The organism is Streptomyces sp. 2-1, assembly GCF_048564895.1.
Taxonomy (GTDB): domain Bacteria; phylum Actinomycetota; class Actinomycetes; order Streptomycetales; family Streptomycetaceae; genus Streptomyces; species Streptomyces phaeochromogenes.
On sequence record NZ_CP183383.1, the window covers coordinates 1,536,827 to 1,593,811 of the forward strand.

The following is a 56,985-nucleotide window of genomic DNA, read 5'->3' on the forward strand; positions in this document are numbered from 1 at the left end:
GAAGGCGCAGCGTGCGGCGAACGCGCAGCCGCTGGGGCGGTCCACACCGGTCAGCGGGCTGCCGGGGATGGCGGGCAGCCGGTCGGCGACCGGTCCGTCGATCGGCGGAACCGAGCCCAACAGGCCGATGGTGTAAGGGTGTTGGGGGTTGAACAGCACCTCGTCGCGCGAGCCCTGCTCGACGATCCGGCCGGTGTACATCACGGCGACGCGGTCGGCGACCTCGGCGACGACTCCCAGGTCGTGGGTGATCAGGAGAACGGCGGTGCCGTGGTCGGCGGCGGTCTGCTGGAGCACGGAGAGGACCTGGGCCTGGATGGTCACGTCCAGTGCCGTGGTGGGTTCGTCGGCGATCAGGACGGCGGGGTCGTTGGCCAGGCCCATGGCGATCATCACGCGCTGGCGCATACCGCCCGACAACTGGTGGGGCAGGGCGCGGGCGTTGGCACGGGGGTTGGCTATTCCGACCTCGCCGAGCAGGTCCACCGCCCGGTCCATGGCCGTCGCGTACGGCATCCGGTTGTGGGCGCGCATCATCTCGGTGACCTGGGCGCCGACCCGGTGCAGCGGGTTGAGTGCGGCCAGGGCGTCCTGGAAGACGACGGCGATGTCCTTGCCCCGTACCGAACGCAGTTCGCGCTCTGACGCCTCGGCGAGGTTGCGGCCGCCGAAGGCCACCTCGCCGCTGATGTGCGTGCGCGGGCCCCGGTTGAGGCCGACCAGGCTCATGGACAGCGCGGACTTGCCCGAGCCGGACTCGCCGACCAGGGCGAGGATCTCGCCCTGGCGCAGGGTCAGGTCCACGCCGGCGACGGCCGGGAGCCGGCCCGAGGGGACGTCGAACCCGACCCGCAGCCCACGGACGTCCAGGACCACGGGCGGGCTCGCCTGCCCCTTTACGGCGACTGCGGGCCCGCTCACGACGTGCCGCTCACTGCCGTGGCGGCGGTGTGGATCAGGTCGGCCACCCGCTGCGGGTGCACGAGCGTCGTGTAGTGGCTGCCGGGGACGTGCTCGGTGACGGCCCCCATACGGGCGGCCATGTCGCGCTGCGCGTCCGGGCGCAGGGTGCGGTCGTCGTCGGCGACCAGATACCAGGAGGGCAGGGTGCCCCAGGCCGGCTTTCCGGTCGGCTGGGTGAAGATTAGGTTCTCCGCCTTGCGTCCCTCGGCCTCGACGACGGCCCGCTGCGCGGGCGACAGGTCGGGGCCGATCTCGGCCCAGAACTCCTCGCTCGCCTCCGACTTCCACTCCCCGTTCGGGCCGCGCCGCATGTACGCGGAGATCTCCGCGGGCTCGTAGCGTTCGACGATGCCGTTGACGGTCTCGCCCTCGTCGGGGCCGAAGGCCGCGATGTAGACCAGGCCGCGGACGGCGGGGTGCCGGCCGACGTTGGTGATGACCGCGCCCCCGTAGGAGTGCCCGACGAGGAGCAGCGGTCCGTCCGTCTCCTGAATGAACTCCTCGACGACGGCGCCGGTGTGGGCCACGTCCTCCTCGAGAGAGGTCAGGGGGTTGGTGACGGCGACCGTCCGGTGTCCCCGGGCGGCGAGCAGGGGCTGGACCTCCGACCATGTGGTGGGCCGTCCGCCCGCTCCGTGGACCAGCACGATGTCCATGCGGCTCAGCCTTTCCGTATGCGTGGATCGAGGATCATGTAGAGCATGTCCACGGCGTAGTTGACGAGGACGAACAGCAGGGCGATGGCGAGCGCGGCTCCTTGCACGACGGGGTAGTCGCGCTGGAGGACGCCCTGCACCAGCAGCCGGCCGACGCCGCCGTAGGAGAAGACGGTCTCGGTGATCACGGAGCCGCCCAGCAGGGACCCGAACTGCAGGCCGAGGACCGTCACGATCGGCAGCCAGGAGTTGCGCAGGACATGGCGGCGGATCACCGCGGACTCCGTGAGCCCCTTCATCCGGGCGGTCCTGACGAAGTCGTCGCCGAGGACGTCCAGAACGGAGGCGCGCACGATACGGGTGATGTAACCGGCCATGGACAGCGCCAGGGTGGTGGCGGGCAGGATCAGGTGCTGGATCCAGGGGCCGACCAGTTCGAGGCGGTTCTGCAGGATCGCGTCGAGGAGGACGAAGTTGGTCGTGGGGTGGTAGTCGAGCGAGCTCGGCAGCCGTCCCAGCACGGGCAGCCAGCGCAGCCAGACGCCGAAGACGACGATGGCGATCACTCCGAGCGCGAACCAGGGCAGGGAGAAGCTGACGGTCGCCACGGTCCGGGTCGTGGTGTCGATCCAGGTGCCCTTGCGCAGCGCGGCGATCACCCCGGTGACCACGCCCAGGAGGACGGCCACAGTCATCGCCGCCAGGGTCAGTTCGATGGTGCCGGGAAGGGCGTCGCCCAGCAGGCTCAGGACACTGTTGGACCCGAAGAACGATTCGCCGAAGCGCAGATGCACCAGGTTGTCGAGGTAGGTGCCGTACTGGGTGAGCAGCGGCTGGTCGAGGCCGAGCGCCTCGCTGGCCCGGGCCTCGTTCTGCGCTATCTCGGCGGCCGTGAGGTTCGTTCCGCCGCCCGCCAGGGAGGCGGTGGGCGAGCCGGGCAGCAGGCGCATCGCGATGAACACCAGGGTCGCCAGCGCGAACAGGACGACCGGGATGCCGAGGAGCCTGCGGAACATGGCCCACAGGGCGTCGACCCGTTCCGACCGGGGGCGCGGGCGCCGTATACGCGGCAACGGGAGGGCGCTCATACGGTGCCCTTCGGGTCGAGCGCGTCCCGGAGGTCGTCGCCCACGAAGTTGCAGGCCACGACGAACAGCAGGGTCAGGGTCGCAGGCAGCACCACCAGGCGGGGCGCCGAGTAGAGGAACTCCTGTCCGGCCTGGACCATGTAGCCCCAGTCGGGGGTCGGCGGCTGGATACCGAGGCCGAGGTAGGACAGGCCGGCGGCGAAGCCGGCCGCGACCGAGAGGGTCATGACGACCTGGGCCACCATCGGCCCGGCGATGTTGGGCAGGATCTCCTGCACCAGGACGCGCGGTGTGCGGGTGCCTCCCAGGCGTGCGGCGACGATGTAGTCCCGGGCCGTCTCCCTGGCCGCGAGCGCCCGGGCCAGCCGCGCCAGACCGGGGGCGAGGGACACACCGACCCCGACGACGAGGCTGGTGGTGCCCGGTCCGGCCGCGGCGACCAGCAGGATCACCAGAAGGATGGACGGGAAGGCCAGGGCCAGGTCTACGACGCGCATCAGCACCTGTTCCACGACCCCGCCCGCGTAGCCGGCGAGCAGGCCGACGCCGGTGCCGATCACGGCGGCCAGGGCGGTCGAGGCGAACGCCACGAACAGGAGCGGTCGTGCCCCGTGCACCAGCCGGGCCAGTTCGTCCCGGCCCAGGTCGTCGGTGCCGAGGAGATGGCCGGGCGAGCCGAAGGGCAGCATCGCCGAGGAGGTCTGCCGGACCGGGTCGGCCGAGATCAGCAGGGGCCCGACCAGCGCGACCAGGACGATCGCGATCAGGAACACCCAGGACACCTTCGCGGGCCAGGACGTGCCGATGCCGAGTTGCCGCAGTTTCGCCACCGCGCCACGGCCCCGGCCCCGGCCCCGGCCGCCACGGTCCTTCCCCCGGTGGGCACTTCGGATCGCACCGCCGGAAGCGGGAGCCGTCGCAAGCGCCTCAGTCGTACCGGAGGCGGAACCCGTCCGGTCAGACACTGGCTTTCTCCATGAAACAGCGGTGGTTGCCGAGTGCGGCGGTGTTGATGCCCTTCACATCGGCTCCGCTGACCACCAGGTTGGTGGAGCAGGCCAGCATGGCGATCACCATGTACTCCTCCGCCCAGCGCCGCTGGATCTTGGAGTAGGCGGCGGTGCGCTTCTTGCCGACCGGCAGGTTCTTGGCCTCCAGCAGGTCCTCGGCCATGGTGTCGACGCCGTCCAGTGTGTCCAGGCCCGTGATGGTGCTGCCGTAGAGACCGGCGGGGTTGGCCATGGAGCCGACCATGTTGTTGGGGTCGGGGACGTAGGAGTTGCGTTCCCAGATCATCAGGTCGTGGTAGTCGTCCTTGCCGTCGCTGAGCCGGCTGAAGTAAGAGGCGGGGTCGACGGAGGTGGTCTTCACCTTGAAGCCGGCGTCCTCCAGGTTCTGCTTGACGATCTGCGCGGCCTTGGGGTGCCAGGAGTCGCTGGCCGCCATCAGCCCCAGCTCGCGGCCCACCGCTCCGGCCTCCTTCAGGAGCTTCTTCGCCTGTGCGAGGTTCTTCGTGCTCAGGTCGGCGAGGCCGGTGTCGTAGCCGTTCTGGGCGGGCGGGATCGCGTAGCCGTCGGGCTCGCTGCCGACCCCGAAGAAGGCCTGCTGGACGATCGCCTTGCGGTCGATGGCCAGGTTGATGGCCTTGCGCACCTTCAGTTCGGGAACGCGCCGGGCGTCGATCATCAGGATGGCGTCGAAGCCCTCCTTGGTGTCGTGGACGGTGACCGAGGGGTCGGACTTCAGCTGTTCGACGGCCGAGTAGGGGGTGAACTGGGTGGCGGACACGTCCCCGCTGAGCAGCGAGCTGACGATCGCCGAGGGGTCCTGCACCTGACGCAGGACCAGGCGGTCGATCGGCGGCCGGCCGAGCCGGAAGTCGTCGAAGGCCTCAAGGGTGATGGACTGCCCGGAGGTGGCGGAGGCGAACTTGAACGGGCCGGTGCCGACGAGGTGCTTGCCTATCCCGGACCCGTACTTGTCGAGGGCCGCCTTGGAGATGACGCGACCGCCGATGTCGGAGAGCTGGGCCAGGACGGTCCGGTCGGGCGCCTTGAGCACCAGTTTGACCGTGAGGTCGTCCTCGGCGGTCAGCGAGGCGACGTTGTTGCCGAGGGAGGCGAGCGGTCTGGACGCTCCCTTCGGCAGGGTCTTGTTCTCCGGGTCGAACTGCCGGTTCAGGGTGGCCAGGACATCGGCGGAGGACAGCGTCGTACCGTCGTGGAACTTCACGCCGTCGCGGAGGGTGAAGGTGTACGTGAGCTGGTCGTCGGAGATCTTCCAGCTCTTGGCGAGGTCCGGCGTGGGTTCGTTGGACTCGAAGGAGATGAAGGTCAGGCCGCGGCAGATACAGTCCACCGCCATCCAGTCGCCCAGCGTCGTGTAGAAGGCGGGGTCGTTGACCGCACTCGTGGAGTCGATCGCGAGGGTGAGGGTGCCGCCCTTGCCGGATCCGCCGCCGGACTTCTCGGACCCGTCGTCGGCCACACCGCAGGCGGCGAGCAGCGGGGTCAGTCCGAAGCCCGCTCCGACGCCGAGGACACTGGCGCCGCGCAGCACGGTCCGGCGGGAAACCTGCGGTTCGGCCGGGTGGAGTGCGGGTGTTCCCTGCGACTGATCCGGCATGAGGGCCTCCTTGGGGCACCGTTCCTCTGAAGGAATGGATCTAATCTCATCTTGATTGGATCCAAAATCATCGTGTCCGGCTCACAAGTCCGAGCCGTGTCCCGGGTGTTACGAGCGCATGAAACCGGGATCTTGTGTGCTATCTGCAGAGATCTCTTGACAGGCGAGGTATATGACGGTTCGTCAGGTTCCGCAGCAGTGATCCGTGCCGGCCGACGGGTCGGGGATGTCCATGGCCGGGTTGCGGTCGAAGAAGCCGTCGGGCTCGAAGACCAGTCGCACCCGGTCGACCGGCATGACCGGCCACTGCTCGGGCCGGGGGAAGTGGTGGCTGCCCACGACCGGCCACAGCACCAGCTCGGCCCCGTCCAGCGAGCGGTCCTTGCGCTGCCAGACCTGCACGCCGTCCTCGCCGGGCTCCGCCTGGTTCGGGTACTGCCCTCCTACGTAACTCTCCGCCGGGTCGGAGACCGTCGCCCACAGATGCTGGTGGACGAAGGGCGCCCGGCGGGCCATCACCGAATCGGGCCGCGCGAAGGGCCGGGTGGTGTTGGGCAGCAGCAGCCGGTACGCGGTCGGGTCCCCGTAGCGGTTCTGCTTCTGCGCGCTCTCCACCCGCCAGTGCCGGGACGTCGCCGGGTTCGTCCGGCGGGCGGCCTGCGACTCCGACAGCAGGGGCGTACGCACCATACGGACCGCGTTGCCGTACGGATCGTGGCGCGGGTCGTCCTCCGCCTGGGCGTTCTCCTCCACCAGGCGGTTGAACGGGCCGTCGACCGCGGCGTCCAGACGCAGGCCGAAGTAGTGCTGGTGCGTGGGTGTCTGGACGTTGCGCGAGACCACCCGGCCGTGCCGCACCTCCTCCCCCTCCTCGATACCGGAGGCGGACAGCATGCCGGTGAGCTTGATCTCCAGCTCGATCCTGCCGTCCTGGTAGAGCGACCAGTAGAAGCCGTAGTCGTAGTTGGCGACCGTCTGGAAGCTGGAGATGATCAGCCGCCGGGAGCGGCGCACCTCGCTCACCCCGCGGCGCAGGTCGTTGTGCTTCCAGAGGATGCCGTCGTCCTCCTCGTGCATGCAGATCGCCTGGTCGATCTCCTGGGCGGCGCCGTCGCCCGCGAGGTAGGCCGCGTCGAAGTAGTGGATGACGCCCAGGCAGTCGCAGCCGAGCGCGAGCGAGTTGGTCAGCGGGCCCGCGCCGTACTCGCCCCAGTCGAAGAAGTTCTTGCGGAACTGTGTGGAGCTCGGGTCGAGGTAGGGGACGTACATCTCGTTGCAGGCGGCGCGCTTGAGCACCGAGCGTCCCAGGAAGCCGAGGTCGTACAGGACCAGGCCCTCGCGGTGGGTGAAGCCGACCCGGAACTCCCAGCCCTGCCAGCTGACTTGGTGTCCGTCGACGGTAAAGCTGGGCCCCTCGGGCTGCACCACCTCCAGCGGCTTGAGCCCTTCACGGTCCGGGCCGAACCCTCCGGCCGACAGCGGTCCCGGCTCCTCGGAGACCGGGACGACACCGTGGTCCTCGACCTCCAGCACCTCCATCGTCGCCATGTCGATGAGGGGGATGACGCCCTGCACGGGGCGCACATAGGCGTTGTCGTCCTCCTGGACCCGGTGCCAGACCGAACCCCAGGTGATCCTGCGGTCCTTGTACTTCTCCGGTACGAAGCCGCCGATGGACTCGGCGTCGATGACCGTCAGCGACACGTCGTGGATGCCTCGCCGGGCCAGTGCCTCGCGGAACAGCGGGTTCGCCCGGCATGCCTGGGCCGCCGCGCGTGCCTCCGCCGAGGTGATGCCCGGCCGCCGTATGTCCACCGGCCGCCACTCCAGGCAGCGCGGCTCGGCACCGAGTTGCACGTCGATCTCCCAGGCGCCGGGCAGGTCGTGGTCCATCGCCACCAGGCCCACCCGCACCTCCCCCGCCGCCTGCCGGCCGGCCATCACCTCACGGGCGAAGTGTTCGTCCAGTACCGCGCCCCAGAACCTGGTGCGCTCCCCCAGCCGGCCGTCGGCCCGCGCCACGGCGACGGCCGCGTCGATCTCCGCGGGGGACAGCGGGTCGAGAGGATGGGTGCGCTCACGCCGGGCGTGGACACGGGTGCTGACGCTTCCGGGCGGGTTGTGCATGATGTGCGCTCCGCTCATGTGCACGGGCCGCGGGCCTTGGATCCTGCGACCGTTAGAATGGATACATAAAGCTGTTCGGGGTCTGTCAGGACTTCGGTCCCGGCCCTCCCCCGCCCCGGCCACCGCCGGCCATCGCCTCTGCTTTTGCCTCTGCCCCTGCCTTCGCCTTTGCCGACCAGACGGAGACCTCATGGACACCGCCCCGCTCCCCGACGCGGACTCGCCCGCAGGAAAGGGCAAGGCGCTCGTCGACGACACGGCGGCCGCGATCCGCGCGCGGATCCTCTCCGGCGAGATCCCCATCGGGGCGCAACTGCGCCAGGTCGAGCTCGCGGAGCTGCTCGGCGTGAGCCGCACCCCCGTCCGGGAGGCGCTGCGACAGCTCCAGGCGGGCGGCCTCATCGAGGTACTGCCCAACCGCGGCGCCGTGGTCCGCGTCCCCGCCCCCTGGGAGGTCCGCGAGGCCTACGAGATCCGCGCCGAACTCGAAGGGCTCGCCTGCGTCCGGGCGGTCCACGCGGTCACCCCCGACGTACTGCGGGAGCTGCGCGAGGCCAACGAGACGGTACGCGCGGTCAGCAGCGGGGTACGCGACGCCGGCGGCGGTGCGGCGCCCGGCGCGGGCTCCTCGCCCGCCACTCCGAACACCTCTCCGAACGCCTCGCCCTCCACCTCCGCCAACGACTGCTTCCACACCCTGATCCACACCGTCGCCGGCAACAGGCGGCTCGCCCGCGCCATCAAGGACGTCAACGAGGCGTTCCCGCGCAACGTCTCCGCCCTCGTCCTCCAGGACAACCCCCGCCACCGCGAGGACAACATCCGCGAACACGAGCGGATCGTCGAGGCTCTCGCCGCGGAGGACGCGGAGCGGGCCCGCAGTGAGATGAAGGCCCATGTGATCAGCGCGGGCGAGCAGTTGGCCCGCTGGTACGAACAGCGGTCGGCCACCGTCTTCCGCGGCTGACCGGCTGTCGGTGCGGGTGCAGGCGCGGGCTCCGGGGGTCATGCTCCGGCTCCCGGTCCGGGCCGGTCGGTGATGCCCATCGCGGCCGGGGACAGGAAGTCCAGGTCCGGCCGCTCCTTGCCCTCCGCCAGATCCGCGAGCGCGGCGCCCAGCGCGGGCCCGAACTTGAAGCCGTGGCCCGAACAGGCCGCGGCCATCAACACCCGGTCCTCGCCCGGCAGTCGGCCGACGGCGAACCGGTTCTTCGGCGCCATCGTGTAGCGGCAGCTGATCGTCTCCTCCACCGGCCCGTCGGCCGCCGGAAGGAACCGCGAGGCCAGACCCAGGAGCCGGTCCCGCTCGGGCTCGGTGACCGGCCCGGCAGGCGCCGACGGGTCCTCCAGCGGCCCGTGGTCCAGGCCGATCTTGACGCCGGCTCCGCCGAAGGCCGGGATGCCGTACAGCAGGCCGACATCCGGTACGTCGACGGAGAACACGCCCAGCAGCGGGGGCTCCAGCAGGTGCCGCCGCGAGGAGCCGAGGTGCAGGTTCACGATCCGCACCACGCTCAGCGGCCGGGCGAAGGCGGGCAGCAGCTCGCCGGTCCAGGGGCCCGCGCACACGACCAACCGGCCCGCGTGCAGGACGCCTTGGTCCGTGTCGACGCGTACGCCCTCGCCGTCGCGGCGCCAGCGGAGCACGGTACAGCCGTCCCTCCGGTCCACGCCGTGCGCGCGACCGAGCGCCGCGAGCGCGGTGAGCGCGGCCTGTGCGTCGATGACGCCGGCTGCCGGATCGTGGACCGCGGAGAAGCCCTCGCACAGGCGCAGCCCGGGGAAGAGTTCCGCGGCACGGGCATGGTCCACGTTCTCGCAGCCAGGGCCGCGCAGGGTGCCGGGGGCACCGGCCGCCCTGGCGTACAGGCCTCCGGTGGTCGTCACCAGCCGCTGCCCGGAGGCCAGTTCGAGTTCCTGCCAGGCGTTGTAGGCGGTGTCGACGAGGCCGTCCCAGATCTCGGCGGGATAGGCCCGCCGGATCATCCGCGTTCTGCCGTGCGAGGAGCCCTCGGTGTGGCCCGCGGGGAACCGGTCGAGGTGGATCACGCTCGCCCCGCGGGCCGCCAACTGCCAGGCTGCGGACGAGCCGTGGATGCCGGCCCCGACGACGATCACGTCGGCCCGGTCACCGGCGGATCCGGTCGGCCGGGAGGAGAGGGCGGGCCGAGGGCGGACGGAAGCGGGCTCGGGAACGGTGGTCGTACTCGACGCGGATCCGGGCTCGGGGCCGCTGGACGTTGATGCCGGGGACGCGGGCCCGGGACCGGCAGACATCGGTGTAGGGGGTCCGGGCTCAGGGCCGGTGGATGGAGGCGTCGGAGATCCCTGAGTCGCACCCGACGGGAACACGGATGCCGTACGCGACGGGGTTTCGGAGGTCGTACGCGACACGGTCTCCGAGGGCGCCACCCGCGCTCCCCGGCGGCGCCGTTCCCGTGCGGTCAGTGCGGCGACGAGCGCGTCCACGTCGTCCGCGCTGTTGTAGACGTGCAGCGAGGCTCGGGCGACCCTTTCCAGACCGCGCCTGCCCAGGTCCCACTGGCCGTGCGAGGCGGGCACGGTCGTCAGTCTGAATCCGGTGGCCCGCAGGTCCCGTACGGTCTGGCGCGGGTCCTCGTCCTCGCGCAGGAAGGTCACGATGCCCGAGGCCGCCGCCGGCGGATCGGTCCGCCGGATCCCCGGTACGCCCGACAGTCCGGCCCGCAGCCGCTCGGCCAGCTCCGTCACATGGTCGCGGATCAGCGCGACACCGAGGTCGAGCGCCTCGTCCAGGGCCGTGCCCAGGCCCAGTCGCAGGGCGTGGGAGGACTCCCAGGTCTCGTAGCGCCGGGCCCCCGGGACCACCTCGTACTGGTAGGCCGACGACCACTCGGCACCGCGTACGTCCGGGGCGGCGGGCCTGGTTCTCGCCCGCAGTTCCGGGTCGACGTACAGCAGGCCCGTGCCGCGTGGCCCGCGCAGGAACTTGCGGCCGGTGGCGACGACGATGCCGCAGTGCATCTCCTGGACGTCGACCGGGAGTTGGCCGAGCGACTGCGTCGCGTCCAGCAGAAGCGGCACCCCGGCGCGGGCGGCCAGCGCGCCCACGGCGGCCACCGGTTCCACCAGCCCGGAGGACGTGGGGACATGGGCGATGGTCACGAGCGCCGCCGGCTCGCGCAGGGCCGTCTCGAGTGCGCCGAGGTCGACCTGCCCGCTCGCGTCGGCCGGCAGTACCTCCAGCACGATGCCGTGCGAGTCCCGCATCTCCAGCAGGTGCAGGGCGGAGCTGACGTAGGTCGAGGACGATGCCAGGACCCGGTCGCCCGCCTTGAGACGCAGGGCTCCCAGCGCCCGCTGCCAGGCGGTGGAGGCGCTGTCCACCAGGGCGATGTCCTGCGGCGCGGCACCGATCAGCCGGGCGGCCGACTGATACACCCGCTCCGTACGGTCGGCCAGCGCCTCGGCCGCCTCGTAGCCTCCGAGCAGCGACTCCAGGCGCAGGTGGCTGGTGACGGCGGCCAGTGTCGCCGCGCTGGGCAGCGCCGCCCCGGCGGCGTTCATGTGGCGGGCGTGGCGCATGCCGGGTGTGGCGGCGCGCAGTGCCGCGACGTCGAGCGTCGGACTCCTGGGCGTCGGCGGCGGGCCGGGAACCGCGGTGTCTGTACTCATAGTGCGACGACCACCGCCTTGCGCTCGCAGTAGGAGTACAGGGCGTCGTCGCCCAGGTCCCGGCCCAGGCCCGAGTCGCCGAGTCCGCCGAAGGGCAGCGCCGGGTCGAAGATGTTGTAAGTGTTGATCCACACCGTTCCGGCGCGCAGCCGCGCGGCCATGCGGTGGGCGCGGGAGAGGTCCCTGGTCCAGACTCCGGCGGCGAGCCCGTAGGAGGTGTCGTTGCCGATGGCGACGGCTTCGTCGTCGTCCTCGAAGGGGATCACTCCGAGCACGGGGCCGAAGATCTCCTCGCGGGCGATCCGCATGCTGTTGGTGACGTCCGTGAACAGCGCCGGTTCGACGAAGTAGCCCGGCCGGTCCGGTACTTGGCCGCCGGTCACCAGTTTCGCGCCCTCGGCGACACCGGCCTCGACGTACGACAGGACCTGGGTGCGCTGTTCCTCCGAGACCAGGGGGCCGACGGTGATCCCGCCGTCCAGCCCGTTGCCCACGGGGACCTTGCGCACCGCGTCGGCCAGGCGCTCCTCCATCTCCGCCAGGACGGAGCGCTGGACCAGCAGCCTGCTGCCTGCCGTGCACATCTGCCCGGAGTGGCCGAAGGAGGCCCGCATGGCGGTGACGACGGCGGCGTCCAGGTCGGCATCGGCGAAGACGATGTTGGGGCTCTTGCCGCCGAGTTCGAGGGTGAGGCGCTTGACGGTGGGGGCGGCGGCACCCATCACCAGCCGGCCGACCTCGGTGGAGCCGGTGAAGGACACCTTGGCCACACCCGGGTGCGCGGTGAGCGCGGCACCCACCTCGCCGTCACCGGTGAGTACGTTGAGCACTCCTGGCGGCAGGCCCGCCTCCTCGCACAGGGCGGCGACGCGGAGCATGGTCAGCGGGGTCTGTTCGGCGGGCTTGACCACGACGGTGCAGCCCGCGGCGAGTGCGGGGGCCAGCTTGAAGCAGCCGGTCATGATGGGGAAGTTCCACGGCAGGATGAGCGCGGCGACCCCGACGGGCTCGGGCACGGTGTAGACGTGGTGTCCCTGGTCGAGGGGCACGACCATGCCGGTCAGCCGGGCGGGGGCGCCCGCGAAGTGACGGAAGGTCCTGGCGCTCATCGCGGTGTCGGCGCGTGAGCGTTCGACGGGTTTGCCGTTGTCGCGGGTCTCCAGCACCGCCAGTTCCTCGGCGTGCTCCTCGATCAGCTCTGCGATCCGGTTGAGCACGCGGCTCCGCTCAGCGACCGGCAGACCGCGCCAACGGCCGTCCTCGTGCGCCCGGGCGGCGGCGGCCACGGCGTCGTCGACATCCTGGGGCGTGGCCTGTGCGACGCGGCTCAGGACGGTTTCCGAGGCGGGATCGACGACGGGGAACGTCCGGCGGTCGCCGGGGGCGATCCACCGGCCGTCGACGAGGAAGGGTTCCAGCGGCGCGGGTTGGGCCTTGAACGTGGTCATGGCGTCTTCCGTGAGGTGTGGGCCGGCCGTGGGGGCCGGGGTGCGGTCAGACGAGGTCGAAGTACTCGCGTTGCTCCCAGTCCGAGACGTGCGCCAGATAGCGCGCGAACTCCGCGCGTTTGATCGTGGTGAACCAGGAGACGACGTCCTGGCCGAGCGCCTTGGCGAAGACCGGGTCGGCGTCGAGCGCGTTCAGCGCCTGGTCGAGCGAGCCGGGCAGACCGCGGGCTCCGGCGTCGTACGGGTCGGTGGTCGGCGGGCCGGGGTCGAGCCGCCGGGCCATCCCGTCCATCCCGCTCACTACCTGCGAGGCGATGTAGAGATACGGGTTCGCCGCCGGCTCGCCGGATCTGTTCTCCAGCCGGGCGCCTCCCTCACCCCGGGCACCGACGACGCGCACCATGGCGCCCTTGTTGTCGATGCCCCACACCACGCGGTCGGGAGCCAGGGACATCGGCAGGTACCGCTTGTAGCCGTTGACGGTCGGCGTGGTGAAGACCGTGGCGGCGGGCGCGTGTTCCAGCAGCCCGGCGAGGTAGTGCCGGCCCACCGGGGACAGCGGCTCCCTCGGCGCGGAGCCCGACACCGAGCCGGGCGCCGAGCTGGGCTCCGCATCGGGCGCCGGGTCGGGCGCCGGGTCGAAGGCCGCCTCACCGGTCGCCCGGTGGCGCAGTGACTGGTGCAGGTGCCAGCCGCTCGACGCGGTCTCCACCGTGGCGGGCCGCGACATGAACGTCGCGTGGTAGCCGTTCCTGCGGCAGATCTGCCGCACCGCCGCACGAGCCAGCAGCGCGTCGTCCGCGGCCTGCGCCGCGTCCCGCGCGTCCAGGGTCAGCTCCAGCTGGCTGGGCCCGAACTCCAACTCCAGGGAACGCAACGGCAGATCGAGTCCGGTGAGCCCGCGGTACAGCAGGTCCACCAGGTCGTCGAGCCGGTCCAGGCCCTCCTCGTGCAGCAGCTGCGAGCCGCTGCTCAGCGGCGCCACCTCCGGTGCCGGGCCGGGTGCGCCTGGCCGACCCGGGGCCACCGGTACGGCCCCTTCCGCGGCGGGACGGTATACGTGGAACTCCAGCTCCACACCGACCGTGAGGTCGTACCCCGCATCCGCCAGCGCGGCCAGCCTCCCGCGCAGCAGACCGCGCGAGCAGAACGCCGCGGGGGTGCCGTCGGGGTGGTAGAGGTCGCACAGGATCCAGCCGGTCCGCTCGGCCCACGGCAGTACCCGGAACGTCGTCATGTCCGGTACCAGCACGACGTCGCCGGCTCCGGCGAAGCGACCGTCGGCCAAGCCGCCGCCCGAGAAGACGGGGAAGACGGTCCGGCCGGAGGTGTCCTTCAACAACAGGGAGGACGGCGCGGTGACTCCCGAGCGCAGCGCGCCGGGCACCGCCTCCCGGGTCAGGGTCTTGCCCCGCAGCACCCCGTGCTGGTCGGCGAAGGAGAACCGCACCTTGTCCAGGCCGAGTTCGTCGATCACCCGGCGGACCTGCCCGGCGGCCACGTGCTGCCGCTCGTCCCACAGACCGTGCCGCTCGACGAACCCGCCGGCCGCTGCGGCGGTCAGCGGGCGGGCGCCGGGTCCGTCGCCGCCCTGCGCCCGGGGCCGCTCGTCAGCGCTGCGCACCGGTCACCTCCCGCCCGGCCCACGGCGATCGCGCGCGCCGCTCCGACTCCCGTCGCCGCCAGGCCTCTTCCCAGCCGTCCGTGGGCGTGATGGTGTCGATGGCCAGGGGCCCGGTCAGCTCCTCGGCCGCCTCGTCGTCGAGCGGCAGCCCGGGAACGGGATTGCCGCTCTCGAAGGAGGCGATCGCCTTCAGCAGCAGTCTGCGGTTGGCGGTCACGGCACGGTCGGAGACACCGAGCCGCTCGACGGTCCGGTCCTGGACAGGGCCCATACTCTCCACCGCCCACTGGTCATGGACGTTGATGTCCAACCCCATGCCGGTGTACGTGAGTTCCCGCTGCTCCTTGGGATCGAAGCCCCAGTCGTTCGAGCGGTTGCGCAGCGGCCGGTAGTCGGGGAGCGAGACCTCCGCGAGGCGCTGCGCCAGCAATGTGTCCTTGTCGGTGACCTCCTCGAAGTCGTAGAGGATCATGAACCAGTAGTGGTTCTCGTCGTCGATCGGGACGTGCCACTGGCAGAAGACCTTGCCGTTGCCGAAGGGCACCACGAAGGCGTTGGGGAACACCAGGTTGGTGATCCGTACGTGCCTGACGTCCTCGGTGAGTTCGCGCAGCGCGAAGACCCGCAGGCCGTGCTCGGCGCGCTCCACCTCGATGTCCGGCCGGAAGTTGTCGCCGACCAGTTCCGAGAGCTTCTTCCCGGTGCCCTCCACCTCCTCACTGAACTGCTGCCCGTACACCTCACGCGGGTCCTCGCCGACGAAGCGGTGCAGGAAGGAGACGTGGCTCGGGTCGATCCCGCCTTCCACGCCCTGCAGCCAGTTGCACTCCCACCAGCCCTTGAAGGCGAAGGTGTACTCCTCGGGAGCGCGGAAGCAGTCGTACGCCGGGAAGGGCGGCGGGTCGCCGGTGCCGAGGTAGGCGAAGACGATGCCGTTGCGCTCCACGCAGGGGTAGCTCGGGATACGCACCTTGGCGGCGAAGTTGCTGTGCTCCGGTTCCGCGGGCTGCTCCAGGCAGCGGCCGTCCGGGCCGTACAGCCACCCGTGGTAGAGGCATCGCAGTCCGCCGTTCTCCCGGCGTCCGTAGGAGAGGTCGACGCCCCGGTGTGCGCAGTAGCGGCCGACGAGGCCCCACGGGCCGGTCCCGGGGGAGCCCTGAGTGCGTTGCGTCCCGTCGCCGTCCGGTGTCGCCGGTGTCGCCGGTGCCGCCGGTGCCGGAGCGTCGTCCCGCCGGAAGAGGACCAGGTCCTCGCTCATGATCCGGATCGCCTTGACCGGTCGTTCGTCGGACATCTCCGAGACGAGGGCGACGGGCTGCCAGTAGGCGCGCATGAGCTGTCCGAGGGGGGTGCCCGGGCCGGTGCGCGTAGCGCGCTCGTTGTCCTCGCGTCTCAGCATCGCTACCTCATGCATCCGATTCAGTGTTACTTGGATCCAATCCTTACACATCGAGATCCAAAGCAACAGGGTCGAATTCCTCGGCGCCGCACTGCGGCCCTCCCCGACCGCGGCCCCTTTCCCTCAACTCCCGGGCAGCGCACGTGACTTCGGAGCAGGCTCGCCACCGCGACGCCGCCGTCAGGGCAGCCCGAGCATCACGGCCATGGCGGTGACCATGAGCCCGCCGCCCACCTCTCCGAGCAGAAGCGCGCGTCTGCCCGGAGGATGTGCGGCGATCCGGGGTGGCCACGCCTGCCGGACGAGCGCCACGCCCGCCCGGGCCACGCTCCAGCTCGCGACGCAGAACAGCACCTGCCACAGCGCGAGTTCGGCCGACGCGAGGCCGACGGAGCCGTCCCCGCCGTGGTGGCTTTGTTCTACGACCGCCGCAGCCGCCGTCAGCAGCGCCATCGCGGCCAGGTTCACCGACTCGACAGTCCTGCGGCACGCACACCCCGCTCGCAGCTGCCACAGACAGGCGACGACGAGCGCGGCGGTCCCGGCCACCAATGGCGCCCGGCCTCCCGCTCCAGGAGCCATCGCCAACATGACTGCGGGCGCGACGGCCTGCGGCAGCCACTGTCGCGCGGGAGACGGCAGGTGACTGGCGAGGCACAGCACGCCGCCCACCAGCCCCGTCACCCACAGCACCTCATGCACGGGGCAGACACCGGGTGGACCGGTCCACCCGCGCGCGAGCCTTGCCGGACGGTGATTGACGGACGCGGACTGAAGCGCGACGCGCACGCGGACGCCCGGTGCCGGGCAGGAGAGCCGATGAATGGGGTGCCACGCTCACGGCCCTTCCGATGTCACGCGCGCAGGACGACGCCCTCGCAGATACGGACAAAGCTGAGTGATACATGTTTCGTGCCGAACCGGCTTCTGTTTCCCACCAGTAACGGCTCTCGCCGACAACGGGACGGATCATCAGGAGCCGGCGCGCGGTGAGGCCGCGGTGTCCTCATGGTGGTCGCACGCATTTCCCCACCCAGAACCATGGTGCCGAGCAGAGCTGGGACCTGGGGTTTTCGCTGATTTCGCGCGTTCGAGTCGGCACCGGAATCTCCGCTTGCCGGTAGAGACCCGCCCGGCGAATCCCGGGCGCACCCTGCGACGCTCCAGCCAGGCTCGGCCAACGGGCACAGACCGTATTCACATCGCGGAAGTCGCCGATGCAGCCAGGCTCCCCCTTGGGCATCTCCAACGCGCCGCCGCTCTACCTAACCGGCCAGTCGGTCGTCGAGCCGCTCACCGGCCATGCAGACGGCATCACCCACGCAGCGTTCCACCCCGACGGACATCTGCTCCCCACATCCAGCGACGACTGCACCACGCGGCTCTGGGCACAGCCAGGACTGCCGGCCGGCCACTCGCGTAGCGTGGGAGCGCGAGCGCGACTCTCCGGACAGATCAGCAACGGACGACTGTTTGTGGCCAGTTGTGATTCGCCGCCGGTGGCCTCTCGACGGGGAGCCATCTGGCCGCCAGCGGTGACACTGCGTTGATGTTCCGGGATACCAGGCCGATAGTCGCCTCGGCCGACCCGAGCTACGGGCGGAGCACGATCTTGCCGTGGGTGTGTCCCCGTTCCAGCTCACGGAACGCGTCTCGCACCCGCTCCAGCGGGTAGGTGCGGGCGATCGACACCTCCAGCTCACCGCGTGTGGCAAGCCTGGCCAGCTCGCCGAGCACTACCGCGCATGCCGCCGCGCCTTCTCCGTAGGTTTGCGCCCCAACCCTGGCCGCGGCCTGCCAATCGCGGATGGTGTTGATCCGCTCGGGCCGCACACCCAACTCCACTGCCAGCTCCACATAACCGTCGCCGAAAGTATCGATGAACGCGTCGACGTTCCCACCGGAAGCCTCCCGGATCCGTTCGGCCACGCCCTCCCCGTACACGACCGGGACGACACCGCGCTGCTTCAACCAGGCATGGTTCCCCTCGCTCGCCAGCCCGATCACCGTGGCTCCGCGCCGGCGCGCGAGCTGCACGGCAAAAGACCCGACGCCGCCCGCCGCACCGGACACCACGACTGTGTCCGCCGGCCCGGGATCCACCGCGAACACGCAGGCGTATGCAGTTGTGCCGGCCACGTACAACGAACCCGCCACATCCCAGGACAGCCCCGGCGGACGCGAAACCACGTCCACGTCGTCGACGGCGACGAACTCCGCATGGCTCGCCCTATCGTGGGTGAAGCCCAGTACCTCATCGCCCACCGCGAAGCCGCGCACCTGCGGGCCGACCTCCACCACGACACCGGCCAGATCACTGCCCTGCCCGGAGGGGAACGTAGCCGGCCAGCGTCCGTGACGCGCACCCTCGCGGATCATCACCTCGCCGGGCTGGATCCCAGCCGCGCGGACCTCGACCAGCACCTGTCCGGGGCCGGGCGTCGGCCGCTCCACCTCCTCCACCCGCAGCACATCAATCCCGCCGTACTCGTGGAACCGCACCGCCTTCATCGCGTGATCACCGCATTCCCTCGTTCGGACAAGCCTGGACGGGCCACGCGCCGGATGTCACACACCGACCGTGCCATCGCATTCAACGGCTCAGGGACGGGGTTGTCTTCCCAGCACTGCCGCCACCCTTGTCGCTTCACCTCAGCTCAAGCGGAGGCAACCTCAGTTGGGGCAGCGGGCCGTTTAGACGAAAGAGCACTTTCCGCGCCCTGGGGTGCAGGTACACGGCCACACTCCGGGCCATGTCCGGGCCAAGTCGCTGCCCGAAGGCACCAACAGGACCGTTTCCGCAGGTCAGACCAGATGCCTCGCGTGTACCACCAGCAGACGATGAACCTGCTGGTACCAGCTGACGCCACCGTCGACCCATGGCAGACCTGTTGCCAAGCCCAAATCCGGGGCAGCCGTCTACTTCGGAGAAGCGCTCTGCATACGGCGAGGTGACACCTGAGGTTGGTCATCAGGATGTCCCGATCGACAGCAAACGCCCAGAGCCCAGCGCAGCATGGTCAGCACGGGAGTCAGCACCGTGCCACAAAATGATGCCCGAAAAGTACAACTTGGACATCTCGCTTCGTGGCCCAGACGTAGCCCCTGGCAGAGTCCCCATGGTGGCCACGCTCATGCCCGCACCCAGAACTATGGTGTCCCACCACATGTGCCGCTGACCTGCGCCTTCCTACGGTGTGGCGACACGAAAACGTCCCCGCCGACCACTTGGAAGTGGTGCCGATGTCCTCCCCCGCAACCGCTCCCCCACCCCCCGCCAGCCTCAAGCGCATCGTCGCCGCGAGCCTCATCGGCACCACCATCGAGTGGTACGACTTCTTCCTGTACGGATCCGCCGCCGCGCTCGTCTTCAACAAGCTGTTCTTCCCGGACTCCGACCCGCTCGTCGGCACGCTGCTGTCGTTCCTGACGTACGCGGTGGGCTTCGCCGCACGGCCGCTCGGGGCGCTCGTGTTCGGGCACTACGGCGACCGGCTCGGGCGCAAGAAGCTACTGGTCCTGAGTCTGCTGCTGATGGGCGGGGCGACCTTCGCGATCGGGCTGCTGCCCACGCACGCGACCGTCGGTACGGCGGCGCCGGTGCTGCTGACCGTGCTGCGCCTGGTGCAGGGCTTCGCGCTGGGCGGGGAGTGGGGCGGCGCGGTGCTGCTCGTGTCGGAGCACGGGGACGCGCGGCGGCGTGGCTTCTGGGCCTCGTGGCCGCAGACCGGGGCGCCCGCCGGGCAGTTGCTGGCGACGGGCGTGCTGTCGCTGCTGACCGCTGTGCTGTCGGACGCCGCCTTCACCTCCTGGGGCTGGCGCATTCCGTTCCTGCTGTCGGGTGTGCTGGTGATCGTCGGTTTGTGGATTCGTCTGTCTGTCGATGAATCGCCCGTCTTCAAGGCGGCCCTCGCACAGGCCGAGGCCCGCAAGGCGACCCAGGACAGTGCCGCGGAGAAGCTGCCACTGGTGTCCGTGCTGCGCCATCACTGGCGGGACGTCCTGATCGCCATGGGCGCGCGCATGGCGGAGAACATCAGCTACTACGTGATCACCGCCTTCATCCTCGTGTACGCCACCACCTCGGCCGGTCTGTCCAAGCAGACCGCGCTGAACGCGGTGCTCATCGCCTCCGCCGTCCACTTCGCGGTCATCCCGCTGTGGGGCGCCCTGTCCGATCGCGTGGGCCGTCGGCCGGTGTATCTGCTGGGCGCGGCCGGTATCGGTCTGTGGATGTTCCCGTTCTTCTCACTCATCGACACCGGGACCTTCGGGAACCTGATCCTCGCCGTGACCGTGGGCCTGGTCCTGCACGGAGCCATGTACGCGCCGCAGGCCGCCTTCTTCTCGGAGATGTTCGCGACGCGCATGCGCTACTCCGGCGCTTCGATCGGCGCCCAGTTCGCCTCGGTCGCCGCGGGCGCGCCCGCACCGCTCATCGCGACCGCGCTCCTCGCGAACTACGACAGCTCCACGCCGATCTCCCTGTACGTGATCGGCGCGGTCGTGCTGACACTGATCGCGGTGGGCGTGGCGAAGGAGACCCGGCACCGCGACCTCGCGGACGTGGCGGGAGACGGCGGCGCCGGGCCGGACGACGCGAAGGGGTCCGCCCGCACCGCGGACGCCCATACCGTCTGAGCCGGCGGCCCAGGACCGACCCCCGTGCGCCCGCGCGTACGGGGGTCACCCGCTCGTACGGGAGTCAGTGCTGTCCGTTGGACGTCAACAGGTGCAGCCGGAGGGCGAGTTGGATCTCCAGCGTTCGGGCCGGACTCTGCCAGTCGGGGCCGAGCAGGCGGCCCACCCGCTCCAGGCGCTGCGCGACCGTGTTGACGTGGACGTGCAGTTCGTCCTTGGTGCGCGCGGGGCTCATGCCGCAGGCGAAGTACGCGTCGAGGGTGTGCAGGAGATCAGTTCCGCGCTTCTCGTCGTACGTGACGACCTGGCCGATGGTGCGCTCCACGAAGCCGGAGATGTCCCTGCTCCCGGCGAGCAGCAGCCCCAGGAACCCGAAGTCCTCCGCGGCGGCGCCGTCGCCAGTGCGGCCGAGCAGCCGCAGCGCTTCGAGGCATCGCTGCCCTTCGGAGTAGGCCTCGGCCACGGTGTCCGGGCGGGCGGCGAGGTCCTGGACCGGTGCCGAGGCTCCGACAGTGACTGCTTCGTGCACGGCGGTGCCCAGCTCCTTGGCAGTGCGCCGGGCGAGCTCCGTCGCGGTGTCACCGGGGCTCAGGGGCAGCAGCAGGACGGTGCCGCCGTCGCGTGCGGCGGCCAGTCCGTGCCGGGTGGCGGCGAGGTGGGAGGCGGCGGACCAGAGTCTGCGGCGGGCGGCGGCCTCGTGGTCGGCGTCGGCGGCCGTGGCGTCCAGGCGGGAGGCCAGGACCACGTGGGTGGCGTCGAGGTCGGCGTCCAGGCGGGCGGCGCGCTCGCGCAGCAGCCGGGGGTCGCGGTCCCGCGCGTCGAGCAGATCGTCCAGCAGCTCGCCGCGGACGCGCTGTTCGGCCTCGGCGGCCGAGCGCCGGGCGAGCAGCAGGAGCGAGGTGACCATGGCCGCCCGCTCCAGAGTGCGCTGGTCGACGGGGTCGAGTCCTGGATGGCCGCGCAGCACCAGCGCGCCGAGCAGTTCGCCGCCGGCGGTCACGGCCGCGACCCAGTCGTCCCCGTGCCGGACCGCGTGTCCCTCGGCCCGTGACACCTCCAGCGCGTCACCGGGTGCGGTGCCCGCGTCGGCGAACTGCACGCTGCCGTCGAGGATCTCGGAGACCGCGGCGGACACGTCGTGGACCCCACCGCCCCGCAGCACCAGCTCGGCCAGCCGGTCGTGGACGCCTGAGGCCCGCTCGATGACCCCGCTGCGGTCGCGGATGATCTCGTTGGCCCGCTCCAGGTCCGCCAGTGCCTCGCGGGTCTCGGTGAGCAGGTTCGCGGTGTCGATGGCGGCGGCGGCGAGAGCGGCGAACGAGCCGAGCAGCGCGATCTGTTCCCGCTCGAAGACCCGGGCCCGGCGGTCCGCGGCGAACAGGACGCCGATGACGTGCGGCCCCAGCATGAGCGGCACGCCGAGGATCGCCACCAGGCCCTCGTCCCGTACGCCCGCGTCGATGGTCGGGGTGTGCTGGAAACGGTCGTCCCGGAAGTAGTCGTCGGTGACATAGGGACGGGCCGTCTGGGCGACGAGTCCGCCGAGGCCCTCCCCCATGCCGAGCCGCAGCTGCTGGAAGCGCGCCGCGACCGAACCCTCGGTGACCCGCATGTACGTGTCGCCCTCGGCCGGGTCGTTCAGGCTCAGGTACGCGATGTCCGTGCCCAGCAGGGAGCGGGCGCGCTGCACGATCGCCTGGAGCACGGCGTCGAGGTCGCGCAGTCCCGCCAGGTCGTGGGCCGTCTCGAAGAGCGCGGACAACTCAGCCTCGCGTCTGCGGCGCCCCTCCATCTCCGAGCGCACGCGCAGCGCGAGGAGCTTGGCGCGCTCCAGAGCGGAGATCCGGTCGGGCGGCAGCCCGTCCGCGCGGGCGAGCAGCACCGGCTGCTCGTACGCGTCGGCGGACGCGCCGCGGGCCAGCAGCTCCAGGAACGGCGCCTCGGCGCTCGCCTCGGAGCGCTCGGCGGACTGCAATTGATCGCGAGACATGTCCACCAGGATTACCCGTAGCACCGACAGCCTGACCAGCCCTGTGGACAACTCACGCTCAGTGCGCGGTCCAGCCGCCGTCGAGGACCAGTGAGGTCCCGGTGACGAAGGACGCGGCCGGGCCGCAGAGGTACGCCACGGCCTCGGCGACCTCGTCCGGTTCGATGAGGCGCTTGACCGCGCTGTCCTGCAGCATGATCTCGCCGAGCACCCGCTCCTGGGGGATGCCGTGGGCGGCGGCCTGGTCGGCGAGCTGCTTCTCGACCAGTGGGGTGCGCACATAGGCGGGGTTGACACAGTTCGAGGTGACTCCGTGGGCGGCGCCCTCCAGAGCGGCGGTCTTGGAGAGGCCTTCCAAACCGTGTTTCGCCGCCACGTACGCCGACTTGAAGGCGGAGGCGCGCAGCCCGTGGACGGACGACACATTGACGATCCGGCCCCAGCCCTGCCCGTACATGTGCGGGAGCGCCCCGCGGATCAGCCGGAACGGGGCCTCAAGCATCACGGTCAGCACGGTGTGGAAGGTGTCGGGCGGGAACTCCTCGATGGGGCGCACGAGTTGGAGCCCGGCGTTGTTGACGAGGATGTCGGTGCCGGCCGCCGCGGACTCCGCTGCGTCCAGGTCGGTGAGGTCGAGGACGTGCGGTTCGACCGTGCCCGCGAGGCCGCGGGCCTGTTCGGTGAGGGTGTCCAGTCCTCCGGCGTCCCGGTCGACCGCCCGTACCTTGGCCCCGGCCGCGGCGAGCCGCAGTGCGCAGGCGCGGCCGATGCCACCCGCGGCGCCGGTGACGAGGGCGGTACGGCCGCCGAGGTCGAGGGACGGGGCGTGGGGGCCTGCGAAGGCGCTGGGCGCGGTCATGCCCCGACCCTAGGCAGCGGCCACGCCCCGACCGATGTGGCCGCAACCCACACTTCGTGCTCAGGGCATGGGTTCGAACCACGTGGGCTCGTCGGACAGCGCCTGCTTGATCCGGAACAGCCCGTGCTCGTTCAGCTCCGGCAGCGCGTCCACGTCGAACCAGCCGACCTCCAGCGACTCGTCGTCGTTGACTCGGGCCTCACCGCCGACGGCCCGGCACCGGATGGTGATGTCCATGAACTGGCAGATGTCGCCGTTCGGGTACGTGGTCGGCGTCAGGGCCTGTACGAGCACGACGCGCTCGGCGACGCACCGGACGCCCGTCTCCTCGTACACCTCCCGCACGGCACAGGCCGCGGGCTGCTCCCCCGGGTCCGACATTCCGGCGATGACGGCCCACTTGCCGGTGTCGGCCCGGCGCCCCAGCAGCACTCTGCCCGCGTCGTCGAAGACGACGGCGGTGACTCCGGGGAGCCAGAGCAGTTGTTGGCCGGCGGTGGCCCGGATCGTACGAATGAAGTCAGGAGTAGCCATGGGCCGACCCTAGCCGCCCGGATTCGCCGCCTCGGCGCGTTCCGGTCGCGTACTGGCAGCGCACTACGGGCGTACGGCTACGCGTCACCGGCGCGTCGTGCGCGTACCGCTGACGTCACGGCCCAGCCGAGGCCGCCCGCCGCGATCAGCACCAAGAGCATCTCCGGCGCGATTCCGACCCGCGTGGCAGGCGTCTCGGAGGAGCGCAGCGGCACCTTCTGGACGAGGGAGTCCGCCACGAACATGCCGGTCCGCTGGGTGATCTTCCCGTCCGGCATGATCACGGCGCTGACGCCGCTGGTCACCGGGACGGTGACGGTGCGGCTGTGCTCGACGGCGCGGATCCGGGACATCGCGAGCTGCTGGTAGGTCATCTCGCTGCGGTCGAACGTGGCGTTGTTGCTCGGCACGGAGATCATCTGTGCGCCATGGGTGACGGTGTCGCGCACGGCCCAGTCGAAGGCGGCCTCGTAGCAGGTCGCGAGGCCGACCTGGGTGCCCGCCATGGTGAACACACCCGGCTCGGTGCCGCGGCTGAAGTCCTGGCGGACCATGGAGGTCCAGTTGTCGTTGATGGCTCCGATGAGCGACCGCAGGGGGAGGTACTCGCCGAAGGGCTGGACCTGCCGCTTGTCGTAGGTGGCGCCGGGCCCCTTCTGCGGGTCCCAGAGGATCTGCTCGTTGTAGAGCTTGCCGTTCTTCTCGACGACGCCGCCGACCGAGATGGGCGCGCCGATCGCCTTGGCCGCCTTGTCGATCACGGCGTAGGCGTCGGGGTTGCGGAACGGGTCGATGTCGGAGGAGTTCTCCGGCCAGAGCACGAAGTCGGGCTGGGCGACCTTGCCCGCCTTGATCTGCGCGGCGAGGCGCTCGGTCTCCCTGGCGTGGTAGTCGAGGACCGCGCGCCGCTGCGAGTTGAAGTCGAGGCCCGCGCGCGGCACGTTGCCCTGGATGACGGCGACGGTCGCGGTGCCGTTCTCGGCCTTGTCGCTGACCAGGGGCCGCGCGGCGAAGGCACCGAGCACGGGGAGGAGGAAGCTGACCAGCGCCACCGCGGCGGCTCCGCGTCGTACGGCACCGGTGCGCCGCGTCTCGACGGCCAGGCGGACGATCTCGTACAGGCCGAAGCCGCACAGGACGACCGCGAAGCCGAGCACGGGGGTGCCGCCCAGCGCGGCGAGCGGCAGGAAGACGCCGTCCGCCTGGCCGAAGGCGATCTTTCCCCAGGGGAATCCGCCGAACGGGGCACGCGCGCGTGCCGCCTCGCCGGCGATCCACAGGGCGGCGGCCCACAGGGGCCAGCCCGGCAGCTTCGACACGGCCGCGATGCCGGCGCCGACGAGCGCCACGTACACCGCCTCGATGACGACCAGCGCGATCCACGGGCCGGGCCCGACCTCCACGCCGGTCCACACGAGCAGGGGCAGCAGGAAACCGAGGCCGAAGAGGTAGCCGAGACCGAGGCCGGCCTTCCAGGTGCGGCCACGCAGCAACCAGCCGAAGACCGCGAAGGCCGGCAGGGCCAGCCACCACAGCGTGCGCGGCGGGAAGCTGACGTAGAGCAGCACTCCGGAGAGTGCCGCGGTGGCGGCCGGAGCGAGCCGCCGCATCAGCCGGACCACGCGCGAAACGGGCCGGGCCTGCGGTTCGAGCTGTTCCGGCTCGTCTACGGAGGTTGCTGTGACGGTCACCCCCGGAGTGTACGGCGGGTGGTCACGGCGCCGACAGCGCGGCCCTGATCACCTGCCCGGGCGCTCCCCCTCCCACCTGCTGCATCGTTTCTGCGCAACTCGTCCACAAACCGGCGCATCACCCGTTACGGTGTGCCGGAGCCTCTGACGTACGGGCCGTGGCAGGCCGGCCGGGCGGTCGGGGCCCTTCACAGGCCGGGGGCGACGGGGTGGGGTCCACAGGAATGGCGTCGGCGGCCGGTCCGGCGTCGGAGCACGAGAGACGCAGCGCCTCGGACGCGACGGGCGTGGTCGTGCTGGGAGCCTGCGCGGCCTGGTCCCTGATCACGGCAGCGGCACATGGCGGGCGTCCCGAAGGCGTGCTTCTCGCGGTGCTCGCCGTCGCCGCCGGTTACGCCTCGGGGCGGATCTGCGGAGAGCTTCTGCCGGTCGCCGCGCCCTGTGCGGGCGCGCTCGCCGGACTCGGTCTGGCGGTGGCCTCCCCGCACACCACCCAGGGGCCCCAGGTGATCTCGCCGCTCGGCCAGACCGGCGCCACCGCCGCGCTGCTGGCCCTCTCCGCGGGGTCCGCGTGCTGCGCGGCCTGGGCGGCCCGTCCGCCGGGACTGCGGCTCGTGTTCCGTCTGCTGGCCGCCGGTATCGCCGCGACCGCGGCCGTCCTGGGGTCGACGTCGGGCTTCGCGGCCTGTCTGGCGGTACTGCTGTGCTCCCTGGCCGCCGACCGTATGCAACACCGTGGCCTGGGGCTCGGCGGTCTCGCCCTGACCGCGGTCCTGGTCACCGGGGGTACCTGGGCGGTGGCCGAGAACGTGCTTCCGGACGGACTCACCACATCACTGGAGGGGCAGCTCACCCAGCACCGCGTGCTGCTGTGGCAGGACGCGCTCGACATGGCCGGCCGGGAGCCGGGGCTGGGTGTGGGGCCCGGCCGGTTCTCCGAACTGAGCCCGACCGTCACACAGTCGCTGCTGCCCGACGGCAAACCCCACTCGGCACCTTTCCAGCAGGCAGCCGAACAGGGCGTGGTCGGCGTGGCCCTGCTGGCCGCGGTGTTCTGCTGGGTCCTGTACGCCCTGTGGCGGTCGCCGCGCCCGACACCGGTCGTACTCACGGCGGGTGCGGCCCTGACAGCTCTGGCCGCGATCGCCGCGGTCGGCAACGCGCTGAGCTTCACCTCGGTGACGGCGGGAGCCGGCCTGCTCGCGGGGCTCGCCACGGCACGTCCGATGCTCGAAGAGGCGCCGCGGAACGCGATGGAGCCCGGTGGACGTGCCCGAAAGGACCCGCTGTCCCCTTGAGAGCCGCGGGACGCCGAGCTGAGGGCGCGGGACGCCGAGCCCCTTTCCGCAGTCGGTGGGGCGGGATCTGTCCCTCGGTCAGCGGGTCGTGCCCGAGGCTGCCGCCTTCAACCGGCGACGGATGTCCCGTACGGCCGCTTCCGCGTTGTCCACCGTGATCGTGAACGTATGGCCGTCACCCAGCCGGAGCACCAGGCCCTCACCGCGCCGGACGACCACGGCGGTTCCCTGTTCGGGCCGCCAGCGGTAGCCCCAGCCGCCCCACTGCCGGGGCGTCACGCGGGGCGCGAAGTCGGCGCCGATGATGTGCGACAGCGGGATGCGGCGGCGCGGGAGGCCCATGTGGCCGCAGCGCACCTCCAGGCAGTCCTTGTCGACCTTCACGGCGACGTGCACGAACGCGAGGGTGCCGAAGAGCACCAGGAGTCCGGCGGCGATGCAGCCGACCACGGACATGACGAGGGGGGCGACGCCGGACGTCCAGGTCGAGTCGACAGCCAGCTCGATACCGAGCGCCAGACAGGCGGCGCCACCGCTCGCGAGCAGCCACTGCACACGATTGGAAGCGCGGCCGTGCCACACCTCGGGGTGCGGGGCGTCGGCAGCGCCCGGTTCGCCGTGGGGGTGGTCCCTCATGCCAGAGAGCGTACTCAGGTTCCGCGGTGCGGGCACCAGGTTGCGGGCCGTTACTGCTCCGGGTGGACGCCAAGTGTCCGCTTCGTGGCGGGAGGCTCAGCGGGCGGGGCTCATCGCCTGCAGCAGACGGCCCTCTTCGTACGTCAACGCGGTCTCGGGCAGCGTCCCCTCGCGTCCGCCGAGCAACACGGTGAGGCTGCCGTTCGCGGGCGCGTCCGGGGCCGGGTGCTCGCCGATCCGGCGCAGCGCCTGGGCGGCCACCGCGCCTGCGGAGCCGTGCAGGACGAGCGGTGCGACACCGGGCTGTTGCACCGCCGCGCGGATCCGCTCGGCGACCAGTTCGTAATGGGTGCAGCCCAGGACGACGGCCCTTACATCGTCGGGGGTACGTGCCGCGGCAGCGGCGATCGCGGCGTCGATGCCGGCCTGGTCCGCGTGCTCCACGGCGTCGGCAAGGCCGGGGCAGGGCACCTCGGTGACGGTCACCCCGTCGGCGAACTCCCGGATGAGGCCGCGCTGGTAGGGGCTGCCGGTGGTGGCGGGCGTCGCCCAGATCGCGACGGGTCCGCCGCCCGCGGCGGCCGGCTTGATCGCGGGGACCGTGCCGATGACGGGCACCCCCGGCTCAAGACGGGCGCGCAGCGCGGGCAGGGCGCGTACGGAGGCGGTGTTGCAGGCGACGATCAGGGCGTCGGGCCGGTGCGCGGCAGCCGCCTCGGCGACGGCGAGGGCGCGGGCGGTGACGTCCTCGGGTGTGCGGGGTCCCCACGGCATGCTGCCCGGGTCCGAGGAGAGAACGAGCTCCGCGTCGGGCCGCAGACGACGTACCGCGGTGGCCGCCGCGAGCAGTCCGATTCCGGAGTCCATGAGCGCGATCTTCACCCGGTCACCATAGACGATCCGCCTCGACGGGCCGCCGGGGTGGGGCAGACTGCGACGGGTGAGCGCCCTTGTGTGGACCGCCGTCGGATCACTCGCCGCCTGGCTGTGGCTGCTCCTGGGCCAGGGCTTCTTCTGGCGTACGGACATGCGGTTGCCACCGCGCCGGGAGCCGGAGGACTGGCCGTCCGTCTGTGTCGTCGTACCGGCGCGGGACGAGGCCGCCGTGCTGCCGGACAGCCTGCCCTCGCTCCTCGCGCAGGACTATCCGGGGCGGGCCGAGATCTTCCTCGTGGACGACGGCAGTTCGGACGGCACCGGGGAGCTGGCCCGTGAACTGGCACGGCGGCATGGCGGGCTGCCACTCACCGTCGACTCACCCGGGGAGCCGCCCGCGGGCTGGACCGGCAAGCTCTGGGCCGTACGCCACGGCATCGGTCTGGCACGCGCGCGTGCACCCGAATATCTGCTGCTGACGGACGCCGACATCGCGCACGCGCCGGACAGTCTGCGGGAGTTGGTGGCCGCGGCCCGTGCCGGGGGCTTCGATCTCGTGTCCCAGATGGCGCGGTTGCGGGTGGAGAGCGTCTGGGAGCGGTTCGTGGTGCCCGCGTTCGTGTACTTCTTCGCCCAGCTGTATCCGTTCCGGTGGATCGCCGTGAAGGGGTCGCGGACCGCGGCCGCGGCGGGCGGCTGCGTCCTGCTGCGTACTGACGCCGCAGAGCGGGCGCGGATCCCGGACGCCGTCCGGCACGCGGTGATCGACGACGTCGCGGTGGCGAGGGCGGTGAAGGGCTCCGGAGGGCATATCTGGCTTGGGCTCGCGGAACACGTCGACAGCGTGCGCCCCTATCCGCGGCTGCACGATCTGTGGCGGATGGTCTCGCGCAGCGCGTACGCCCAGCTGCGGCACAACCCACTGGTGCTGGCCGGGACGGTGGCCGGTCTCGCCGTCGTCTATCTGGTACCGCCCGTGGCGCTGTTCACGGGCCTCGCGGTCGGCAACGCCACTGCCGCGGTGGCGGGCGGGCTGGCGTGGCTGCTGATGACCGTGACGTATCTGCCGATGCTCCGGTACTACCGCCAGCCGCTCTGGATCGCCCCGTCGCTCCCCGTCACCGCGTTCCTCTACCTCCTCATGACGGTGGATTCCGCGGTGCAGCACTACAGGGGGCGAGGTGCGGCCTGGAAGGGCCGCACCTATACCCGCCCCGATACCCACCCCGACGCGGCGCCCGAGCAGCCCTGAGCGATCACGCCCGGCCCGGACGGCTCCTGCCGGTCACTTCCTGCCGGGCGTCCAGTTCATGCCCCACCCGTACGCGTAGTCGACGGTGCGCTGCGGGCTCACTCCGCGATCGGGGACGAGGAAGCGGGCCTCGCGCTGGACGACGAGGTCGCTGCCGGTGTTGGTGATGAGGGCGAGCGCGCACACCGTCGAGGGGACCGTGCACTCGCCTAGCGAGAAGTCGACGGGCGCCCCGTGCAGCGGCTGGAGGGTCACCGTCGCGTCCAGGTCCGCGAAGGAACGCGCCCCTTCGTAGATGGTCACGAAGATGAGGAGGCGGCGGAAGTTCCGTGTGTGGTCGAGGTTGATGCTGAGGTTCTCGCCGCTCGTCGAGGCCCCGGTACGGTCGTCGCCGTCGAGATGGATGAACGGCGGCTGATGCAGTGCTCCGAAGGCGTTGCCCAGGGCCTGGACGACACCCTTGCTTCCGTCGGAGAGCTCGTACAGGGCGCACAGGTCGAGGTCCAGGTCCGCGTGCATGGCGACGGCCCGGCCCAGCTTGGCCTGCCACCCCGAGAACTGCTTGCGCACCTGCCAGTTGAGGTTCACGCGCATCACACCGGAGGTGCCGCCCTGCTTGGTCAGCGAGACGGACGGGGCCTCCTTGGTGAGCGTGACCTTGGTCAGGCGCACCGGGGCCGTCGGAGGGGCGGGCGGTGCGGGTGGGGCCGGGGGCGGTGTCACCGGCGCGGCCGTGACCGGCGGGACGGTGACCGGTGGGGCCACGGGGGCGGGTGGGGCCACGGGGGCCGGTGCCGCCTGCTGCGGTTCGTCCACCGAGATCCCGAAGTCGGTGGCCAGTCCCGCGAGACCACTGCTGTAGCCCTGTCCCACCGCGCGGAACTTCCAGGCGCCCTGACGGCGGTAGAACTCCCCGAGCACGAAGGCCGTCTCGACACTCGCGCCCTCGCTGTCGAAGCGCACGATCTCCGTCCCCTGCTGTGCGTCGACGACCCGGATGTAGAGCCCGGGCACCTGCCCGAACGTGCCACCGTCCGAGGACGCGGCGAGCACAACCGTCTCGATCGCGGGCTCCACGCGCGCGAGGTCGACGAACAGCGTGTCGTTCACCTGGCCGCCGGCATTCCGCTTGCCCTCGTGCCGCACCGCGCCGGAGGAGTGGTTCGCCTGGTTGTAGAAGACGAAGTCCGCGTCGGAGCGGACCTTCCCGGATGCCAGGAGGAGAGCGGAGGCATCGGCGTCGGGTACGCCCGGGCCCGCCTGCCATCCCAGCTCGACTCGCAGTCCGGTCGTCGGCACCGGAACGTTCGATCCCTTAGGCATTGACATGTCCGCCCCCATCGGGTGTCTCCGCGCACGACCGCGCCTGGTCACGTTCAGTTCATCCGGCTCGTTCAGCCGTTCTGCGCCAACCTAATCCCCCGAGCGGCGAACGCCCATCACCCGGTGCGGGAGATCAACGACCAACCCACGAGTAACCGGCCTGGAACTCGGCTTTTACATGAACTGAGCACCGGCCGCCGCCCCTTTTCGCCAAGTTCGCTCGCATTGACGATCCCACGTCACCGCCGACACGGAAAACAACCCTCTTATCGGTCTCCCCAACCAGCACATCGTGGGCTTAACTTATGTGCCATGACCTCCCCCCGCTCCACCTATGGCGGCGGTTACTACTCCGCCTCCTTCCCGGACACTCCGATCTACGACTCCCTCGTGGCCGAGCGGGGAACCCCGCAGATCGCCCCGATCCGGGTCCCCGCGGCCTATGACACGGGCAGTCACCTGCCCGCGCTGCCGTCAGCACTGCCCGCACTGCCTGCCGGACCCTCCCAGCAAGCTCCTTCGTACGCCTACCCGCAGGCTCAACAGCCCGCTCCGCTGCAGCAGGCCGCGCCGTACATCCCTCAGCAGGCCGGTGCGCCGCGCGGCTACCCGGGCCAGCAGGCTCCCCAGCCGCAGCGTCCGATGGCGGGCGGTACGGGTTACGAGGCGATGCGTCCCGCCGCCCCGCGTCCCGCCCCGGCCCCGTACCAGGAGCCCTACAACAACCAGCAGTACCGCGGTTACTGAGGAAAATCGGCCGAGGTCGTCCGTGTCCGCTGGCACGATGACCTCATGTCGAAGCCGGTGCTGCACTCGATCCACGTTTATCCGCTGAAGGCGGCCGGGGGTCACGCCCTGGGCGAGGCCGTCGTGGAGCCGTGGGGTCTGGCGGGTGACCGGCGCTGGGTGCTGATCGACAAGAACGACAAGGTCGTCACCCAACGTCCACAGCCGCGCATGGCGTTGTCCGCCGTCGAGCAAGGGCCCGACGGCGGCATTTTGCTGTCCGCGCCCGGCCGTGAGCCGCTCGCCGTCCGTGTGCCCGAGCCGACCGGGACGACGACGGTGGAGATCTGGAACGACAAGGTGGAGGGGGTCGCCGCCGACGCCTCGGCGCACTCCTGGTTCAGCGACTATCTCGGCATCGGCGTGCGTCTCGTGCACCTCGACGACCCCGCCGTGCGCAGGCCCATCGATCCGGAGTTCGCCCGGCCCGGCGAGACGGTCAGCTTCGCCGACGGCTATCCCCTGCTGCTCACCACGCTCGGTTCGCTCGACGCCCTCAACGCGCTGATCGCGCGGGGCGACCGGCCCGGCGAGGGCCCGCTGCCCATGAACCGCTTCCGGCCGAACGTGGTGATCGAGGGCACCGCGGCCTGGGCCGAGGACGACTGGTCCCGGATCGCCATCGGCGAGGTCACCTTCCGGGTCGCGAAGATGTGCGGCCGCTGCGTCGTGACCACCACCGACCAGAGCACCGCCGAGCGCGGCAGGGAGCCGCTGCGCACCCTCGCCCGCCACCGCCGATTCGGCGACAAGCTCGTCTTCGGGCAGAATCTCGTGCCGGAGTCCCCCGGCTCGGTCCGCGTGGGCGATCCGGTCAGGCTCCTCGAATAGGCCCTCGCCGTGGGAACACCGACGCCCGGCATGCCCGTTGAGCCTGTGTGAGAAGTTCATGAGAGGCCGGGCGCGAGGGGTGACTTCGCTCTCTCTTCGCCGGCACCGCGCGTGAACGACTCCGGTGGGGGTTATCACCGACGCGGAAGGGGGTCGGAACGTTGCGGGCCATCAGGGGACTCTGGCGCTGGCGGCACAACCCGCTGCGGCGTACGACGGATCTCGCCGAGGCGTGGCTTGCGCTGGGGGCGCTGCTGCTGATCCTCGTCGCGGCACCCCTGGCCGGTGTCCTGATCGGCGGGCTCGCCCAGGACGCCCTGCAGCAGTCCGTGCGCGAGCAGCGGCTGGACCGCCATCCGGTGGTGGCGACCGTCGTCAAGAAGGCGGACCGCACTCCACTCGACCCCGATCCCGAGACGTCCTCGGGGCGTGACTCGCACACCCGTGTCATCGCCGACTGGAAGGCCCCCGACGGCACCACGCAGCGCGACACGGTCATGGCGGCTCTGAACTCCCCGCAGCGCGGCGACCACTTCACGGTCTGGACCGACCTGCACGGCCGAGTTGTCGGCCGGCCGCTCGACACCGCGACGGCGGCGACGCATGCGGTCCTGGCCGGGTTCGGCACGGCCGTCGCCTGCGCGGGGCTCGTCGAGGGTTCCCGGCGGCTGGTGGTGTGGCGCATGGTGCGGCGCAGGTACGACCGACTCGACCAGGCATGGTCGCAGGCAGGCCCGGACTGGGGCAGGACGGGCACGGGCAGCTGACGGCCTCACCGCTCCGGTCAACCGGCCGGCTCCGCGCACGCTACGGTGGACCGGCCGAGATGTTCGGCACCGTCGTGAGAGGCTGTTCTCGTTCCCCGTGCGCGGAGTTGACGCGGCCGGGTGTCGGGAAGAGCCTCTCAGGACCCGCGTACGACGAGGTGGGGGCACAGCAGCGCCATGGCACAGGGCACGGTCCAGGTGACGCACACCGGTACGTCGAGGTGGCGGCGCCGCACGGGTGAGTACGCATCGCTCGCCGCCGCCCTGGAGGCCGCGGCCGACGGTGACGTCCTCACCGTCGCCGCCGGAACCTACCGGGAGAACCTTGTTGTCCAGCGGGCGGTGACGCTGCGCGGCCCCGAGGGCTCCTCCGGTTCCGTGCGCATCGCTCCCGTCGACGGGGTACCGCTCACCGTGCGCGCCTCCGCCGTGGTCCAGGACCTGCTCGTCGAGGGACAGGACTCGGCCGCGCCCGCCCTGCTCGTCGAGGAGGGCACACCGGAGCTGATGGACATCCGGATCGTCACCCGTTCCGCGGCCGGTATCGAGGTGCGCGGCGGCGCGCGTCCGACGGTGCGGCGCTGCACCGTCGACAACCCCGCGGGTGTCGGTATCGCCGTACTGGACGGCGGGGGCGGGGTGTTCGAGGAGTGCGAGGTCGTGGCGGCCGGCCAGTCGGGCGTCTCCGTGCGCGGCGGCGCGCATCCGCGTCTGGAGCGCTGCCGGATCCACCACACCTCGGGCGCGGGCCTGTCGGCGACCGGCGAGCAGTCCGCACTCGAAGCCATCGGCTGCGAGGTGTACGAGGTCAGGGGCAGCGGAGTACAGGTCACCGCGCGGGCCACGGCGCACCTCACCGACTGCGATGTGCACCGTACGACCGCGGACGGCATCACGCTCGACACGGACGCCGTCCTGACGCTCGCCGACTGCCGCATCCACGACATCCCGGAGAACGCGGTCGACCTGCGGTCCCGCTCGGTCCTCACCATGACCCGTTCCACCGTGCGGCAGTTCGGCCGCAACGGCCTGTCGGTCTGGGACCCGGGCACGCGCGTGGACGCCAACCAGTGCGAGATCCACGACAGTACGGGCGACTACCCCGCGGTGTGGGTCAGCGACGGCGCGACGGTCGTACTCGACTCGTGCCGGGTGCACGACGTGCCGGACGCCCTGTTCGTGCTGGACCGCGGCTCGCGCGCGGACGTCGTCGACAGCGACATCTCTCAAGTCCGCAACACGGCCGTGTCGGTGAGCGACGGCGCGACCGCGCAGCTCGACGACTGCCGGATCCGGGACGCGGCGACGGGCGCCTGGTTCCGCGACCACGGCAGCGGCGGAACGCTGAACGGCTGCACCGTGGACGGCACTCAGACGGGCGTGATCGTCACCAAGGGCGCCGACCCCACCATCGAACGGTGCACGGTCACCTCGCCCGCGGAGGCCGGTTTCTATGTCTCGGCAGGCGGCCGAGGCAGCTTCCAAGGCTGCCGCGTCACGGACAGCGGCGGCTACGGCTTCCATGTGCTCGACGGCTGCCGTACGACACTGAAGAAGTGCCGTACGGAGCGGTGTGCGCGCGGTGGTTACGAGTTCGCGGACGCCGGCGGCGACCAGGCGTCCGGCACGGGCCCCGTGGTCGAGGACTGCACGAGCGACGAGAGCGCGAGTGTGCGGCCTCCGGCACAGGAGACCGCCGTACAGACCACGAGCCAGTCACCCGGTCTGCTGGGGGCGATCCCCGGGCAGCGCATCACCGAGCAGGAGCCGCTCGCCGCTCCCCAGGAACCCGAGCAGCCCACGCGCTCGTCGACGGCCGTCCTCGGTGAACTGGACGCGCTGGTGGGCCTGGAGAGCGTCAAGCGCGAGGTGCGGGCCCTCACCGACATGATCGAGGTGGGCCGCCGCCGCCAGCAGGCGGGCCTGAAGGCGGCCTCGGCACGACGCCACCTGGTCTTCACGGGCTCCCCGGGCACCGGCAAGACGACGGTCGGCCGGCTGTACGGCGAGATCCTCGCCTCGCTCGGAGTCCTGGAGAAGGGTCATCTCGTCGAGGTGTCCCGCGTGGACCTGGTCGGCGAGCACATCGGCTCCACGGCCATCCGTACGCAGGAGGCCTTCGACCGGGCCCGCGGCGGAGTGCTGTTCATCGACGAGGCGTACGCGCTCTCGCCGGAGGACTCGGGGCGCGACTTCGGCCGCGAGGCCATCGACACGCTCGTGAAGCTGATGGAGGACCACCGGGAGGCGGTGGTGGTGATCGTCGCGGGCTACACGGCCGAGATGGAGCGCTTCCTGACCGTCAACCCCGGTGTGGCGTCCCGCTTCTCACGGACCATCACCTTCGGCGACTACGACTCCGAGGAACTGCTGCGGATCGTGGAGCAGCAGGCCGAGGAGCACGAGTACCGGATCGCGCCGGGTGCGGGCGAGGCGCTGATCAAGTACTTCACGGCGATCCCGAAGGGCCCCGCGTTCGGAAACGGCCGCACGGCGCGGCAGACCTTCGAGGCGATGGTGGAGCGGCACGCGGGGCGGGTCGCCCAGCTCCCCGAGCCGAGCAAGGACGACCTCACCCTCCTGTACGCGGAGGACCTGCCGGAGCTGCCCTGAGGCCCTGCCGCATCGCCCGGCTCACATGGACGGGCGATGCGTGCCTCGCCGTCGACCTCACATGGACGTCGGCTCCAGCCGGGACTCCTGGGACTCCTCGGGTCCGCTGTCCTCCCGTGGCCCCGGCACCTCCGGCCTGAGCCGGGCCAGCAGCTTCCTCCGCTCCTCGGCGAAGGCGGGGTCCGCCTGGTAGTCGGAGTGGCCGAGGATCGGCGCGGGGAGCGGGTGGTCCTCGGTGCGGCCGTACGCGAGAGGGTCCTTCAGGGCCTCCCGGTCGACCTGGGGTCCGCAGTCGCCGGGCAGCCGCATAGGGCCGCCTATGGGGTCGGTAGCCCGGTACAGGTTGCGCCAGCAGTCGACCTCGCGGTGCAGGCCGCTGAGCGCGTCGGGCCCGAAGTGGGCCGGGAACCAGCGCCCGTAGAGCCGCTCCAGCGGCGAGCCGTAGGTCAGCAGCGCGACCCGCTTGCGCACCGACGGCTTGAGCTGCCAGGCCGCGGCAGCCGCGAGGACGCTGCCCTGGGAGTGACCGGAGAGCACGAGCCGCCGGCCCTCGGCGGCACTGGTCCAGGTCGCCATGCGCCAGGTCAGGTCCGGCACGGCGCGCTCGGCGTAACAAGGGGGCGCGAAGGGATGCGCCGCGCGCGGCCAGAACGTACCGACGTCCCACAGGATGCCGATCGTGCGCCGGGCCGAGGGGTCCTTGTAGGCGCGCCGGCCCCAGGTGACGAACAGTATGAAGCCGACACCGATCAGCCAGGAACCGAGCGCCTGCGCGGCCTCCGCCGCCCCCTCCACGACGGCGTACGTACCGTGCGCGGCCTCGCCGGGCGTCTCGTCGGTGGTCATCGCGCCCACCAGGGCCAGGGCACCCAGAAGGAGCGTCACTATGGAGGTGATGCCGATGATCCGGGGCGCCCGGTCCGTGAGAGCGGCCATGGCGCGCATGCGGGCGATGCGGTGGGTGCGCCCGGTGTCGGCGGGCTCGTCCTCGTAGTCGAGTTCCACCGCGGCCGTCTCGATGCGGCGCAGCTGTACGGTGCGCCTGGCCAGCCAGCCGACGAGGGCGAGCAGGACGATCAGCAGCGGCGGGATGACGGAGGCCTGCCAGGTCAGCAGGACGGGCGGGCCCTCGATCGTTCCTCCGGTGCCGTCCAGCCAGTCGGCGACTCGCTGGGCCACCCCGCCGGACATGACCCCACCCAGGGCGCAGGCCAGCATCGCGACGGCGGGCCCGGCCAGACCCCGCATCGCGGTACGGGGGTCCGGGTGGGCGCGGTACAGGAGGTGGGCCACCACGCCGAGCACGATCACGAGCAGGCACTGGACGAGTGCGATGCCACCGAAGATCGCGGCGCCACCGGGCAGTTGACCGGCCGACACCCACTCCGGGCGCGACCAGCCGGCGTACAGGAGGGTGAGGGCGAGCAGGACGAGCGAGCCGATGGGCAGCCAGCGCACCAGGGCGGCGTCGAGGTGCCGGTCGAGCCGGTGCTCGCTGCGGCCACGGCGACAGACCACCCACACGACGACGACCCCGCCCACCACTAGCGACGCCTCCACGATCCGGCCGAGTGCCTCCAGGACGGGCGGCCCGCCGGGCTCGCGGTCGTAGCGTGCGGCGGAGGTGCCGACCGCCGCGACGATCGTCAGCAGGCCCGCGGCGGTGTGCGCCGCGCGGAGCCGGGCGACCAGCCGGCGCCCGTACCAGAAGCCCGGGCGCCCGAGTCCGGCTCGACCGGTCTCGTCGTCGGACTCGGACCCGTACTCGATCGGCGGCTGGGACTCGTACGCGCTCCAGGTGCGGTGCGAGAGATACCAGAGGAGGACGGTGAGCGCGGCGGGCACCAGGGCGGCGAGGGCGAGCCGGCGGCCCGGCAGGCTCCACCAGCCGGCGTCGGGGCCGGCCGGGGAGAGGAAGCCCAGCCAGGAGTGCTCCTGGGCGCACCCGCCGGTGCCCGCGCACTGCCAGGCGGCCAGGTCGAGGGCGACCTCGCAGGCGGCGGCGACCAGCAGCACCGTGAGGGTCAGGCCGGCCAGGCGGACGAGTAATCCGTAGAGCCGTACCGTGCGCTTCCGGTTGTCCCTGACCGTGGGGCGCATCCAGTGGGCGAGGTTGACCACCATGAACGGCAGGAGCAGCAGCCACAGGGCGCGGGAGCCGTTGCCGGAGGTGAGATTGCACCAGACGTACGCCTCGGGGACCGGTTTGCCCGGGTCCTCGTCGAGCCGCTTCGCCGCCTGCTTCTCCGCTTCGACGTCGTCGGCGCGACGGAAGACCGCGGCCGTGTCGTCGCCGGTGATCCGGACGGTGCGCGGATCGTTGAGCATCTCCTGGGGCGTCGTACCGCCGACGCCGTGGACCAGGAGTTCGAGTGCGGTGTCGGCCGTCGCGGGCCGCTGTTCGGATTCGTGCGCCTCTTGCGGCGAGGCATGCCTCTGTGGACGCTCCACTGCTCTGCTTCCCCCGTGATGCCCGTACGGCACATGTCATGTTCAGGTACAAGGATCCCGCCTCCGGGACCGTTGCGCACCACTCGTCACGGAATCTCCCCGATCCGTGTGACAGTGACGCACGGAAGATGGCAGCGTGACGTGTGCGCGTCGCCACAGGCAGTGGCGCGACCTGCGGTGACCCGTGCGAGGATGGGGCATCCCATGGACCGGAGGTGAGGGTGAATGTCCTTGTCGGAGGGGGTTCGGGGACTTGCCGGACGTGTCGAGGCGAAGGGAACCGGAGCGGACGTGAGTGAGAATCAGAACCTCCTCGCGGAGCAGCGGCGCGCTCTGATCCTCGACGAGGTCCGGCGGCGCGGCGGTGTCCGCGTCAACGAACTCACCAGGAAACTCGGCGTGTCGGACATGACGGTCCGCCGCGATCTCGACGCGCTCGCCCGCCAGGGCGTGGTGGAGAAGGTGCACGGCGGAGCGGTCCCGGTGGTCGAGGCGAGCACGCACGAGCCGGGCTTCGAGGCCAAGTCGGGTCTGGAGCTGTCCGCCAAGGAGGACATCGCGCGGGCCGCCGCGGCGATGGTCGCACCGGGCACGGCGATCGCCCTGTCGGGCGGCACGACGACGTACGCGCTCGCCCATCAGCTGCTCGACGTGCCGGATCTGACGGTCGTGACCAACTCGGTGCGGGTCGCCGATGTCTTCCACGCGGCGCAGCGCACCTCGGGACAGCGCCAGGGAGCGGCGACGGTCGTACTGACCGGTGGTGTGCGCACGCCGTCGGACTCACTGGTGGGACCCGTCGCGGACCAGGCGATCGCGGCACTCCACTTCGACGTGCTGTTCCTGGGTGTGCACGGCATATCGGTGGAGGCCGGTCTGTCGACGCCGAACCTGGCGGAGGCCGAGACCAACCGGCGGCTCGTCCAGTCGGCACGGCGTGTCGTCGTGGTCGCGGACCACACCAAGTGGGGCACGGTGGGCCTGAGTTCGTTCGCCGCGCTGGAACAGATCGACACGCTGGTCACGGACGACGGGCTGCCCGCCGGGGCGCGTGCCGAGATCTCCGAGCATCTGCGGCGGCTGGTGGTCGCGGGCGAGCCCGAGGACGAGAGCGAGACGGACGACTGAGGGAGACCGACGCCTGAGGGAGGCGAACGCCTGACGGCGGCGGGGCATCGGTGGGCGCTACAGACAGCTCACAGGCCGCCAGCTATGGTGACGATGCCTCGTCAACCACCGCGTTGTGGGGCTGCGTTCGGTTTCGTTCCCCGTTTGTTCCCGCGAGTTGTTCCCGCGAGGGGGTCCGTACATGGCACACCGACTGCGTCCGGTGGGAGTCGACTTCGTCGAGACCGCTCCCCTGCGCCTCGTGTTCGCGAGAAGGATCGCCTCGTCCCCCGAGACCGTCTATCGCGCACTGGCCGAGGACGTGGCCGGCTGGTCCGAGTGGTTCTCGGCGGTGAGAGCGGCCCGCCCCACCGAGGACGGGGCCGGGCGGCAGGTCCGGCTGAAGGGCGGGACACGCTTCGAGGAGACGATCCTCGCGGCCGAGCCCTCCGCGGTCTACACGTACCGCGTCGACGTGACGAACGCTCCCGGCACCCGCGCCCTCGTCGAGGAGTGGCGCCTCACCCCGGACGGCACGGGCACAAGAGTCCAGTGGACCTGGGCAGCCGACGGAACAGCACCGTTCCGCTTCGCGATAAAGCTGGGCCGCGCGGGCCTGGGCCGGGCATTCCGGGACGCGGTGACGAAGCTGGATCGACGGCTCGCTTCCATGCCGGCGTGATCCATGTCCGCGTCACGCTCAGGGGCGCCCCATCAGGGGCGCGGAGAACTGCGCGACCAGCCACAGACGGCCCGCGGACGAGGTCGCACACCCGGCGAACTCCTCAGTCCGGCCAGACCCCCGTCGCCAGCAGCGACTCGATCGCGGCAGCGTACGGCTCGATGTCCAGCCCCTGACCGGCCACCCACTCGTCCGAGTAGTACTTGTCCAGATACCGATCCCCCGGGTCGCACAACAGCGTGACCACGCTTCCGGTCCGCCCCGCGGCCACCATCTCCGCCACGATCTTCAGCGAACTCCACAACCCCGTACCGGTCGAGCCGCCCGCCTTGCGCCCGATGGCCGCTTCCAGCGCCCGCACGGCGGCCACGCTCGCCGCGTCCGGCACCTTCATCATGCGGTCGATGGCTCCCGGCACGAAGCTCGGTTCCATACGTGGCCGGCCGATGCCCTCGATGCGTGACCCGCAGTCGGTGGTGACGTCCGGGTCGCCCGTGGTCCAGCCCTCGAAGAAACAGGAGTTCTCCGGATCGGCCACACAGATACGGGTGTTGTGCTGCATGTAGTGCACGTACCGGGCGATGGTCGCCGACGTGCCGCCCGTGCCGGCCGTGGCGACGATCCAGGCCGGTTCGGGGTAGCGCTCCAACTCCAGCTGGCGGTAGATCGATTCGGCGATGTTGTTGTTGCCGCGCCAGTCCGTTGCCCGCTCGGCGTAGGTGAACTGGTCCATGAAGTGCCCGCCGGTCTCGGCCGCGAGGGCCGCCGACTCCGCGTACATCGTCCGCGGATCGTCCACGAAGTGGCACTGTCCGCCGTGGAATTCGATCAGGCGGCATTTCTCGGGGCTGGTCGTGCGGGGCATGACGGCGATGAAGGGCACCCCGATCAGCTTCGCGAAGTACGCCTCGGAGACGGCGGTGGAGCCGCTGGACGCCTCGATGACGGGGCGGTCGCGGCGGATCCAGCCGTTGCACAGGCCGTACAGGAACAGCGAGCGGGCCAGGCGGTGCTTGAGGCTGCCGGTGGGGTGGGTGGACTCGTCCTTGAGGTAGAGGTCGATGCCCCATCCCTCGGGCAGCGGGAAGCGCAGGAGGTGGGTGTCGGCCGATCTGTTCGAGTCGGCCTGGACCTTCCGTACGGCTTCTTTGAGCCAGTGCCGGTACTCCGCGTCGCTGTGATCGACATCGAGCGTGGCCATCGGCTCATGGGTGCGGGCCTGCTGCGGGGTGGTCACGGCGGGGCTCCTTCGGTTGTGCCGACGCCGGTTCACGCGGCCTGACACCTCGATCATATGCACCTTCCGCACGCTTCTCACCTGCATAAACACACCTTTGAGCACCTCAAAGGAACCCCTGGCGCAGCCCACTTCGGGCGGTAGGGGGGCGCATTCGCGCGAGTGCGCCGGAGAGCACCCGTGACGTCGTCATGCGCACTGGTGCTCGACACCGAAGGCGGGCAGACTGCACCGCATGGGACGCCGGTCCGGGCGGGGACGCACACTGGAGCGGGATCCACCCGGGTCACGACGTGGCCGGACCGAAGCAGGTATGGCCAGACCGAGGACACGGGCCGAGGCACACGGGCCGAAGCGCACAAGGGGGCGGGGCACATGGCGGAGCCGGAGTTCACGGCCACGGGCGTGCGGATCGGAAAGAGGCTGCGTTCGCTCACCCGGGCCGGACAGGTCCGGATCAGCGACGGCAGGCTGGAGTTGCTGACCAGTTACGGCAGCGAGATCGACAGCGCGCCGGTGCAGGCGGTCCGGGCGTCGAAGCCCTGGTTCGCCCATGACGACCGGGCCTTGGCCGACGTCAACGGCACGCGCTATCTGCTGACGCTGGGGGACCACGATCCGGCTCCGGGGGAACCGGGCCCACCGGCTGCCAGCCGGTTCATCGAGGCCGTGCGCAAGGCGGCGGGGCGCGGGCGCTGAAAGCCCTCCCGTTGCCGGTCCGGTTGCCGAAGACATCGCCACGGACACCGCGAGTTGCGAGACCGCACCTCCTGCGTCACGCTGTTCTCACGTCACTCTGGGTTTACCGGCGATAACGCTGCGAACCAGCCCGCCGGGCACCAACCGCGGGCGGTCGTCTGCACTCAGGCCGCCCGCTGGATCCGTACTCCGTCTTCTTCCGGACCTCAATTCGGGGAGTCGCAGCCGTGATCAGCCAGCCAAGCAGGCATTGCACGGTGGAGCTCCAAGCCCTGCCGTCGCGGATCGGCCAGGTCCGCAGAATCGTATCTGCGCAATTGCGCTACTGGCATCTCGATCCGTTGATAGACCGGGCCGCGCTCGGTGTGACGGAGCTGTTGACCAACGTCCACCGGCACGCCGTGCCCGACAAGCTGTGCACCGTGGAGATCGAGCTGCTGCTCGACCGCCTCACGGTCTCGGTGCACGACAACGATCCGCGCCTTCCCGAGGTGCGGGACGCCGACTGCTCCGCAACCTGCGGACGTGGTCTCGCGATGGTCGCGGCCTTCAGCGAGAGCTGGGGTGTGCGGCCGGACGGCGAGTCGGGCAAGGTCGTGTGGTTCACCCTTCCGGCCGCCTCCGCCACGGCGGGTCTGCCGGCCTGCCCTCCGTACGGCGCGGCCGCCGAATCGCCCGCGCGCAGTTTCGCGGAGGTGGAGCACGCCGCCGGCACGCTCAGGACCGGACACGCTCCCGCCCGGTCGGCCGTTGCCGGCTGACCGGGCGGTGACCGGGGCCTCCTGCGCCGATGGGTGGCGAAGGTCCGCCGCTCGGTGGCGAAGGCCCGCTGTTCGGTCCACTCGGTGGCGAGGGCGCACCCGTCCGTCCACTCGGCGGCGAGGGCACGCCCGCCCGTCTACTCGGTGGCGATGGCGCGCAGTACGTCGAGGCGCGCCGCCCGCCGGGCCGGGCGCAGGCCCGCCAGGGCTCCGGCCGCGACCCCCACGAGGGCCACCACGGTGAGCTGGAACGGCGGCATCGCGAAGGCGAAGGCGCTGTCGGACGCTCCGTCGGACGCCTTGACGAGCACCCAGCCGAGGAACCCGCCGAGTGCGAGTCCGCCCACGGTGCCGAAGGCAGCGACCAGCACGGACTCCCAGCGGACCATGGCCCGCAGCTGCGCCCTGGTCTGCCCGACGGCCCTCAACAGGCCGAGTTCGCGGGTGCGTTCGTGGACCGCGAGGGTCAGCGTGTTGGCGATGCCGAGCAGTGCGATGAGCACCGCGAGCGCGAGGAGCGCGTAGACCAGGGTGAGCATCATGTCGATGCCGCCGGCCGAGGACTGCGCGTACTCGTCGCGGGTCTGCACCTCCGGATTGCCGTACGCCGTCGCGACCTTCTCGACCGCCGCCTTGCCGTCGGCCGAGCTCACGCCGTCCTTGAAGGTGACGGCCACGAGCGTGTCGGAGTCCTGGGTGCGGTGCGGGGCCCAGGCGTCGCGGGTGATGACGTAGTCGCCTGCCAGCTCCGACCGGCCGTAGACCGCGCGGACCGTGAAGGTCTGCTTCTGGCCGTCGGTGAAGGCCAGTTGGGCGGTGTCACCGGTCTTGAGGCCCAGCTTGTCGGCCTCGCTCCCGGTGATGGCGATGCCGTCGTCGCCGAGGTCGCCCATCGAGCCCTGGACGTTGCCGAGGTCGAAGGTGCGCTCCAGCGCGACCGGGTCGGTGACGGTCAACGCCCGCCCCTCGCCCTCGACTTCGGCGACCCCGCGGCCGAGTCCGACCGCCGTGTCGACCTCGGGCCGCTCCGCGATCGCGGGGGCGAGCCGCGGGCTCAGTCCACTGCCGCCAGCGCCGAACGACGGGGTGCTCACCGCGACGTCGCCCGCGAAGGACCGGGACACCGTCTGGTCCATGGTCGCCTTCAGCGAGGCGCCGAAGACGGTGAACAGCGAGACGACGGCGACGCCGATCATCAGCGCGCTCGCGGTGGCGGCGGTCCGCTTGGGGCTGCGCAGGGCGTTGCGCCTGGCCAGTCCGCCGGTGACTCCGCGCAGCTTGTCGAGCGGGCTGCCGAGGACGCGTACGGCGGTGGTCGAGGCGACCGGGCCGAGCACCACGAAGGCGGCGAGCGCCAGGATCGCGCCGCTTCCCGCGAGCCACAGGGACGGGCTGACGATGACGCCGGTCAGCGTGACGGCGACCGCCAGCGCGGCGAGAGCGGAGCCCACGACGGCACGGGTGCGGGACGCGCCGGACTGGTCGACGGCCGTCTCCCGCAGGGCTGCCAGTGGCGCGGTGCGCCCGGCGCGTACGGCGGGCAGCAGCGCGGAGCCGAGGCAGACCACTATGCCGACCGCGAGCGGCAGGATCATGGACAGCCCGCTGATCACCAAGTCGCCCTCGGGGAACGGGAATCCGATGGCCGGGAACAGCGCCTGGAGTCCGGCCGCGATGCCGATGCCGCCCGCGAGACCGGCGGCGGACGCGACCACGGCGACGACGCTCGCCTCGACCAGCGTCGACGCGGTCACCTGCCGGCGTGAGGCACCGAGGGCGCGCAACAACGCGTTCTCGCGGGTTCGTTGGGCGACGACGATCGCGAAGGTGTTGTGGATGGAGAAGGTCGCGACCAGCAGCGCCACACCGGAGAACACCAGCAGGAAGGTGGTGAAGAGCGACAGGAACTGTCCGGAGATCATGTCCGTGTTCTCCTCGGCCAGCTCCTGGCCGGTGATCGCCTCAACTCCCTTGGGCAGTACGGGAGTCAGGGCGTCGACGAGTTCCTGCTGACCGGTGCCGGGCCCGGCCCGCACCAGGATGCTCGCGGCCTCACCGGGCTTCGCGGTCAGGTACTTCTCGGCGTCGGAGCGGGTCATGCCGGTGTAGGTCACCTGGGCCATGCCGTCCTCGCCGCCGAAGGTCGCGAGGCCGACGATCGTGACCTTGACCGGGTCGGGGGTCCGCAGGGTGGTCGTGTCGCCGATCTTCAGGTCGCCCTTCTCGGCGGCGCCCCGGTTGACGACGACCTCGCCGGACTTCGACGGGGCGCGGCCTTCGGCCAGTTGGTACGAGTTGAGCTTCGGGTCGTCGATCCAGTTGCCCGCGAGGGTGGGCGGGCCCTGGCCGCCGATGGGCTTGCCGTTGGCGCCGACGAGCTGGCCCGCGCCCTGGATGTCGGGCTCGGCGGCCGCGACTCCGGGTGCCTTCTCGACGGCCGTCACCAGGCCGGTGTCGACGGGCTGCCGTACGCCCTGGCTCTCGCCCGGCGTGGTGATGGTGCCGGCGCTGCGGACGACGGCGTCGGTGCCGCTCGTGGCGTTGCCGAACATCGTGTCGAAGCTGGCGCGCAGGGTGTCGCCCATGACGAGGGTGCCGGCCAGGAAGGCGACGCCGAGGAGCACCGCCAGGAACGTACCGGCGAAGCGGCGCTTGTGGGCGCGCAGGGACGAGACGCTGATGCGCACGGAGGCGTTCACGACGACTGCGCTCCCTCGCTGTTGCTGTCGACGGCGTTCATGACGGCGGCGCTCCCTTGCTGTCGAAGGCCTTCATGCGGTCCAGGACCTTGTCGGCCGTGGGGGCTTCCATCCGGTCGACGAGGCGGCCGTCGGCGAGGAAGACGACCTCGTCGGCGTGTGCGGCGGCGACCGGGTCGTGGGTGACCATGACGACCGTGCGGTCCATCTGGCGTACGGCCCGGCCGAGGAGGTTCAGGACCTCCTCGCCGGAGTGCGAGTCGAGGTTGCCGGTCGGCTCGTCGGCGAACACGACGTCCGGCTGTCCGGCAAACGCCCTTGCCACGGCGACGCGTTGCTGCTGGCCGCCGGAGAGTTCGGAGGGCCGGTGGTGCAGCCGGTCGCGCAGTCCGACGACGTCGACCAGCGCGTCGATCCACTCCTGCGCCGAGGCGTCGCCCCAGCCGCCCGCGAGGTCCATGGGCAGCGTGATGTTCTCCGCGACGGTCAGCGTCGGGACCAGGTTGAACGCCTGGAAGACGAAGCCGATGCGGTCGCGGCGCAGCAGTGTGAGGCGGCGGTCGTCGAGGCTGCTCAGCTCGGTGTCGCCGATGAACGCGGCGCCCGAGGTGAGGGTGTCCAGGCCGGCCGCGCAGTGCATCAGGGTGGACTTGCCGGAGCCCGAGGGCCCCATGATCGCGGTGAAGCGTCCGGCCCGAAAGGTGACGCTCACCCCGTCCAGGGCCCGGACGGCGGTGTCGCCGCTGCCGTACACCTTCACGGCGTCGGCGACACGTGCCGCGGTCCGCGTGGCCTTCGTGGCGGTCGCGGTGCTCATGCCGCACCGCCCTTGCCCGTACCCGGACCCGTACGACCGAAGTCGATGCGTCCGAACTGCTCGTCCAGGACGGAGAGCCGACGCCAGTACTCGTCCTCGTCGATCTCGCCGGAGGCGAAGCGCCGGCCGAGCATCGCGATCGGCGAGTCGCCGGTCGGGCGGACGTCCGCCGCGGTGCGGTCCATGCCGCGCCACGGGCCACGACGGCCGCGCCACACCGTACGGCGCAGGACGGTCACGACGCCGATCACGACGGCCGCCCAGATCAGCGGGAAGAGAAGGATCCACGGGCCGGGCCCGCCGTCCCAGTGCGCCAGGGTCTGCATCTGAAGTCATCTCCTCGGTGGGTGTTCCGGTGATGCTTCGAGACTCGCGCCGGGAGGGGGTCCGGGTCGTCGTACGGCCAGCGGCAGTACGCGTACCTCCGCGGGAGTAGGAACGGGGTGCTCCGCTGCTCCCTCGGCTACGCCCTCGCTCCCTCGAGTACTCCCTTGATTACTCCCTCGATTCTGTACCTACTAGTATGTACAGTGATTTCATGAGCACTCCGGAGCGGTTGATCGAGGCCACGCGCGAGCTGTTGTGGGAGCGGGGGTACGTGGGCACGAGCCCGAAGGCGATCCAGCAGCAGGCCGGGGCGGGCCAGGGCAGCATGTACCACCACTTCGCGGGCAAGCCCGATCTGGCGCTCGCCGCGATCCGGCGTACGGCCGAGGAGATGCGCGCTACCGCCGAGGGAGTACTCGGCGGCCACGGTTCTCCGTACGAGCGTGTCGAGGCGTATCTGCGCCGCGAGCGCGATGTGCTGCGCGGCTGCCCGATCGGGCGGCTGACCATGGACCCGGACGTCATCGCGAGTGAGGAACTGCGAGCGCCCGTCGACGAGACGCTGGACTGGCTGCGCGAGCGGCTCGCGGGGCTCGTCGAGGAGGGCCAGGAGCGGGGCGAGTTCGCGCCCTCGCTGGACGGCGAGGAGATCGCCGCGACGATCGTCGCCACGGTCCAGGGCGGGTACGTCCTGGCCCGGGCGTCCGGCTCGACGGCCGCCTTCGACGCGGGAGTTCGTGGGCTGCTGTCGCTGCTCGCCCTCAACTCCCCTGCGCGTACGGACGCCTAGAGCCGGTTGCAGCCGCAGAACCGTAAAGCCGTCAGCCGTTAGCCGTGGGCCGTCAGCCGTTGGAGGCATCGATGCACGCCATGCAGTACGAGATAACCATGCCCGCCGACTACGACATGGACATCATCCGCGGCCGGGTGGCCCGCGTCGGACACCTGCTCGACGACTGGGACGGACTCGGCCTCAAGGCCTACCTGCTGCGCGAACGCGGAGTGGACGGCTCACAGGTCAACCAGTACGCGCCGTTCTATCTGTGGCACACGCCCGAGGGCATGAACTCCTTCCTCTGGGGGCCCGGATTCCAGGGCCTGGTGAACGACTTCGGGCGCCCGGTGGTGCAGCACTGGACGGGTCTCGCGTACGAGGACGGGGGCGCCGCCGGTGCCACGCCCGAGGTCGCGGTGCGTCGGCGCGTGAGCATTCCGGAGGGCGTGCCGCTCGCCGAGGTGACGGAGGAGGCGATGCGGGTGACCGGGCGGCTGGCCTCGCTGGACGGGGTCGTCGGTGCCGCTGTCGCCGTCGATCCGCGTCACTGGGAGGTCGTGCATTTCTCGCTCTGGGCCCATGACTCGCCCAAGGCGGCCGGTGAGGTGTACCGGGTGCTGCATCTCTCGGCGCCGGAGCGTGACCGGCTCCGGCGGGGGCGGCAGTGGTGAACGACGGCCGGCGCCCGGTGGCCCCGGGCTGCCGCGGTCTCAGACCTGGGCCAGCGCCGCGATCGGGTCGTCGAGAACCGGCTGCCAGGCCAACTCGGCCGCTCCCACCAGGCTGTTGTGGTCCAGTGTGCAGGCGAGGATCGGGACGCCGCCGCTCTGGCCCCACAGGCTCCGGTCGGCCACCACCGCGCGCAGCCGCTCGGGGTCCGCGTCGAGGAGGGTTCGGTGCAGTCCGCCGAGGATGATGCGGTCCGGGTTGAGGATGTTGACCAGGCCCGCGAGGCCCAGGCCCAGCCGGTCGATGAGGGCTTGGACGGCCGTGCGTACGGTCGGGTCGGCGTACTGGTTGCGGATCAGGTCGTTGGACTGCTGGAGCAGCGACACCTCGGGGCCGGGGTCGCGGCCCGCCGCCGTCAGGAACGCCAGCGGGTCCGCCTCGACGTCCAGGCAGCCGCGGCTGCCGCAGTGGCAGGGGCGCCCCTCCGGATTGACGGTGAGGTGTCCGACCTCCAGCGCGAGCCCCGAACTGCCCATGTGCAGACGCCCGTCGAGGACGAGCGCGCCGCCGACTCCCCGGTGTCCGGTCGCCACGCACAGCAGGTCGCGTGAGCCGCGGCCCGCGCCGTGCCGGTGCTCGGCGAGTGCGGCGAGGTTGACGTCGTTGGCCGCGAACGCCGGTCCGGTGATCCCGGCCGCGCGGACGCGCTCCGCGAAGATCTCCCGTACGGGTGCGCCCGCAGGCCAGGCCAGGTGGAGGGGGTTGAGGGCGGTGCCCTCGGGTTCGGCGACAGCCGACGGTACGGCGAGGCCCGCGCCCACGCAGCGGCGTCCCGTCTGCCGGAGCAGTTCGGCGCCCGCCTCGACGACAGAGCCGAGCACCTTGGCCGGGTCGGCGTCGACGGTCTCGCAGCCGGGGGCGGTCGCGACGAGACGGCCTCCGAGGCCGACCAGGGCCGCGCGGAAGCCGTCGGCGTGCACCTGGGCGGCGAGGGCCACGGGGCCGTCCTCGGCGAGTTCGAGACGGTGCGAGGGGCGGCCCTGCGAACCGGCGGCGGCGCCGGGGCGCGCGTCGACGTGGATCAGCCCGAGCGCTTCGAGCTCGGCGGCGACCGCGCCTGCCGTCGCCCGTGTGACGCCGAGTTCGGCGGTGAGTACGGCCCGCGTGGGCGCGCGTCCGGTGTGCACGAGTTCCAGGGCGGGCCCGAGCGCACCCCTTCCCCGGTCCAGGCGTGTCCTGGTGCTTCCTTCTCCCGCCGCTCTGGGGGCCGCATTGCCGCTCATGAGGGCGAGTCTCCCATGATCCGGTCGTCCCGTGGCCAGGGCAACGACCCGAACGAACCGGACGAGCCGGATGAACCCGCCGGTCTAGAGGCCGCTCACCCGCAGCGTGACGTTCAGGCGCCCGGTCAGGCCCAACTCGGGTGGCGCCGTGCCCGCGTGCACGCGCGGCACCCCGTGGTACGCGAGCCGGGCGGCCCCGCCGAACACGAACAGGTCGCCGCTGCGCAGTTCCACGTCCGTGTAGGGGCGGGTCCGCGACTCGGTGTTGCCGAAGCGGAAGACGCAGGTGTCGCCGAGGCTCAGCGACACCACCGGAGCGTCGGACTTCTCGTCGCTGTCGCGGTGCATCCCCATGCGGGCGTCGGCGTCGTAGAAATTGATCAGCGCGATGTCGTACGCCGCCGCCGTGGCCGCCTCCGGTCCCAGCGCGTCGGTGGCCGCGCGGCGGCCCAGCTCCCCCAGCCACTCGGGGAACTCCTTCACCGGCGCCCCGTCCCCGTCGACGACCGTGCGCGCATAGCCGTACGGGTACCAGTGCCAGCCGAGGCAGACCTGCCTGGACGTCATCGTGCCGCCGCCCGGTGTGCGAACCGTGCGCAGCCCCGCGGGCGGGCGTGCCCAGGCGCGGCAGGCGTCGAGAAGCTCGCTCTGGCGCTCGGCGGTCAGCCAGTCCGGCAGGTGCACGGCGCCCGGCGCGATCTCCGTACGGGCCCGGGGAAACAGCTCGGCGTCCATGGCCTCCATCCTCGCGCACGCGCTCGGACGGACGCCGGAAACCCCCTGAGCTGCGCCTCGGATAGCCTGGACCCAATGACCGACCGTATGACGACCCCCTCGGCCGAGCTGCAGCTGGCCCGCTTCCCCGAGGACTCCCGTGACCAGCTCCGTGCGTGGGACGCCTCCGACGAGTATCTGCTGAAGCATCTCGCGGAATGCGACCAGGCACTCGACGGCACGGTGGTCGTGGTCGGCGACCGGTGGGGCGCCCTCACCACGGCCCTCGGGGCCCACCGGCCGGTGCAGATCACCGACTCGTTCCTCACCCGGGAGGCGACCCGCGCGAATCTGGCGCGCAACGGCGCGGACCAGGACTCCGTACGCCTCCTCACCACCCAGGATCCGCCGGTCGAGCGCGTCGACGTGCTGCTGGTGCGGGTGCCGAAGAGCCTCGCGCTCCTTGAGGACCAGCTGCTGCGCCTGGCGCCCTCCGTGCACGAGGGGACGGTCGTCATCGGCACCGGCATGGTGAAGGAGATCCACACCTCCACGCTGAAGCTGTTCGAGCGGATCATCGGCCCCACCCGGACCTCGCTGGCCGAGAAGAAGGCCCGGCTGATCTTCTGCACACCGAATCCGGGGATCACCAGACCGGCCAATCCGTGGCCGCACAGCTACACGCTGCCCGACGGAATCGGTCCCGCCTCCGGCCGTAGGGTCGTCAACCACGCGGGCGTCTTCTGCGCCGAGCGCCTCGACATCGGCACCAGGTTCTTCCTCCAGCACCTTCCGTACGAGGGCGGGGCCGAGCGCGTCGTGGACCTGGGCTGCGGCAACGGAGTCGTCGGTACGGCGATGGCGCTGGCGCGGCCCCGGGCCGAGACGCTGTTCCTTGACGAGTCGTACCAGGCGGTGACCTCGGCGGAGGCGACGTACTGGGCGAACACCGACGACACGGTGGAGTACGGCAAGGCGGAGTTCCGCGTCGGCGACGGGCTGGAGGGCGTTCCGGACGCGAGCGTCGACCTCGTGCTGAACAATCCGCCCTTCCACTCGCACCAGGCGACGTCCGACGCCACCGCCTGGCGGATGTTCACCGGGGCGCGCCGGGCGCTGCGGCCGGGCGGCGAGCTGTGGGTGGTCGGCAACCGTCATCTGGGCTACCACGTGAAGCTGCGGCGGCTGTTCGGCAACAGCCAACTGGTCGCGAGCGACGCGAAGTTCGTGGTTCTGAAGGCCGTCAAGGAGTCCGCGGAGTCCTGAGGGTCGTTCTCAGGTGTCCGGTGAGGTTCAGGCGGCGCTCGTCTCGCCGCGCAGGGCTCGCGGGGACGCTCCCAGTTCGCGTCGGCACGCCTTGTTGAAGGCCTGCAGGTCGGGGATGCCGACCGACGCGGCGACCGCCGGGATCGACAGGGTCGAGGCCCGCAGCAGGTGGTGGGCGCGGTCGAGCCTGCGGCGCCGGATGTACGCGACGACGGTGCCGCCCGTGGTGGCGCGGAAGAGCCGGGTCAGGTGGTTGTGCGAGACGCCTGCGGCGTGGGCCACGGCGGGCACGGTGAGCGGGGCGGCGAGGTTCGCCTCGACGTAGGCGATCGCGGCGGTGACGGCGGGGTGCGGTCCTGGCCGTTCGGCCGCCGGGGCGAGATGGGCGATGCGCCACAGGGCCGTCCAGATCTCCGCCCGGGTGCGCTCCGGCTCACCCGGCACGGAGGCGACCGCCTGGAGCAACAGTCCGGTCAGCATGGGCAGTTCGGGTCCGGCGTCCTGCATCACGGGCACGGTGCGCGGTGACCCGGTGGGGGCGATGCGCAGATGCGCGTACAGGTGCTCGGAGCGGCCCCGGTAGCGGTAACGGACCGTCGTGCCGGGCGGTACGAGGCTGACCCGGCCGGGGCGGATGGCGTGCGCCGTTCCGTCGACGGTCAGCTCGGCCTCGTACTGGTACAGGTGCAGTTGCCACAGCTCCGGCAGCCGGAAGACGTCCGTACGGCTCGCGACGCCGTGCACGCCGACGCCCGCGTTGGCGACGACGGGCGGCTCCCCGAGGTGGATCTCCGTCTCCCGCATGGTGAAAAACTACCAGCGGTGGTGAAACGGGCCAACGCGCCGGACGGGCCCCGCTCCGTACGTTCGGACCATGACGAATCCCGAGCATCCCCCGCCGCCTCTCCCTCCCGCTGCCTCTGCCTCTCCCCCTGTCCCTCCGCTGTTGAGCTCGGTGCGGATGGCGCATTTCGTGGCCCACGGTTCGTTGCGCCTCGACGCGGTGGTGCCGGCGGAAATGAACGCCGAGGCGATCGGGTTCCTGGGGCGGGGTGTCCCGGGCGTGCCCTACGGCAGCGCGGTGGCGGACGCCTATCCCGAGGACTCCTTCGCCCGGCGGCTCCTCGACATCCCGGCGGTGGCCGGGGCTCTGCGCAGCCTCGTCGGCCCGGATCCGCGCGTCGACCATCACGCGGTGCACGTCCGCGAGCCCAGGGAGGGGTCGGCGCAACCGCTGCACGGTGACGCGATCATCGACGTCCGCACCGATGCCTTCGACGTCCAGCTGATGTACTACCCGCAGGACGTGACCCTCGACATGGGCGGCACCCTCAGCGTGCCGGGCAGCCATCTGCGGCGCACGAACGAAACGGACACCGGCCGCTACCAGAACCTGCTCGGCCAGTCCCGGCTCGTCTGCCCGGCAGGAACCGTGGTGTTTCTGCACCACGGCCTCTGGCACGGCGGGCGGCGCAACGACAGCGACGCGGTGCGGTACATGTTCAAGATCCGCTTCAATCCGGCCGTACGTCAGCGACGGCTGTGGGACACCTCGGACCTCGGTGACCCCCGGGTGGCCGAGGAGCTCTCGACGACCTTCCCCTGGTACGAGCCCGCCACCGGCCGGCTGGAGATCTACAACCGCGTGCTGCTGTGGCGGGCCCTGACCGGCGACGAGTCCTTCGACCTGGAGCACTGGGTGACCCGTGTCTCCAACCGCCCTCAGGAGGAGGTCGCATGACGATTCGTCAGCAGGTTCTGGTGCTCTATCTCGCCACGTCGGCGCTGGACTCGCCGGTGGTCGGCTGGTCGGTGTACGACGGCACGGGGCGTACGTCGCCCACCACCGGGGACAGTGACGAACCCCCGTACAGGTCCGGGGTGGACGCCCTGCGGGACGGCTGGCGGCTGTTCCAGGCGGCGCAGTTGATCCCGCCGTACCCCGGGAGCGAGTACGACGTGTCCTTCCTCAAGCACGAGTTCTTCTTCGAGAAGCTCGTGGAGGGATCGGAATCGGAGGAATCGGACGGCACGGGGGTCGTGGAGGTCGTGGACGCGGGCTGAGGTGTCAGCCGGTGGTGCCCAGGACTCGGATGATCCGGGTCACCGTCTCCGCCATCGCCGCCCGTCCCACGGTCAGGTACTTGCGGGAGTCGACCGCCTCGGGATGGGCGGTGAGGTAGTCCCTGATCGCGCCGGTCATCGCGATGTTCAGAGCGGTGCCGACGTTCACCTTGGTGATGCCGCCCGCGACGGCCGCCCTCAGCTCGGCGTCCGGCACACCGGACGAGCCGTGCAGTACGAGCGGCACGTCGAGAGCCGCGGCGAGACGCTTGAGGAGGTCGTGGTCGAGGGCGGCGGTGCGGGTGGTCATGGCGTGTGTGCTGCCGACGGCCACGGCCAGGGCGTCCACGCCGGAGTCGGCGACGAAGGCGCGTGCCTCGGCCGGATCGGTACGGGCACCCGCCGCGTGGGCGTCCAGCGGCGGCTGGCCCGTCTTGCCGCCGACCTCGCCCAACTCAGCCTCGATCCACAGCCCTTGGGCATGCGCCCAGTCGGTGGCGGCCCGGGTGGCGGCGAGGTTCTCGGCGTACGGGAGACGGGCCGCGTCGTACATGACTGAGCTGAATCCGGCGCCTGCCGCCTGTCGCAGGAGCTCGTCGCTCTGGACGTGGTCGAGGTGCAACGCGACGGGTACGGAGGCGTGTTCGGCGGCGGCGCTCGCGGCGTTGGCCAGCGGGAGCAGCCGTCCGCCGCGGAACTTCACCGCGTTCTCGCTGACTTGGAGGATGACGGGCGCTTCCGCGACCTCGGCTCCGGCGACGACGGCCTCGACGTGTTCCAGCGTGATGACGTTGAACGCCGCGACGGCGGTGCGGGACGCGGCCGCCCGGGCGACCAGCTCTCCGGCTGCTGCGAGAGGCACGGGCTCTCCCTTCAGAACGTGGCGACTTCAGGACGTGCGATTTGAGGACGTGGCGACTTCAGGACGTGGCGATTTCAGGGTGTGGTGAGGACGACCGAGCGGGTGAGGTGGCGGGGCCGGTCGGGATCGAGGCCCCGGGCCGCGGCCACGGCCACGGCGAGGCGCTGGGCACGGACGAGTTCGGCGAGCGGGTCGAGCTTGCCCCCGACCCACAACGCGCCCGTGTCACGCACCTGTTGGGCCAGCCCTTCGGGTGCCTCGCCGAGCATCCAGGTCGCGGTTCCCGCGGTGGTCACGCTGATCGGCCCGTGCCGGTACTCCATCGCCGGATAGGCCTCGGTCCACGCGAGCGAGGCCTCGCGCATCTTGAGCCCGGCCTCGTTCGCGAGCCCCACGCTCCAGCCGCGCCCCAGGAACGTGAACTGCGTGCAGTCGACGAGCCCTTCGGGCAGCGGCTCGGCCAGCGCGGTACGGGCGTCGGCGACGACGGTGTCGTCGTGCAGCCCGAGGTGGGCCCGCAGCAGCGTGAGCGCGGTGGTCGCGAACCTCGTCTGCACCACGGACTTCTCATCGGCGTAGTCGAGCACGACGATGTCGTCCGCCGCTTCCATCACGGGAGTTCGCGGATCAGCGGTGATCGCGACTGTCCGCGTACGCCCCTTCAGCCGGCCGAGCAGGTCGAGGACCTCGGTCGTGGTGCCGGAGCGGGTGAGGGCGACCACCCGGTCGTACGAGCGGCCGTGCGGGAACTCGGAGGCGGCGAAGGCGTCCGTCTCGCCCTGCCCCGCCTGCTCGCGCAGCACCGCGAAGGCCTGCGCCATGAACCACGACGTGCCGCAGCCGACGACGGCCACCCGCTCCCCTGCGGCGGGCAGCACGTCCCCGTGGTCCGCCGCTTCACCGGCGGCCCGCGCCCAGCACTCGGGCTGGCTCTTCAGCTCGTTCTCGACATGGCTCACGCCCGCGACCTCCACGCTGGAATGCTTGTTCTTGCAAGATATAGCGAGCTTTCGAGCACAATCAAGCATTCCGAGGTGAACGGTGTGCGTTAAGGTCGCCGAAAGATCAGGGAACGGCCGCTGCACGGAGCGACGCACGGATCGTTCGGATCAATAGGCAGATCGACGGACGGAGAGTGCGGATGTCGCGCGACGCCCGCTGGCAGGCGCTGCTGGAGCTGCTCGTGGAGCGGGGCCGGCTGGATGTCGAGGAGGCGGCGGCCGAGCTGGCGGTGTCGGCGGCCACGATCCGGCGCGACTTCGACCAGCTCGCCGAGCAGCAGATGCTCGTACGCACCCGGGGAGGCGCGGTCGTGCACGGCGTCTCGTACGAGCTGCCGCTGCGCTACAAGACGGCCCGCCATGCCTCCGAGAAGCAGCGCATCGCGAAGGCGGTGGCCGACCTCGTCGCGCCCGGCGAGGCGGTCGGGCTGACCGGTGGCACGACCACCACGGAGGTGGCCCGCGCGCTGGCCGTGCGCAGTGATCTCGCGTCCGGCTCGCCCGCCCTGACGATCGTCACGAACGCCCTCAACATCGCCAACGAGCTGGCGGTGCGGCCCCAGTTCAAGATCGTGCTGACCGGTGGCGTCGCCCGCCCCCAGTCGTACGAGCTCGTCGGCCCCCTCGCCGACGGCGTGCTCGGCCAGATCACCCTGGACGTGGCCGTCCTCGGCGTGGTCGCCCTCGACGTGACCCACGGCGCGGCGGCGGCCGACGAGGCGGAGGCGGCGATCAACCGCCTGCTCTGCGAACGGGCCGAACGCGTGATCGTCGCCGCCGACTCCAGCAAGCTGGGGCAGCGGGCCTTCGCCCGGATCTGCGCGGCCGAGTCGGTGGACACGCTGGTCACGGACGTGGCGGTGAGCGGGGACATGGTGCGGCGGTTCGAGGAGGCGGGCGTCACGGTCGTCGCCGTCTGACGCACCACTCCGGAACCGACTACCCCTGGAACCGATACCGCCGCTCAGGCCGCCCCGCCGCCCCATAGCGCAACGTCACGTCCGCGCTGCCGACGGTGTGGAAGTGTTCCAGGTAGCGGCGGGCGCTGACGCGGGAGATGCCGGCGAGGGTGGCGCACTCGGCGGCGGAGAGGGTGCCCTCGGCGGTGCGGAGGGTGCGTTCGATGAGTTCGGCGGTCTCGACGCTCATGCCCTTGGGGAGGGTGCCGGCGGCGGAGGCCGGGACGGTCGCTCCGGCCAGGACCCGGTCCACGTCGGCCTGGCCGTGCACGACGGTGGCGAGCAGGCGGCCCCGCTGGACGGCGTAGCGCTCCAGGCGGGCGCGCAGGTCCTCGAACTCGAACGGTTTGAGGAGGTAGTCGACGACGCCGTGGCGGACGGCGCCGCGGACCGTGTCGGCCTCCCGGGCGGCGCTGATGACCATGACGTCGCAGTCGTGGCCGGAGGTCCGCAGCCGGGGAATGACGTCGAGGCCGAAGACGTCCGGCAGGTAGAGGTCGAGCAGGACGAGGTCCGGGTGCAGTTCGTCTACGGCGTGCGCGGCCTGCTCGCCGGTGTTGGCGACACCGACGACCCGGAACGGCTCGACGCGCTCGACGAAGGTGCGGTGGACGCGGGCCACCATGAAGTCGTCGTCGACCACGAGCACGTCGATCGTGTCGGTCGCGACGGACGTGCCCGGCCCACGGGGCGTGTCCGGCCTGCCGGACGTGCCTTTCATCCCCTTCGTCCCCTTCATAGGACCGCTCCTTCCGCCACCGCGTCGGTGAGGTGGCTGACGGTCATGCGTGCGGTGAACATGGCCCCCTCGGGGGTGTTGGTCACCGAGATCTCACCACCGTGACGCTCGCAGACCAGCCGGGTGAGCGCCAGGCCGATACCGCGCTCGCCCTCCTGGGCCGCTTTGGTGGTGAAGCCGTGCAGGAAGACC

General features: G+C 71.4%; 50 protein-coding genes (2 of these 50 only partly in view). 19 read left to right on the plus strand and 31 right to left on the minus strand.

Annotated elements, in window-relative coordinates; translation table 11 throughout:
- The 6 genes from ACN20J_RS06960 to ACN20J_RS06985 form a co-directional block, all read right to left on the minus strand.
- Positions 1-921, minus strand: partial view of an ABC transporter ATP-binding protein gene (locus ACN20J_RS06960; RefSeq protein WP_419665519.1) — the 5' portion only. The gene continues 213 nt to the left of window position 1, outside the view; only the first 921 of its 1,134 coding nucleotides appear in the window; the start codon lies at positions 919-921; its stop codon lies off the left edge, out of view.
- Positions 918-1,619 (minus strand): alpha/beta hydrolase, encoded by a 702-nt coding sequence (locus ACN20J_RS06965; RefSeq protein ID WP_361889920.1) that lies wholly within the window; start codon positions 1,617-1,619, stop codon positions 918-920. The genes ACN20J_RS06960 and ACN20J_RS06965 overlap by 4 nt, the downstream gene beginning before the upstream one ends.
- Before the next feature lie 5 nt (positions 1,620-1,624).
- Positions 1,625-2,635 carry an ABC transporter permease gene (locus ACN20J_RS06970; RefSeq protein ID WP_419665520.1) on the minus strand — a complete coding sequence of 337 codons (1,011 nt, stop codon included), beginning with the start codon at positions 2,633-2,635 and terminating at the stop codon, positions 1,625-1,627.
- Between the two features lie 68 nt (positions 2,636-2,703).
- Positions 2,704-3,537, minus strand: a complete 834-nt coding sequence (locus ACN20J_RS06975; protein ID WP_419665521.1) for an ABC transporter permease — start codon at positions 3,535-3,537, stop codon at positions 2,704-2,706.
- A gap of 127 nt (positions 3,538-3,664) precedes the next feature.
- Positions 3,665-5,332 carry an ABC transporter substrate-binding protein gene (locus ACN20J_RS06980; protein WP_189838701.1) on the minus strand — a complete coding sequence of 556 codons (1,668 nt, stop codon included), beginning with the start codon at positions 5,330-5,332 and terminating at the stop codon, positions 3,665-3,667.
- 183 nt (positions 5,333-5,515) lie between these two features.
- Complete coding sequence (locus ACN20J_RS06985) at positions 5,516-7,459, minus strand: primary-amine oxidase (RefSeq protein ID WP_190228824.1); 1,944 nt, start codon at positions 7,457-7,459, stop codon at positions 5,516-5,518.
- A 190-nt stretch (positions 7,460-7,649) separates the two neighbouring features.
- Here ACN20J_RS06985 and ACN20J_RS06990 point away from each other — a divergent pair, with 190 nt between their 5' ends.
- Positions 7,650-8,426: a GntR family transcriptional regulator gene (locus tag ACN20J_RS06990; RefSeq protein ID WP_361907992.1), complete on the plus strand. Its 777-nt coding sequence runs from the start codon at positions 7,650-7,652 to the stop codon at positions 8,424-8,426.
- 38 nt (positions 8,427-8,464) lie between these two features.
- Here the strand turns inward: ACN20J_RS06990 and ACN20J_RS06995 are convergent, their stop codons facing one another.
- From ACN20J_RS06995 to ACN20J_RS07015, 5 genes are all read right to left on the minus strand, one after another.
- Complete coding sequence (locus tag ACN20J_RS06995) at positions 8,465-11,113, minus strand: FAD-dependent oxidoreductase (protein ID WP_419665522.1); 2,649 nt, start codon at positions 11,111-11,113, stop codon at positions 8,465-8,467.
- The gene (locus ACN20J_RS07000; RefSeq protein WP_364196496.1) at positions 11,110-12,561 is read right to left on the minus strand and encodes an aldehyde dehydrogenase family protein; all 1,452 of its coding nucleotides are present in this window, start codon (positions 12,559-12,561) and stop codon (positions 11,110-11,112) included. Before ACN20J_RS07000 ends, ACN20J_RS06995 begins: the two co-directional genes overlap by 4 nt.
- A gap of 46 nt (positions 12,562-12,607) precedes the next feature.
- The gene (locus ACN20J_RS07005) at positions 12,608-14,185 is read right to left on the minus strand and encodes a glutamine synthetase family protein (protein ID WP_419665523.1); all 1,578 of its coding nucleotides are present in this window, start codon (positions 14,183-14,185) and stop codon (positions 12,608-12,610) included.
- Entirely contained in the window at positions 14,172-15,599 is a 1,428-nt protein-coding gene (locus ACN20J_RS07010; RefSeq protein ID WP_419665524.1) for a Rieske 2Fe-2S domain-containing protein, read from the minus strand. The genes ACN20J_RS07005 and ACN20J_RS07010 overlap by 14 nt, the downstream gene beginning before the upstream one ends.
- A gap of 165 nt (positions 15,600-15,764) precedes the next feature.
- Complete coding sequence (locus ACN20J_RS07015) at positions 15,765-16,286, minus strand: hypothetical protein (protein ID WP_190228633.1); 522 nt, start codon at positions 16,284-16,286, stop codon at positions 15,765-15,767.
- Positions 16,287-16,801: 515 nt separating this feature from the next.
- Here ACN20J_RS07015 and ACN20J_RS07020 point away from each other — a divergent pair.
- Positions 16,802-17,134 (plus strand): WD40 repeat domain-containing protein, encoded by a 333-nt coding sequence (locus ACN20J_RS07020; RefSeq protein WP_190228634.1) that lies wholly within the window; start codon positions 16,802-16,804, stop codon positions 17,132-17,134.
- Between the two features lie 43 nt (positions 17,135-17,177).
- Here ACN20J_RS07020 and ACN20J_RS07025 read toward each other — a convergent pair whose 3' ends face one another.
- Entirely contained in the window at positions 17,178-18,095 is a 918-nt protein-coding gene (locus tag ACN20J_RS07025; protein ID WP_189838695.1) for an NADP-dependent oxidoreductase, read from the minus strand.
- A gap of 732 nt (positions 18,096-18,827) precedes the next feature.
- Between ACN20J_RS07025 and ACN20J_RS07030 the strand changes: the two genes are divergently transcribed.
- Entirely contained in the window at positions 18,828-20,225 is a 1,398-nt protein-coding gene (locus ACN20J_RS07030; RefSeq protein WP_419665525.1) for an MFS transporter, read from the plus strand.
- Positions 20,226-20,289: 64 nt separating this feature from the next.
- Here ACN20J_RS07030 and ACN20J_RS07035 read toward each other — a convergent pair whose 3' ends face one another.
- The 4 genes from ACN20J_RS07035 to lnt form a co-directional block, all read right to left on the minus strand.
- Entirely contained in the window at positions 20,290-22,215 is a 1,926-nt protein-coding gene (locus tag ACN20J_RS07035; RefSeq protein WP_419665526.1) for a helix-turn-helix domain-containing protein, read from the minus strand.
- Between the two features lie 58 nt (positions 22,216-22,273).
- The gene (locus ACN20J_RS07040; protein WP_419665527.1) at positions 22,274-23,074 is read right to left on the minus strand and encodes a 3-hydroxybutyrate dehydrogenase; all 801 of its coding nucleotides are present in this window, start codon (positions 23,072-23,074) and stop codon (positions 22,274-22,276) included.
- A 60-nt stretch (positions 23,075-23,134) separates the two neighbouring features.
- On the minus strand, positions 23,135-23,608 hold the full coding sequence (locus tag ACN20J_RS07045) for an NUDIX hydrolase (protein ID WP_190228638.1): 474 nt from the start codon (positions 23,606-23,608) through the stop codon (positions 23,135-23,137).
- A gap of 77 nt (positions 23,609-23,685) precedes the next feature.
- On the minus strand, positions 23,686-25,299 hold the full coding sequence (gene lnt, locus ACN20J_RS07050) for an apolipoprotein N-acyltransferase (RefSeq protein ID WP_190228639.1): 1,614 nt from the start codon (positions 25,297-25,299) through the stop codon (positions 23,686-23,688).
- 224 nt (positions 25,300-25,523) lie between these two features.
- Here lnt and ACN20J_RS07055 point away from each other — a divergent pair, with 224 nt between their 5' ends.
- Positions 25,524-26,597, plus strand: coding sequence for an O-antigen ligase family protein (locus ACN20J_RS07055; RefSeq protein WP_419668846.1), 1,074 nt, complete (start codon positions 25,524-25,526; stop codon positions 26,595-26,597).
- 78 nt (positions 26,598-26,675) lie between these two features.
- Here ACN20J_RS07055 and ACN20J_RS07060 read toward each other — a convergent pair whose 3' ends face one another.
- Both ACN20J_RS07060 and ACN20J_RS07065 read right to left on the minus strand, forming a co-directional pair.
- On the minus strand, positions 26,676-27,233 hold the full coding sequence (locus ACN20J_RS07060) for a hypothetical protein (protein WP_055610377.1): 558 nt from the start codon (positions 27,231-27,233) through the stop codon (positions 26,676-26,678).
- A 96-nt stretch (positions 27,234-27,329) separates the two neighbouring features.
- Positions 27,330-28,115: a glutamate racemase gene (locus ACN20J_RS07065; RefSeq protein ID WP_361991511.1), complete on the minus strand. Its 786-nt coding sequence runs from the start codon at positions 28,113-28,115 to the stop codon at positions 27,330-27,332.
- Positions 28,116-28,173: 58 nt separating this feature from the next.
- Between ACN20J_RS07065 and ACN20J_RS07070 the strand changes: the two genes are divergently transcribed.
- The gene (locus ACN20J_RS07070) at positions 28,174-29,361 is read left to right on the plus strand and encodes a glycosyltransferase (RefSeq protein ID WP_419665528.1); all 1,188 of its coding nucleotides are present in this window, start codon (positions 28,174-28,176) and stop codon (positions 29,359-29,361) included.
- Between the two features lie 33 nt (positions 29,362-29,394).
- On the opposite strand, the gene ACN20J_RS07075 is transcribed toward ACN20J_RS07070, so the two are convergent.
- Positions 29,395-30,702 (minus strand): TerD family protein, encoded by a 1,308-nt coding sequence (locus ACN20J_RS07075; RefSeq protein WP_419665529.1) that lies wholly within the window; start codon positions 30,700-30,702, stop codon positions 29,395-29,397.
- A 294-nt stretch (positions 30,703-30,996) separates the two neighbouring features.
- Here ACN20J_RS07075 and ACN20J_RS07080 point away from each other — a divergent pair, with 294 nt between their 5' ends.
- The 4 genes from ACN20J_RS07080 (at position 30,997) to ACN20J_RS07095 (ending at position 35,681) form a co-directional block, all read left to right on the plus strand.
- A complete protein-coding gene (locus tag ACN20J_RS07080; protein ID WP_189838684.1) occupies positions 30,997-31,431 on the plus strand; it encodes a DUF6643 family protein in 435 nt (144 codons plus the stop codon).
- A gap of 45 nt (positions 31,432-31,476) precedes the next feature.
- Complete coding sequence (locus tag ACN20J_RS07085; protein ID WP_189838683.1) at positions 31,477-32,301, plus strand: MOSC domain-containing protein; 825 nt, start codon at positions 31,477-31,479, stop codon at positions 32,299-32,301.
- Between the two features lie 161 nt (positions 32,302-32,462).
- A complete protein-coding gene (locus ACN20J_RS07090) occupies positions 32,463-33,068 on the plus strand; it encodes a hypothetical protein (RefSeq protein ID WP_189838682.1) in 606 nt (201 codons plus the stop codon).
- 177 nt (positions 33,069-33,245) lie between these two features.
- Entirely contained in the window at positions 33,246-35,681 is a 2,436-nt protein-coding gene (locus ACN20J_RS07095; protein WP_189838681.1) for a right-handed parallel beta-helix repeat-containing protein, read from the plus strand.
- 57 nt (positions 35,682-35,738) lie between these two features.
- Here ACN20J_RS07095 and ACN20J_RS07100 read toward each other — a convergent pair whose 3' ends face one another.
- Complete coding sequence (locus ACN20J_RS07100) at positions 35,739-38,132, minus strand: hypothetical protein (RefSeq protein WP_419665530.1); 2,394 nt, start codon at positions 38,130-38,132, stop codon at positions 35,739-35,741.
- Positions 38,133-38,423: 291 nt separating this feature from the next.
- Between ACN20J_RS07100 and ACN20J_RS07105 the strand changes: the two genes are divergently transcribed.
- Positions 38,424-39,260, plus strand: a complete 837-nt coding sequence (locus tag ACN20J_RS07105; RefSeq protein ID WP_189838679.1) for a DeoR/GlpR family DNA-binding transcription regulator — start codon at positions 38,424-38,426, stop codon at positions 39,258-39,260.
- A 181-nt stretch (positions 39,261-39,441) separates the two neighbouring features.
- Positions 39,442-39,921, plus strand: coding sequence for an SRPBCC family protein (locus ACN20J_RS07110; RefSeq protein WP_419665531.1), 480 nt, complete (start codon positions 39,442-39,444; stop codon positions 39,919-39,921).
- Positions 39,922-40,024: 103 nt separating this feature from the next.
- Here the strand turns inward: ACN20J_RS07110 and ACN20J_RS07115 are convergent, their stop codons facing one another.
- Positions 40,025-41,122: a PLP-dependent cysteine synthase family protein gene (locus ACN20J_RS07115; protein ID WP_189839185.1), complete on the minus strand. Its 1,098-nt coding sequence runs from the start codon at positions 41,120-41,122 to the stop codon at positions 40,025-40,027.
- 411 nt (positions 41,123-41,533) lie between these two features.
- Between ACN20J_RS07115 and ACN20J_RS07120 the strand changes: the two genes are divergently transcribed.
- Positions 41,534-41,857: a hypothetical protein gene (locus ACN20J_RS07120; RefSeq protein WP_055610419.1), complete on the plus strand. Its 324-nt coding sequence runs from the start codon at positions 41,534-41,536 to the stop codon at positions 41,855-41,857.
- Between the two features lie 227 nt (positions 41,858-42,084).
- A complete protein-coding gene (locus ACN20J_RS07125; protein ID WP_189838677.1) occupies positions 42,085-42,618 on the plus strand; it encodes an ATP-binding protein in 534 nt (177 codons plus the stop codon).
- Between the two features lie 137 nt (positions 42,619-42,755).
- On the opposite strand, the gene ACN20J_RS07130 is transcribed toward ACN20J_RS07125, so the two are convergent.
- From ACN20J_RS07130 to ACN20J_RS07140, 3 genes are read right to left on the minus strand one after another with little or no spacing between them, the layout of a single operon-like run.
- Complete coding sequence (locus ACN20J_RS07130; protein ID WP_189838676.1) at positions 42,756-45,317, minus strand: ABC transporter permease; 2,562 nt, start codon at positions 45,315-45,317, stop codon at positions 42,756-42,758.
- Between the two features lie 37 nt (positions 45,318-45,354).
- Positions 45,355-46,134, minus strand: coding sequence for an ABC transporter ATP-binding protein (locus ACN20J_RS07135; protein WP_189838675.1), 780 nt, complete (start codon positions 46,132-46,134; stop codon positions 45,355-45,357).
- Positions 46,131-46,460: an SHOCT domain-containing protein gene (locus ACN20J_RS07140; protein WP_189838674.1), complete on the minus strand. Its 330-nt coding sequence runs from the start codon at positions 46,458-46,460 to the stop codon at positions 46,131-46,133. The genes ACN20J_RS07135 and ACN20J_RS07140 overlap by 4 nt, the downstream gene beginning before the upstream one ends.
- A 197-nt stretch (positions 46,461-46,657) precedes the next feature.
- On the opposite strand from ACN20J_RS07140, the gene ACN20J_RS07145 reads away from it, so the two are divergent.
- On the plus strand, positions 46,658-47,251 hold the full coding sequence (locus tag ACN20J_RS07145; protein ID WP_189838673.1) for a TetR/AcrR family transcriptional regulator: 594 nt from the start codon (positions 46,658-46,660) through the stop codon (positions 47,249-47,251).
- A 71-nt stretch (positions 47,252-47,322) separates the two neighbouring features.
- Positions 47,323-47,907, plus strand: coding sequence for a DUF4865 family protein (locus ACN20J_RS07150; RefSeq protein WP_189838672.1), 585 nt, complete (start codon positions 47,323-47,325; stop codon positions 47,905-47,907).
- A gap of 39 nt (positions 47,908-47,946) precedes the next feature.
- Here the strand turns inward: ACN20J_RS07150 and ACN20J_RS07155 are convergent, their stop codons facing one another.
- Together ACN20J_RS07155 and ACN20J_RS07160 are read right to left on the minus strand one after the other, a co-directional pair.
- The gene (locus ACN20J_RS07155) at positions 47,947-49,188 is read right to left on the minus strand and encodes an ROK family protein (protein ID WP_189838671.1); all 1,242 of its coding nucleotides are present in this window, start codon (positions 49,186-49,188) and stop codon (positions 47,947-47,949) included.
- Between the two features lie 84 nt (positions 49,189-49,272).
- On the minus strand, positions 49,273-49,923 hold the full coding sequence (locus ACN20J_RS07160) for an alpha-ketoglutarate-dependent dioxygenase AlkB family protein (RefSeq protein ID WP_419665532.1): 651 nt from the start codon (positions 49,921-49,923) through the stop codon (positions 49,273-49,275).
- A 75-nt stretch (positions 49,924-49,998) separates the two neighbouring features.
- Between ACN20J_RS07160 and ACN20J_RS07165 the strand changes: the two genes are divergently transcribed.
- Positions 49,999-51,168: a methyltransferase gene (locus ACN20J_RS07165; protein WP_246575097.1), complete on the plus strand. Its 1,170-nt coding sequence runs from the start codon at positions 49,999-50,001 to the stop codon at positions 51,166-51,168.
- Positions 51,169-51,195: 27 nt separating this feature from the next.
- Here ACN20J_RS07165 and ACN20J_RS07170 read toward each other — a convergent pair whose 3' ends face one another.
- Positions 51,196-51,972: an AraC family transcriptional regulator gene (locus ACN20J_RS07170; RefSeq protein WP_189838669.1), complete on the minus strand. Its 777-nt coding sequence runs from the start codon at positions 51,970-51,972 to the stop codon at positions 51,196-51,198.
- A gap of 157 nt (positions 51,973-52,129) precedes the next feature.
- Between ACN20J_RS07170 and ACN20J_RS07175 the strand changes: the two genes are divergently transcribed.
- Positions 52,130-52,909 (plus strand): phytanoyl-CoA dioxygenase family protein, encoded by a 780-nt coding sequence (locus tag ACN20J_RS07175; RefSeq protein WP_259333437.1) that lies wholly within the window; start codon positions 52,130-52,132, stop codon positions 52,907-52,909.
- A 2-nt stretch (positions 52,910-52,911) separates the two neighbouring features.
- Positions 52,912-53,232, plus strand: coding sequence for a hypothetical protein (locus ACN20J_RS07180; protein WP_213089850.1), 321 nt, complete (start codon positions 52,912-52,914; stop codon positions 53,230-53,232).
- 4 nt (positions 53,233-53,236) lie between these two features.
- Here the strand turns inward: ACN20J_RS07180 and ACN20J_RS07185 are convergent, their stop codons facing one another.
- Positions 53,237-54,094 (minus strand): class II fructose-bisphosphate aldolase, encoded by an 858-nt coding sequence (locus ACN20J_RS07185; RefSeq protein WP_189838666.1) that lies wholly within the window; start codon positions 54,092-54,094, stop codon positions 53,237-53,239.
- 74 nt (positions 54,095-54,168) lie between these two features.
- Positions 54,169-55,053, minus strand: coding sequence for an SIS domain-containing protein (locus tag ACN20J_RS07190; RefSeq protein WP_189838665.1), 885 nt, complete (start codon positions 55,051-55,053; stop codon positions 54,169-54,171).
- A gap of 182 nt (positions 55,054-55,235) precedes the next feature.
- On the opposite strand from ACN20J_RS07190, the gene ACN20J_RS07195 reads away from it, so the two are divergent.
- On the plus strand, positions 55,236-56,015 hold the full coding sequence (locus ACN20J_RS07195) for a DeoR/GlpR family DNA-binding transcription regulator (RefSeq protein WP_189838664.1): 780 nt from the start codon (positions 55,236-55,238) through the stop codon (positions 56,013-56,015).
- Positions 56,016-56,034: 19 nt separating this feature from the next.
- Here ACN20J_RS07195 and ACN20J_RS07200 read toward each other — a convergent pair whose 3' ends face one another.
- Both ACN20J_RS07200 and ACN20J_RS07205 read right to left on the minus strand, forming a co-directional pair.
- Positions 56,035-56,775 carry a response regulator gene (locus tag ACN20J_RS07200; protein ID WP_419668847.1) on the minus strand — a complete coding sequence of 247 codons (741 nt, stop codon included), beginning with the start codon at positions 56,773-56,775 and terminating at the stop codon, positions 56,035-56,037.
- A gap of 14 nt (positions 56,776-56,789) precedes the next feature.
- Positions 56,790-56,985 carry the 3' end of a sensor histidine kinase gene (locus ACN20J_RS07205; protein ID WP_189838663.1) on the minus strand. The gene runs 1,475 nt beyond the window's last position, so the window shows 196 of its 1,671 coding nt (coding positions 1,476-1,671); the start codon falls outside the window, past its right edge; its stop codon occupies positions 56,790-56,792.

Excerpts from the sequence above, each read along its gene's own strand:
- ACN20J_RS06965 (WP_361889920.1), bottom strand. The coding sequence starts at position 1,619 with ATGGACATCGTGCTGGTCCACGGAGCGGGCGGACGGCCCACCACATGG.
- ACN20J_RS06970 (WP_419665520.1), bottom strand. The coding sequence starts at position 2,635 with ATGTTCCGCAGGCTCCTCGGCATCCCGGTCGTCCTGTTCGCGCTGGCG.
- ACN20J_RS06980 (WP_189838701.1), bottom strand. The coding sequence starts at position 5,332 with ATGCCGGATCAGTCGCAGGGAACACCCGCACTCCACCCGGCCGAACCG.
- ACN20J_RS06985 (WP_190228824.1), bottom strand. The coding sequence starts at position 7,459 with ATGCACAACCCGCCCGGAAGCGTCAGCACCCGTGTCCACGCCCGGCGT.
- ACN20J_RS06990 (WP_361907992.1), top strand. The coding sequence starts at position 7,650 with ATGGACACCGCCCCGCTCCCCGACGCGGACTCGCCCGCAGGAAAGGGC.
- ACN20J_RS06995 (WP_419665522.1), bottom strand. The coding sequence starts at position 11,113 with ATGAGTACAGACACCGCGGTTCCCGGCCCGCCGCCGACGCCCAGGAGT.
- ACN20J_RS07000 (WP_364196496.1), bottom strand. The coding sequence starts at position 12,561 with ATGACCACGTTCAAGGCCCAACCCGCGCCGCTGGAACCCTTCCTCGTC.
- ACN20J_RS07010 (WP_419665524.1), bottom strand. The coding sequence starts at position 15,599 with ATGCATGAGGTAGCGATGCTGAGACGCGAGGACAACGAGCGCGCTACG.
- ACN20J_RS07020 (WP_190228634.1), top strand. The coding sequence starts at position 16,802 with ATGCAGCCAGGCTCCCCCTTGGGCATCTCCAACGCGCCGCCGCTCTAC.
- ACN20J_RS07025 (WP_189838695.1), bottom strand. The coding sequence starts at position 18,095 with ATGAAGGCGGTGCGGTTCCACGAGTACGGCGGGATTGATGTGCTGCGG.
- ACN20J_RS07030 (WP_419665525.1), top strand. The coding sequence starts at position 18,828 with ATGTCCTCCCCCGCAACCGCTCCCCCACCCCCCGCCAGCCTCAAGCGC.
- ACN20J_RS07035 (WP_419665526.1), bottom strand. The coding sequence starts at position 22,215 with ATGTCTCGCGATCAATTGCAGTCCGCCGAGCGCTCCGAGGCGAGCGCC.
- ACN20J_RS07040 (WP_419665527.1), bottom strand. The coding sequence starts at position 23,074 with ATGACCGCGCCCAGCGCCTTCGCAGGCCCCCACGCCCCGTCCCTCGAC.
- ACN20J_RS07045 (WP_190228638.1), bottom strand. The coding sequence starts at position 23,608 with ATGGCTACTCCTGACTTCATTCGTACGATCCGGGCCACCGCCGGCCAA.
- ACN20J_RS07055 (WP_419668846.1), top strand. The coding sequence starts at position 25,524 with ATGGCGTCGGCGGCCGGTCCGGCGTCGGAGCACGAGAGACGCAGCGCC.
- ACN20J_RS07060 (WP_055610377.1), bottom strand. The coding sequence starts at position 27,233 with ATGAGGGACCACCCCCACGGCGAACCGGGCGCTGCCGACGCCCCGCAC.
- ACN20J_RS07075 (WP_419665529.1), bottom strand. The coding sequence starts at position 30,702 with ATGGGGGCGGACATGTCAATGCCTAAGGGATCGAACGTTCCGGTGCCG.
- ACN20J_RS07080 (WP_189838684.1), top strand. The coding sequence starts at position 30,997 with ATGACCTCCCCCCGCTCCACCTATGGCGGCGGTTACTACTCCGCCTCC.
- ACN20J_RS07085 (WP_189838683.1), top strand. The coding sequence starts at position 31,477 with ATGTCGAAGCCGGTGCTGCACTCGATCCACGTTTATCCGCTGAAGGCG.
- ACN20J_RS07095 (WP_189838681.1), top strand. The coding sequence starts at position 33,246 with ATGGCACAGGGCACGGTCCAGGTGACGCACACCGGTACGTCGAGGTGG.
- ACN20J_RS07110 (WP_419665531.1), top strand. The coding sequence starts at position 39,442 with ATGGCACACCGACTGCGTCCGGTGGGAGTCGACTTCGTCGAGACCGCT.
- ACN20J_RS07115 (WP_189839185.1), bottom strand. The coding sequence starts at position 41,122 with ATGGCCACGCTCGATGTCGATCACAGCGACGCGGAGTACCGGCACTGG.
- ACN20J_RS07120 (WP_055610419.1), top strand. The coding sequence starts at position 41,534 with ATGGCGGAGCCGGAGTTCACGGCCACGGGCGTGCGGATCGGAAAGAGG.
- ACN20J_RS07135 (WP_189838675.1), bottom strand. The coding sequence starts at position 46,134 with ATGAGCACCGCGACCGCCACGAAGGCCACGCGGACCGCGGCACGTGTC.
- ACN20J_RS07140 (WP_189838674.1), bottom strand. The coding sequence starts at position 46,460 with ATGCAGACCCTGGCGCACTGGGACGGCGGGCCCGGCCCGTGGATCCTT.
- ACN20J_RS07145 (WP_189838673.1), top strand. The coding sequence starts at position 46,658 with ATGTACAGTGATTTCATGAGCACTCCGGAGCGGTTGATCGAGGCCACG.
- ACN20J_RS07150 (WP_189838672.1), top strand. The coding sequence starts at position 47,323 with ATGCACGCCATGCAGTACGAGATAACCATGCCCGCCGACTACGACATG.
- ACN20J_RS07155 (WP_189838671.1), bottom strand. The coding sequence starts at position 49,188 with ATGAGCGGCAATGCGGCCCCCAGAGCGGCGGGAGAAGGAAGCACCAGG.
- ACN20J_RS07160 (WP_419665532.1), bottom strand. The coding sequence starts at position 49,923 with ATGGACGCCGAGCTGTTTCCCCGGGCCCGTACGGAGATCGCGCCGGGC.
- ACN20J_RS07165 (WP_246575097.1), top strand. The coding sequence starts at position 49,999 with ATGACCGACCGTATGACGACCCCCTCGGCCGAGCTGCAGCTGGCCCGC.
- ACN20J_RS07170 (WP_189838669.1), bottom strand. The coding sequence starts at position 51,972 with ATGCGGGAGACGGAGATCCACCTCGGGGAGCCGCCCGTCGTCGCCAAC.
- ACN20J_RS07175 (WP_259333437.1), top strand. The coding sequence starts at position 52,130 with ATGGCGCATTTCGTGGCCCACGGTTCGTTGCGCCTCGACGCGGTGGTG.
- ACN20J_RS07195 (WP_189838664.1), top strand. The coding sequence starts at position 55,236 with ATGTCGCGCGACGCCCGCTGGCAGGCGCTGCTGGAGCTGCTCGTGGAG.
- ACN20J_RS07200 (WP_419668847.1), bottom strand. The coding sequence starts at position 56,775 with ATGAAAGGCACGTCCGGCAGGCCGGACACGCCCCGTGGGCCGGGCACG.